Raw genomic sequence first — 57671 nt, forward strand, 5'->3', positions numbered from 1 at the left:
TGAGTAAAATGGTGCTACTGGGCTGATTGCCTGCATATTGTTTATAGGCAGGTAAATCATTGAGTTCAGTCTGATCTAATGCCTGATTACCAAAAGCCAGTAAACGCGACTGTGCCAGACAGTTTGACAAGGCCAAATGATGCTGCTCAATCAAGGCATCGGCATTGTCTACATAAGTAAATTGCTGGGCATTATAGCGTTTGACTGGTGCAATAAAATCACAGCTGACGGCTTGTGTACCTTGATGCAATAATTGATAAAAAGCATGCTGGGCATTGGGTCCGACCTCCCCCCACACAATCGGGCAAGTATTGGTTTCAACCTGCTCACCTGTACGTTGAATCGATTTACCATTCGATTCCATTTCCAGCTGCTGTAAATAGGCCGCAAAGTATTTTAAACGGCCATCATAAGGCAAAATAGCATGGGTCTGGATATCTAGAAAGTTGGTATTCCAAGCACCCAGCAAGCCCATCAATACCGGAATATTGTGTGCAAAAGGGGCATTTTGGAAATGCTGATCCATCACATAAGCCCCGGCCAGCAGCTGCTTAAAGCCAGCAACCCCGATACTGAGCGCAACGGGCAAACCAATACATGACCAGAGCGAATAACGCCCTCCGACCCAGTCCCAAAGCAACAACTGATTTTCAGGAGCTATGCCCCATTCGGTCATTTTCTCAGGTTTGGTCGAGACGCCGATAAAATGGTGTTTCAGAATATGCGGATGCTGACCTAAAGCTTTTTCCAGCCATAAACGCACGGTTTGCGCATTGGACAAGGTATCAATGGTGCCAAAAGACTTGGATGAGATAATAAATAAAGTAGTTTCAGGACGTAGCTGATGCAGCAATGCTGATAGCTGGCTGCCATCCATGGTCGAGACAAAATGTACACCTAAAGACTTGGCAGTCTGTTTTTTAAAATCAGATAGCGCATGGCTGACCATCAAGGGCCCAAGATCCGAACCTCCAACACCAATATTGACCACATCCTGGATCACCTCCCCGGTCGCACCACGACATTGACCGGCATGGATTTTTTCCACCAAGGTATACATGCGCTGAAGTTGCTGATGAACCTGCGCTGCAACTTCAGCATGCTGTTGATTATCTAGAGGCAAACGTAATGCCCAGTGCATCGCCGCACGCTGTTCGGTATAGTTAATGGCTTCACTGGAAAACAGCCGTTTAATCCAGGGTTTAAGCTCTTGTGCATTGGCCCATTCAACCAAACGGTCAATTACAGCCTGATTGACCCGATGCTTGCTAAAATCAAAAACCACATTGTCTAAATTTACAGAAAATTTTTGAAAACGCTCATCATCTTCTGCAAAAAAATCGGTTAAATGTTTATTTTTTAATTCATTTTTTAAGTTTAACAGCTTACCCAGAACTGAATGTGTCTCTTCTACCGGATAAGGTTGTGCTTGAGTCATCATTAACGCCCTACCCCCATATAGGCAAATCCCTGCGCTTTAATATAATCAGGATCATAAATATTTCGACCATCTAAAATCAGGGGATGCTGCATTACTTTTAATAAAGTTGGGTAATCCAGACTCCAATATTGTTTCCAGGCGGTTAACAGGCATAAGGCATGTGCACCATTTACAGCTTCATACTGGTCAACACAATAGATCAAGTCTTCACGATGTCCATAGACTTTTTCAATTTCAGCCAAAGCCTGCGGATCATGCAGTTTGACCATCACCCCTTGTGCCCATAAGGCTTTCAGCATGGTATGAATGGGGGATTGCTGGATACGTGCCGTATTTTCTTTAAAAGAGGCACCCCAAATTGCCACCGTTTTAGCTTTTAAATCGCCATGATAATAATTCCACAGTTTTCTAAACAGCAGCTCTTTTTGTTGTTCATTGATTTCCCAGACCTGCGCCAACAGCTGACTTTTAGCCCCTGTCCCGGACACGGTATTAGTCAAAGTAAGAATATCATGCGAGAAATTTTCACCACCAAAACCCGCACCTGGATACAGATACGATGACCCTATCCGGCTATCCGCTGCCATGCCCTGACGCACATGCTCGATATCAATGCCCAGTTTTTCGGCCACTACGGCAAGGTCATTGATATAGCTGATTCGTGTCGCCAACATGCCTGAAATGCTGAGTTTGGTAAATTCGGCATCTAGAATGGGCATAAATAAATATTGCTGATGGCGCGGAAATAATGGACGCAGTAATTCCTGGATTTTGAGTTGAACCTTGCTTTGCTCACAGCCCACAATTAACTGCTCGGCTTGAGTCATGCTGGCCAAGGCATTTCCCTCCTGAATGATGTCAGGTAAATACACCCAATCATCTTCAGGTAAATACTTTTGTAATTTGTCCGTACCATGTAAGCCTAGCGTGGATGCATTAATCATCAGTTTAGGATGAATAATTTGACGCTGACCGATTTCTTTTAATATTTCAATCCCCAGATTTTCTTCAGTCGGATTAAAACTAAAGAAATAGGCATCCATATCCAGGGCAATATCATTCAGGTGACAGTATTTTAAAAAACCACTTTGTTCTTGTTTATCCACTAACTGTTTGACCGCATCATCTTGGGCATAAGCTTGTTCTAAAGCACTTTTTTTTAGAAAATCACACCAATACACCTGATGACCACATTCGGCCAACAATGCTGACAGAACACCTGCATACAGGGTTTGTCCAAATACTGCAACCTTCATTATTCACCGCCTTATAATGCAAGTTCCCGGATGAGTGCTTTAAAGTCCTCACCCAATTTAGGATGATCTACACCATAATGTAACACGGCTTTGAGATAACCCAGTTTGCTGCCGCAGTCAAAGGTTTGACCTTTCATTCGATAGGCTTCCACCGTTTCCGTCTTTTGTAATTCTGCAATCGCATCGGTGAGCTGAATTTCGTTCCCTGCACCTTTGGAGGTATTTTCCAATAACTGCATAATCTTGGCCGGCAATACATAGCGACCCACCACGGAAAGATTGGAGGGTGCCGTCCCAACCACCGGTTTTTCTACAATCCCTTGCATTTTAATACTTTCACCTTCTGCAGGGGATGCAGCCACATCCACAATACCGTATTGATCAACTAGATGATCCGGCACAGCTTCCACCATAATTTGTGAAGATTGAGATGCGTTAAAACGTTGAATCATTAAACTTAAATCATTGACCGGATCAGAATCTTTCACCAATACATCAGGCAGTAAAACTGCAAAGTCGTCTTTCCCAATCACATCTTTGGCACAGAGCACGGCATGACCTAAACCGAGGGGTTGTGGCTGACGTACACTCACCACACTGACATGCGGCGGTAAAATCTCGGTAATTTCTTTAAGCAAATCAAATTTCTTTTTGTTTTCAAGCGTCGTTTCCAGCTCAAAATTATGGTCGAAATAATTTTCAATTGATGCTTTGGAAGAATGAGTCACCAAAACAATCTGTTCAATTCCTGCTGCGACAGCCTCACGTACCACATATTCAATCGCAGGACGGTCGACCACGGTCACCATTTCTTTAGGGATGGATTTACTGGCCGGTAAAAAACGTGTGCCTAAACCTGCGACTGGGAGGATAGCTTTTTTGATCATAATATTTACAAAATTGGAAATAGACAGAAACTTATTTTATCTATTTTTCGACAGAGTCGTGTTCGAAATATTTTTACTCGAAAAACGCGCTGCTCCTACTTCCTGATCTGGAGCATTAATACCTTCTTTTTTTAACATGACTTTAACAGTTTTAAACATAATTTTAAAATCAAGCCAAAGGGATTGTTGCTCAACATATCGCACATCTAATTCAAATTTTTCTTCCCAGGACAAATGATTCCGGCCGCTGACTTGTGCCAGTCCTGTCATACCCGGCTTCACCTCATGGCGACGCATTTGGTGAGGAGTATAGTGTTCAAGAAATTCCTTCATTTGAGGACGAGGGCCAACAATACTCATGTCGCCTTTTAGGACATTAATGAGTTGTGGCATTTCATCCAGGCTTGTAGAACGCAATTTATGGCCAAAAGGAGTAATACGTTGATCATCAGGTAAAGGATTTCCTTCTTTATCCGTCGCATTTAGCATAGACCTGAATTTAATCATTTTAAAGATCTTTGCATCCTGTCCTGGTCGTTCCTGCAGAAAAAATATAGGTGAACCTATATTTTTACGAACTTTATAAGCAACCCAAAGGAAAATTGGACTCAACAGAGCTAATGCTGTTAAAGCTATTAGAAAATCAATTAAACGTTTCATTTATATAACCTTAATTATCCTTATTTAGTCCTCAAGAAAGTTATTAAACTAAAATTATTCAATGCTTATTGATGCAGCAATTTTTATGAAGATGCTCATATTCCACAACTTTTCTCTTAAAAAGTATTATATCTTGAAATGGTTTATTTTTGATGTAAATTTACTTAAATCATAGATATAAGCTTTTCAACTGTAACATCACGTAAATACTCAGCTTTTATTTTTTCTCTATTTTGCAAGCACAATTGCTGATATTTACCGCTTTCCTGAATTTGCTGGATTTCATTCTTTAAGGCCTGAATATTGCAAGGGGCAATTAAAGACACATTCTGAAAATTTTCTAATGTTTTTCCTGCTACACCAACGCCACCATATAAAACATATTTTCCGGTAGATAAATATTCATATAATTTAGAAGGCATAGCAGTAGCAAATTCTGGAGTTAATTGTGCATATAAAATGTCAGATTGAGTATATATTTCTAAAAGCTCGTCAAACTGACGACGACCCAAGAAGTTCAAATTCTGCTGATTAGGATTAGCTAATGTATGTATTCTTTCAAAATCTGTGCCCGCACCCACAATATTAAATTGAACATGCGGTAACAGTTTGCTTGCTTCAATCAGTGTTGATAAATCTTGCGCCAAACCTACATTACCAATATAAGTTACAGTAAACTGATTAGAGTGATTCTGCTGAACGTGACTTAACTTTTCAAAAACTGAAAGTGAGACTCCATTTGGAACTTTAACGATTAATTCTTTATTAGAGATATATTTAGAAATATAATCAAACTCATGATCATTTGTGACACTAACAATATCGAATCTTTTTAAATTGAGTAGTGCACTTTGTGTAAAAATCTTTTTAGCAGTTCTATTTATTAAAGATTTCTCATCTAAATATTCCCAGCTTAAATCACGAATATCTAAAATTTTAGTTTTTCCTGTTTTTAATAAGAAGCTTAAGTGCAGTAAAAACATTGATGGAATGGTGATTAAATTTACCTCACAATTGAGTTCATTGGCTTTATTTAATACCAGTGAGGCTATTTTCATTTCCAAAAAAGCACGTTTTATAAAAGATGAAATTTTTGTATCAATAAATGGAATTTTAAAATGTGCGAAGCTTTCATGTTCCAATAAATTAAAGGCTTCATTATCCATAGAAATCAGTTTAACTTGGTGTCCAGCCGCTAGAAACGAATTTACAAAACTAAGTACACGATTTCTTGAAGCATTTTCATTTTCCAGACTATTGGCACTAATAATACATACACATTTATGATCAAGCATTTAACAACTCTTTTATTTAAATTTAATATATTTTGTACCAAAAAAACATACAAAACACACAATTATTGGAATCAAAGAATACATAAAACCATTATATATAGCACCCCTTGCAAATATTAAGGATACAGTACAAATTATAGAAAAAACACATATTCTAAATATTGAATCTTTATCAAAAAATTTGTTAAGCAATTCCAGTAAACCAATATAGAGTCCAAGAAAAGAAGAATATATGAAAGCCCCAAACCACCATGCATTACCATAAGCATCACCAAACACGGTAGGATGTATCGATAATCTATCCGATGGATTAGAACCATAATAAGCAGAATGCATTATATATGAAAATTCTTCTGGTTTAATCCCAGGAAATGCAAAAAAAATAATTCTTTTAATTGTATTATTGTTTTCAAACCCACTAAAATTATTATTATTTTGAACAAAATAATAAAACCCATTAATTAGAGTGTTTTCAGCTCCATCTGAAGCTGCTTCAAACCCTTCTAAAAAATCACTCTCTAAAAAATCATTTAGATCCGAACTATGACGAACCGCACGCGCCAAAATAAAAACAAAAAACATTAAAAATAAAAAAATTATAGGTTTAATTACCTCAACGCCTTTTTTTGTGTATAAAAAATAACAAAAAAGTGGAGTAATAAACATTAGAATATAACTTCTAGTTTTTAAAACAAAAATTGAAAAAATCAAAAATAGTAAAACTTGAATATAAATAGCTATTTTTATTTTCTTATTTTCATTATATAAATAGTTAGAAAGCAAAATAGAACTCGAAATATAGCATAAATAAGTAGCCAAAATAATTAAAAAACCACCATTAACCACATCCCACCAATTAACTGCCATCAGTGAACTGATTGAGTTAATATTCAATCCTTTTAAAAAAAGAATAAAAGCCAAGCTTAAAATAAAAAATAAAATAAATAATTCTCTAGTTATAATTTTTGTATCAATATTTATACTTATAATATTTTTCCAAATTTTTTCAACTTTAAATATTTTAACTGTAATAAATCTTACAAAGATTAATACCAATAAAAATAAACATGAAAATAATGTCGCCTCCAAATAAGTTTCATATTTAAAAAAAGACTCAGAAAAATTTAAGGCTATACTTAGTGTCGGCAATACTGACATCAAAATTAATGCAAAGAAAAAAATTACAAATGGGGACTTTCTATCATACTCAACTTTAATCCCATATAAAGTAATTATACATAATAATATTGAACTAAATAAAAGCATAGAATACAACACTAATAACAAATAAAGATATAAATCCAACCCCAAATATTCTACCTAAAATCAGAGAGAGCAACATATTTTCTGACTGTTCAGTGTCATCACTTAAATCAATACTTCTAGAAATTTTGGGTTCAATAATAAAGGTCAATAACACAGTAGCAAAAGCATTTGTCACACCTGAAAGCTGACTTATCATAGTTCTATAATCAGGAAAAAACAAAGCTATAAAAAAAACCATAAATACAGATAAACTATATATACAAAACACCATCCCCGAACTAATAAATATTGATTTATTTATAATTACAGATTTTTTTTTATACTTCCCTTCCCCATAAGAGGAAAAAAAATAAAATGGAAATAAAATAATTTCCTTAAATATATTTCTACCTCTTATTATATTATTAATAATTCTAGAAAAAGCTTTTATAACTTTATGTCGCATAATAAAAACAAGAAAACTAAAAATAGAAGCACCTAATAATGCACAAAAAACCATCATTAAATAGCTATTTTTATCAATTCCCTTATCTATAAGCAGGCCTAATACTGGCAATAGGGCCATCATAAAAAATCGTGTCAGCATAAAAATAGCATTCTGCAAACTGTATGCTAATGATTTTTTATTTTCTTTTACACCTGCTATACGTGCCATAAAAGACAAAACTTCTATAATATGTATACAGCTAAAGCATATAACCACTGCTAGAATTAATAAGCTATAATTCATTAAAAAAGCCTAACTCTTCTTTAATCAAAATATTTGGAGAAAATTTTTCATTTTTGTAAACTTGAGAAGCTTCGAATTCACATTTAAAATTTTTGAACTGATTCTCTTTTATAAACTTTACGTTCTCAAAATCTTTTAACATTTCTACACATACCTCAAAATCTGTAGTCACAACAGGTATGCCATATGTAACCATTTCACAAACCATCACACCTTGAGCATCATACCGTGTAGGCATCATTGCAAAGTTATATTTATTCAACAATTCTGGAATATCTTTTTGTTGAATAAACTGATTAATTACTTTGACATTACTTGGCTTTTCATTAAATAAAAAATAATTGCCCTTACCATAGATATGAAATTCTTTTTCTGGATTATTGCGTGCAGCATCAACAACCAAGTCTATTGCATATTTAGAATCATCTAAAGGTCGAATAGTAATACTATCTGCCAATTTATTCGATTCATCAAACTCATAATGATTACTTAGAAATACAGAATTACAGGCATTAGGTATAATTATTGAAGCACCTATATCTTTTGGTTTTAAATTTATATTCTTAAGAAACTGGCGCTCCATCCATTCACTAACAAAAATGCATCCTATACTATTGTTATTTGAACAAACTTTTAAGAATTTTTTTAGAATTCCCATTTTCAATTTGTCATAGCATTGAATAAATAACTTTTTCGATAGTTTCTCTTTTTTCCAACTATATGGCTTTGGATAATCCCCATATTGATATAAGACTTCATGTCCATGAAAAAAGAATACTACTTTCTTGTGCTTTATCCCTTTTAAAGCTCTAACGTGATTTTTTATATTAGGAGCATGAGAAACGATTACTTCAGCCCAGTCAATAAGTTCTTTTGAATACGGATAAACCTCTAGTGAATCGTATTCATAAGTTGTATTTGCAGCAAAGTTAATCACTTTCACATCATGCTCTAACTTTTTATATTCAACATTTCTACTATGCACATACGACATTGCATAAGGCTTATCTAGCGAAGGATAATCCTGTGATAAAACAAGGATCTTCATTAGAAGATCCCCTTCGTATCTATGATATATTTAGATTCAATAACCAAATCTTGTTTAAATTGTTTATGATCGACTAGAATTAAATGAATGTCAGCATTATCTCTTTCATCTAAACCAATTAATTTAACATTAGCTGGTAATTTTGCTGGCAAATCAGAAATATTCGGCTCAATCGCTAAAATATTTAAACCCTGTTCAGCCAGCTTTTTAGTAATTTCTAGTGCCGGACTTTCACGTAAGTCATCAATATCTGGCTTAAAAGCCAATCCATAACAAGCAACAGTTACATCTTGAATGGTTTTTTCTGGGTGTGCCTGTAAAAATTCTGCAATTTTAATTTTTACCTGATCAATCACCCATTCAGGTTTTGCATCATTCACTTCACGCGCAGTACGAATTAAACGCGCTTGCTCAGGTGTTTTTGCCACAATAAACCACGGATCAACTGCAATACAATGTCCACCCACACCTGGCCCCGGCTGTAAAATATTGACACGCGGGTGACGGTTTGCCAAAGCAATCAGTTCCCACACATTAATATCGAGCTTGTCACAAATCACCGATAATTCATTGGCAAAGGCAATGTTTACATCACGGAAAGAGTTTTCCGTTAATTTACACATTTCAGCTGTACGTGCATTAGTTTCAATGCAACCGCCTTGCACAAATGTTTTATACAAATTACTTGCTGCTGTTGAACTCAGCTGATTCATCCCGCCAATAATTCGGTCATTACTAATCAGCTCTTGTAAAACTTTACCTGGCAGCACACGTTCAGGACAATGTGCTACTAAAATATCTGCTTCACCTGCCTGCTCAGGGAATGTTAGATCAGGACGTGCTTCAGCTAACCATGCCGCCATTTGTTCGGTTGCGCCTACCGGTGAAGTTGACTCAAGAATAACTAAATTACCCGGTTTCAAATAAGGTGCTAACGCTTTAGAAGCTGCTTCAATATATTTAAGATCGGGCTGATAATTATCTTTAAACGGTGTCGGTACGGCAACAATATAAGCATCTGCTTCAACCGGTGTTGTCCGTGCAGATAACATGCCTTTTGCAACAACCACTTTCACCAAGGCATCCAAGTCTGGTTCAACAATATGTACTTTACCTTGGTTAATCATATCGACAGCATGTTGATTGACATCTACACCTGTAACTTTAATGCCATGCGCAGCAAAAGTCGCTGCTGTAGGCAGACCGATATACCCTAAGCCAATGACACAAATATTTTTAAATTGATTATTCATAATTATTACTTAAGTGCTCAGTTATTCTTTAAAAATTCAATAATTTGCTGACATGCAGTTCCGTCACCATAGGGGTTATGAGCTTCTGCCATTTGTTGATACAGTTCTGTATTTACTAATAAATCCGTTACAGATTTTTCAATTAGGGCTGTATCCGTTCCTACCAGTTTAACCGTCCCTGCCTCTACAGCTTCAGGGCGTTCCGTGGTATCACGCATAACCAATACCGGCTTGCCTAATGAAGGTGCTTCTTCCTGAATACCGCCAGAATCGGTCAAAATTAAATAACTGCGATTCATTAAATACACAAATGGCAGATAATCCTGCGGTGCAATTAAATGAATGTTTGAAATTCCGGATAGAAGCTCGTTTACTGGCTTTTGCACGTTTGGATTTAAATGCACCGGATATACAATCTGTACATCTGAATATTTTTGAGCAATATTTGCCAATGCCTGACAAATATTCAAGAAGCCTTGACCAAAATTTTCGCGACGGTGACCAGTAACTAAAATCAATTTTTTGCTTTCATCTAAAAAGCTGAATTGGGCTTTAAAATCAGCAATAATTTTGTGATCAGTTTCTACTTTTTCTTTCACCTTTAATAATGCATCAATTACAGTATTTCCTGTAATTGTTATATTTTCCGGATTAATATTTTCTTTTATTAAATTATTATAAGAGGACTGAGTCGGCGCAAAATGATAATTTGCCAATGCTCCCGTTAATTTACGGTTTGCTTCTTCCGGCCACGGCGAATAAATATCGCCTGTGCGTAATCCGGCTTCAACATGACCAATCTTCACCTTATGATAATAAGCAGCCAGCGATGCTGCAAATGTGGTGGCGGTATCGCCATGCACCAGTACTACATCTGGTAACCATTCTTCAAAAACAGCTTCCAGGCCCTTTAAAACACCAGAAGTCACATCAGAAAGTGTTTGGCCCGGTTTCATTAAATTTAAATCAAAATCGGGAGTTAAATTAAATAGTTCAAGCACTTGATCCAACATTTGACGATGTTGACCCGTTACACAAACCTTTGTTTCGAAGTTTTCATTATTTTCTTTTAACTGCAACACCAAAGGCGCCATTTTAATTGCTTCGGGCCGTGTACCAAAAACAAGTAGAACTTTTTTCACGTAAAATCCCTATCTAAATTATAGTAAAAATAAAATTTAATTAAGGTTAATATTCTAGCAATATTAATGGGTATTTTAAATAAAAGATTTTGTTTACTTTTTTATCACGACTTTATTTATGGGACTACTGGACTAAAAAATATAATGATGCCCCCACTAAAATAACCGCATTCATACTTAACGATTAAAACCAACTACATATTTATTTAATAATGTATATAATGTTTTTGTTTCAGCATTTTCTATACTGAGCATATTCAATTGATCAAAAACATTTAAAATCTCTTGCAATGAATAATATTTTTCATAAGACTTTAATATTCGAGAATGCTGTGTATTTTCAACATCTTCCTGATCAATCAACAATTCCTCATACAGTTTTTCCCCAGGACGCAGTCCGGTAAACTGAATCTCGATATCCCCTATGCCATTTTCATCAATCGGGCGGAAACCACTTAAACGAATCATTTGCTTGGCTAAATCGACAATTTTTACCGGCTCTCCCATATCCAGCAAAAATACGTCACCGCCCGTCCCCATGGCTCCTGCCTGAATTACCAACTGTGCAGCCTCAGGAATGGTCATAAAGTAGCGTGTCACTTCCGGATGAGTTACTGTGACTGGTCCACCTTGGGCAATCTGCTTTTTAAACAAGGGAACCACGGAACCTGAAGAACCCAATACATTACCAAAACGCACAATACTGATCTGGGTTTTGGGCTGGGTTGATGCCAACCCCTGACAGTACAGTTCTGCCATCCGTTTAGATGCCCCCATGACATTGGTCGGGCGCACGGCTTTATCGGTGGAGATTAAAACAAAAGTTTCCACACCCTGATTCACCGCCGCATCAACACTACGCGCAGTACCAATCGAGGTGTTATAGATGCCTTCAAACGGATTGGCTTCCACCAATGGCACATGTTTGTAGGCTGCGGCATGATAAACTGTTTGTACCTGATACTCTGCAATAATGCGTTCCAGTTTTTGTTGATTTGTAACAGAACCCAGAACAGGAACAACCAGGATACTGGAATTTTGCAGCTCACGGTCAATCGAATACAGCGCAAACTCAGACATTTCAAACAGCACAAGAAGCTTGGGCTGATGTTTGACAATTTGACGACACAGTTCCGAGCCAATCGAGCCCCCTGCCCCGGTGACCATCACCACTTTATTTTTAATGTTTTTTTCTAAAAGCTCAGGCTTTGGCGGTACAGGATCACGACCCAACAAGTCAATAATATCCACTTCACGGATATCGGAAACCTGTACTTGCCCCCCAACTAGTTGGGTCACGCCCGGCAATTCCATGATTTTGACATCAGCCAGCTCAAAAGATTCGATGATCTCTTTTTTACGCGCCCGGCTGACCGAAGGCATGGCCAACAAGATTTCTTCAATATGAAATTTACCTAACTTACCCAAGGCTTTTTTCGGCGCATAAATTTTTAAACCGCTAAGGGACTGACCGTGCAGCGATGCTTTATCATCAATAAAACAAATCGGCAGATAATCATCAGATCGGTGCAAAGCGGCAGCAATCTGTTGGCCTGCAAGCCCTGCGCCATAAATGGCCACCCGCTTACGGTTCTGTTTTTTAGCAAAAGTACGCAGTGTTGCATAACGAATGACTGCACGGCTCCACCACATATAAGAGAACAGCACAAAGCCGTACATGAGTGGAATACTCATGGGAATAAAAGCCAGATTGAGTTTTTTTATCGCATACAAACCTACAATCTGGATAAAGGTCGCAATGGATAAACGCAGTAAATAATCTTCGTTAAATGAACGAACAATCGCGCTATAAATACCCAATAGGGTAAAAATCACAACACCAAAAACGCCCACATAGACATACCAGAAATCCAGCCCCTGCATGACTGCAACATTGGGTGTTGCTAAACGAATGGCATACACCAGCCACATGATCACAGGAAAAACACAGATATCCATCGCCACTAACACGATTTGTTTTTGGCGACGCGGCAAAGATGCTAAATATCGGATGATGTCTTTCACAAAGGGCTCTAAATCGGTCAAAGTCAGAAAACTGAATGGCGCATATTATACGCCCATTCCGCTTTAAATATCTGCCATCACCGTCTGAATAGCAGTTATGGTTTTTTGCATGCTCTGTTCAGACAAAGTAGGGTGTACCAGGAACATCAGGCTGGTTTCACCCAATTGCTGGGCATTGTGCAAACGCTGTTCAGGACGCCACGGTGTGTCATCAAAGGCTTTTTCTAAATACACTTCTGAACATGAACCGCTAAAACACGGCACACCCAAGGCATTGATTTCCGCCATGATGCGGTCCCGCGACCAGCCTTCAGGTAAAGCAGCCGTATTGACTTGCACATAACATTTATAAGCCGCATGCACATAGTCACTTGAAGGTTGAGCAACGGTGAAATAAGGACTATCGGCAAAGGCATTTTGAATTTTATGCATATTTTCAAGACGTTTTGCTGTCCACTCCGGCATCTGTTTCAGCTGGAGTCGTCCAATCACCGCCTGCATTTCCATCATGCGCCAGTTGGTACCGAAGGAATCGTGCAGCCAGCGGAATCCCGGTGGATGCTGCTTGTTATAGACGCTGTCAAAGTTTTTGCCGTGGTCTTTATAGGACCACATTTTTTTCCAAAGTGCTTCATCGTTGGTGGTGACCATGCCGCCTTCACCGCCCGTGGTCATGATCTTGTCCTGACAGAATGACCATGCGCCAATATGCCCAATTGAACCAGCTGATTTACCTTTGTACATCGCGCCATGTGCCTGAGCACAGTCTTCAATCACATAGAGACCTTTTTCCTCGGCCAATTCCATGATCGGGTTCATATCACACATCCAGCCGGCCAGATGCACACAGATAATGGCTTTGGTTTTTGGTGTCAATACTGCTTCAATGGTACGACGTGAAATGTTTTGTGAATCGAGTTCGACATCTGCAAAAACCGGATTGGCCCCCGCGGTCACAATCGAACTTGCAGATGCCAAAAAGGTACGTGAGGTGACAATCACATCATCACCCTGACCAATGCCCAAGGCTTTTAAAGCCAGATCCAGTGCCACAGTGCCGTTCGCAACAGCGACTGCATAATCCGTCCCGGCAAATTGTGCAAATTCCTTTTCAAATTCACGACATTCCTGACCGGTCCAGTAATTCACTTTATTGGATAAAAGAACTTTTGAAACCGCATCTGCCTCTGCTTGCGTGAAACTTGGCCACGGCTCAAATGCACTGTTTAACATGGAATTTTCCTAGCTTTAAATTCTATCTGGATTCGACTATACGCGCCGGATTGCCCACCACGGTAACGCCAGCTGGTACACTTTTGGTCACTACGGCGCCCATACCGACAATCGCACCTCGACCTATAACCAAAGGTTGACCGGGGCTGCCCTGCTTGATCATGGCACCTGCACCAATATAGGCATGGTCTTGAATATGAATATTGCCGTTGCATTTTACCCCTGGCGCAAAGGTAACGAAATCCCCAATCACGCAATCATGCTCGACATAGCTGTATAAATTGGCGTGGAAACATTTTCCAATTTTAATATTCGAGGTAATAGTCACAAATGGACTCAGGGCTGCACCAGCTGCAATCTGGGCATCATCCATCAGCACTACATTATCTGCCATAACCGACCAGAGCTGAATATTATCCGCTTCCAGGCGATTGGCGATTTTTTCACGCACCTGGCTATTGGCAATTGCAATCAGCACCTGTTTTTGTGCAGCGGGTTCAGCCAGAAAGCTGGCATAGTTCATGGCACGATGAGCATTGACCGTGGTGATGGCAGTCTGTGCATCATCAATAAAGACAATTTCAGATGGGTCCTGTTCACGGGCCAGTTGCTGCCGCGCCACCGGCATCAGGCTACGCCCACAGCCTGAAGCCCCATATATGGCATAGAGTTTAGTCATTTTTCTGTTCCGGTGTGCCGGTAAATTTTGTCATGGTTGCCTCGCCTTCGGCACTGATGTCATCCTTGGCCAGCACTTTTTTTACGGTTTTTAGCATAATTTTAAAGTCCAGCCACAGCGACTGATTTTCCACATACCAGGTATCCAGCTTGAATTTTTCTTCCCAGCTGATGGCATTACGCCCATTCACCTGTGCATGTCCGGTCATGCCGGGACGTACGTTATGGCGTTTGGCCTGCTGGCTATTGTATAAAGGCAGATATTCCATCAATAGTGGCCGTGGTCCAACTATACTCATCTCGCCTTTAATCACATTCCACAGTTCCGGCATTTCGTCCAGACTGGTGGCACGCAGCATTTGACCAAATGGGGTGAGACGCTCACTGTCAGGTAATGGATTTCCATTTTCATCCACCGCATCTTTCATACTACGAAACTTGATCATTTCAAAGGGTTTGCCATGCAGTCCCGGACGCACCTGACGGAACAGCACCGGTGAGCCTAAATTTTTACGGACCTTATAGGCCACAAAAAAATAAACTGGAGACAGCAGCAGCAAGGCCGTCGAGGCAATCACGACATCCAGAACACGCTTTAACATTCATTTCACTCATTTTATATATTAAAGATCAGTCCAACGTCTATTCACTAATCCACCCGGATTGTTCATATGCAATACTTTTGCATAATTGCCCGCAGCGGTGGCACCTTCTGGAATATCTTTGGTGACGACACTGCCCGCCCCAATCGTTGCATTGGAGCCAATTTTAACCTGGTTCACAATACAGACCTGAGGGCCAATATAAACATTATCGCCGATTTCGGCAGCCTGATGCCCGCCATTCGCACCAATGGTGGTAAATTGCGATAAATTTACATTATTGCCAATGACGGTTGAAGGATTGACTACCAATGGCCCGCCATGACCGATATACAAACCATAGCCAATCTTTGTGGTGATGTGAATATCAATGCCGTATTGCTTTTTCTTATAATAATAAATCGGATAGGCAAATTTTGCCCACATGGATTTTGCGCTGGCGAGTCGCAGCCAGACTGAAAAGTTAAAACCACGATTAAACAAATAGTTTTTTAAAAAGAGTTTAAAGCTGATCTTTCCGGTATAGCGATACAAGTCACTTTTAATGTATTTCACGATCATAAGACCATCTCTGAATTATTTATCCTGTCCAGCCAATTCATCTCGATCATGGCTGAGAAATGATCTGCATTTCTGTCAGCATATGTCGGTTCACTTGATGCACATCATATTTATTAAGTGCCATTTCCCGTGAACGTTGTCCCATATAGCTAATCAGCTTAGGATCTTCAATAAAGTACTGCATCGCCTGCACCAGATCATCGACCGATTTCACCCCGACCAAATAGCCATTTACGCCATTACTCACCGTTTCACGGCAGCCCGGAGCATCGGTGGTAATAATGGCACGACCCATCGCCATGGCCTCCAATACGGTACGTGGTGTTCCTTCCCGGTAAGAAGGCAATACATAGACTGAACTTGCCGCAATGACCGGACGTACATCACTCAGTTTACCCCAATACTTCACGGTTTTTTCCTGTATCCAGGTATCTAGCTCAGCTTGCGAAATCGCAGAAGGATTGTCATCAATCCAGCCGACCAGATGAAATTCCGTTTCAGGATATTGGGCTTTGATGATACGTGCCGCTTCGGCATATTCGCGTATGCCTTTATCTCCCAGTAAACGGGCAATCAGCAGGAATGAGGCTTTCACTTGTCCATCTTCATTTAGCGGTAAAGGCATGAGCTCAAAATCCTGTACATTCACCCCTGAACCATTGACCACTACAGTTGGCTTGTTTGCAGACAATAGTTGCATGTCCTGAAAGAGTTTTAAATCATCCGGATTCTGGAAAAACACTTTATCGGCATGTTTCAGTGCCTGGGCATATAAGCCATGTACCAGTTTCTGGAACAGGCTGCGTTTGCCCGATTCTATATTTTGAAAGGCATAACCCAGCCCGGTAATCAAGGCAAAACGCTGTGGTACCCGCGCCAGCCATGCCGCCAGTGTCCCGTAAATCACCGGTTTAATGGTATAGCTCAGCACCATATCCGGCTGAATTTTGCGGATCATCCGATACAGGATTTGCAGCAGCTTAAGATCGGCCAGCGGATTGGTGCCTGCGCGCTGCATGGGAATTGCATGAATCTGATATCCCAACTGTTGCAACTGCTTTAATTCATCGGGAAAATCCGTCAGGTCCGGTGCGAACACATGAATTTCATAACCTTGCGCATGAATCGCCTCTAACAGTTTGCCCCTAAAGTTCAAGGCTGAAGGTAGATAGCTACAAATCATCAAAAACTTCATGCACCTTGTCTCCACATGTCCAGATACTGCTGACTCACGCTTTCAATACTAAAATGTTGTTCCACCCGGGCACGCGTGGCTTGTTTCAACTGTAATTTTTCCGCCTGGCTAGAATGGACATAATCCAAAATAGCATCAGCCAGCGCCTCAGGATCACGTGGTGGCACAATGGCACCCAGCTCATCGACAATATATTTGGCATCGCCGACATCCGTACTGATACAAGGCAGACCACATGCCATGGCTTCGACCAGAACATTGGGAAAGCCTTCGGTAATCGAGGTCATCAAGAAAGCATCCACCGACTGATAAAATGCCGGCATATCAGAAACCTGATCGAGCAGATGGACTTTATTTTTATCCAGTTGATATTGCTCAAATAAAGATTTTACTTCGGGATTCTCTAAGTTTGCCCCACTGCCGGCAATTTTAAAAATAATCGGCTGATCTTTCAGTTTTGCCAGAGTCGCAAACAAATACGGATAGCCTTTTGCAGTGTGATAACGCCCAGCAAAACCAATCACGCAGGGTTCATGCAATTCAGAGTTGGGCTGGAATTTATCTAAAAATACGCCATTGGCAATCACCTGAGCATTGTTATTTTTCAGGCCAAAGCGTTGATGCTGTTGTAAAGATGAATGCGCGCAATAAATCACGCCTTTGGGCTGGGTAGCCAGAACCTTACTCATCAGCAATGCGACTTTGGTACTCAGCGACTCTTCTTTGGGAGAGGCCAGCGAATGATGAATGCCCCAAAAGATCTCAGGTTTTGGGCTGAAACCGATGCAACTTAAACTGGTCAATACATTGGCATGGTACATCCAGCATTGCACCGTTTTTGGCGCGATGGACTTGAGCAGATGTCGCAGTTTAGCTATCGTCCCGAGCGTATTCAGCCCATTCCAGCCCAATGCATAATGGCTTTGGCAACGCGCTAAAGTTTCGGCATAAACCTCTGAAGTTTTTATCAGCGCGATAATCACATGATTATACTGATCCTGGGTCTGCTGAATCAGGCGTGCCAGCATCATCTCTGCGCCACCGACTCCGGCAAAGTTGGTAATCACATGCACCATAGTTGGTTTCTGCTGATTCATGTGGAAGACTCCATCAGCTGCAGATAACGCTGTTGGACGGTATATTTATGGAATTGCAGACAATGTGCAACCAGTTCAGTGTCATCATAAGTGACATATGCACCGAAAATCGCCTGTTGCATCGCCGCAGTCATACCCGCCTGATCATTACATTCCACCAGTAAGCCAAACTTGGCATTAGCCAAAATTTCCTTTGGACCGCTCGGGCAATTGGTGCTCACCACTTTAATTTTCGAGGCCAAAGCCTGAATCAGCACCCCAGGCAAACCTTCCCAGTTGGAACTTAACACAAACAATTCTGCATATTTAAAATAAGCATAGGGATTGGGATCAAAACCAGGCAGATCGACCACTTCACTTAGACCCAGTTCTTGAATAAGAGATTCAAACTCGGCTCGTAATTCACCTTCACCCAGAATAATCAACCGGGTTTCCGGGTGTTGTTGATATAAGGCATAAAATGAACGAATCAGAAAACCAAAATTTTTGGCTTCGGTTAAACGCCCCACTGCCAGAATGACTTTATGTGCAGGCTGAAAGAAACGATGCTCAACTGGCACTTGCAGTTTTTCAACATAGCTATCGTCAATCACCGGGTTATAAATAGTGACTAAATTATCTTTGCTATAAGCATAATATTCACGAAAATCTTCCATTACACCCTGGGATACGCACACCACCTGACTGGCAGAGGGATAGGTCATTTTAACCAGTGTTTTTAGCAACCACTTTGCTATGCCCTGTAATTTCAGATTTTTCGAAGGCGTGGAAACCTCGCGTAAAATCAACCGGACCTGACTTTTGGCTAAACGTCTAGCCAGAGCAGCAATAATATTGCTATGGGTTTGGGTCGCCACCAGCACATCATAATCCACCGCCTGCAACAGTTTTTTTAGTGGGAAAATGGCATTGGCAACACGGCCACAGCTTAAATCAATCAATTGAATCTGCGGATCAACTTCGGGCAGGAGTTTGCCTTTTACCCCGCTGATGTCACAGACCACTACATCCACTTTTCGCCCCTGTTGAACCAGGTTATTGGCCAACTGAATCACGGTACGTTCTGCCCCACCACCCCCTAAGGTCGGCAAAAAAAACATGATTTTATTGAGCATAACAGTACCTAAACTGGGAGAAATTAATGAGTATTTTTGGAGGCTTGCATATCCATCGCACGTTGTACACGTTGCTGATAATCACTGATGCCGGCAAGTTCAGAATCGCTGGCACAGCTGGCTTGAATCTTGGCAGCATAGTCCGCAAAACTTGAAACTACCTTAGCTGGCACACCAATCGCCACACTGTTATCCGGGATGTCTTTGGTTACCACCGAACCAGCACCAATGATGACATTGGAACCAATCTTCACCCCCGGCATAACAATCGTATTGACCCCGATAAATACATGCGAACCGACCTCAATCGGAGCAAAGCGTTGATAACGTTTGCCGTGCTGATCTTTGACTAGGCAGGTACTGCCATCATGGGTAATAAATTTTACCCCTGAAGTCACCGTAACATCATCGCCAAGGCTGACCAGAAATGGCTCTGAACCCCAACTGCGAATATAAATACGGCAATTTCCCCCGACCCTCACCCCTTTACGGCGTGCATAAGCCACGCTGCCCTTCGCAAAAAAATAAGCGAGATCAAACAGCTGTCGAAAAGCAGAAACCATAAATGCCATAAGCATGACCTGAGTAAAAGGATCTAAATCGGAAAGAAGAAAAATCAGTGCAATATTTTACGCTGAAAATGATGTAAACGATATGGATGAGTCATCACACCGATTTGATTTTTTTAACAGGAATCCCGACATAGACACCGGACTCAGGCAAAGGTTTGGAGACCAAACTACAGGCACCAATGACGCTATCATTTGGAATCACGACACCATCCAGAACCGTCACCCGGGCACCGAGCCAGATATTTTCACCTAGGCTGACCCCCTGCTTGGTAATAGCATCTTTCACTAAGAGATCAGGTTCACCAAATTTATGGTTACTGGCAATAATGATACTTTGCGTGCCAATACGGGTATTGTCGCCTATGCTGACCCCACCACAACCATTGATAAATGACTTGGAATTAATGCTGACATCCTGACCAATTTCAACCTTACCGCCAAAACATTTGATATAGCAACTTTCACCAATAAAGCTGTTGTCGGCAATAGTAAGCGTTGCGCCCTGTTCCACAATCAGGCTGACCTGATCGCCAATATAGACGTTTTTTCCAATACGCACCTGTCCGGCAATTTCGAGCGTGGTGCCTTTACCAAAATATTTAAACCGGGTACCAAAAGCCTGATTATAAAGAACCTTGCGGCATTGTGCAGCGAACCAATTCATGAGTTTTAAAACTTTAAAAAACATCACTTTTTGCTACTCCACACAGAAAATAAAATGGCAAAGTTATAAAAAATCAGGGCCACCGGTACAGCAAGCAGCATATAAATTTTATCTTCTACCAGTACATAGAGGCCGAAAAATAAAACGAATTTAATCAATAATTCAATGACCTGCAATCTAAACAGGATATGACTATTGCGCTGTGCAATCAGGAAGGCCGAACTGGGCGGATTACAGAAAATTGCCCAATAGCCCAAGGCCAAAATCTGAAAATAGGTGGAAATACCCACCCAGTCTTTGCCAAACACCCATAAATACAGGGATTCTGGCAGCACAAAGAATGCAGCAAATAAGGGCAAAGACAGCAGGCTGAGCAGCACACTGCTTTTCAGTGCTTCCTGGCTATTTTCCAGATGTTTAAATTTGCGGATAAAGAACTGACGAATGGTTTGCGACATTAAATTGATCGGCATGCGCAAGGTCCGCTCTACAATGGCATAAAAGCCCATCGCCTGAACACCGACAAAATGTGACACTACATAATAAGGCAAGTTATGCGAAAAGCTGTTCAGCAAGGCATGTGGAGTATTGGAATAAATAAAATCTTTATAGTGCTTAAACGCCTGCCAACTGACCTGATAGAGCTGATTTCTTACAATATAAATCAATATAAACAGTAGCATCAACACCGAACTGACACTGTAACTGTTGACTAGGCTGATGCTCATCAAGAAGGGCAAGCCCAGCTGCACCAGCACCACAATCAGGCTACGCAAAATATTCAGTCCGGCACAGAAATATTCGGCATGCGCGGCAAATTTATAGTTATAGATAGTTTGAATCAGTGTATTGGCCAGCACGCCGCTACAGATTGCTGCCACCATAGCAGCATCAAAAATAAAACTTAAGATGATGGCACTGACCGCGACAATACCGGCAGAGAACATCGTCCCTTCAAAAATCAGGCTTTTATTGTCCTGCTCTTCCGCGACCAGTAAGGCTTGGTCGAGACGCAAATTGGCAATGGTCGACAGAACGCTCACCACAGCCAGAGCAATACCATACTCACCAAAATCCTGAACCGAATACAGGCGCGTTAAAAAAGGAAGTGCGATAAATGTAATTATCGCACCTACTAATAAACTCGACGTGATTAAGCCAATCGATTGATATTTGGCGAAAATACGCGCAATCATGTCAGATTTTTAACGTACCAGCGCATGGCCAGCTGAATACCGGCATTAATTCGAAACTCAGGTGCATAACCCAAGGCTTGTTCAATTTTGGCAATGCTGGCTTGTGAATGACGTACATCTCCGGCACGGAAGTCACGGTACACCGCATCTTTGCTGTAATTTACGCCATTTTCCGCAAGTGCTGCCTGAATTGCACGATACAAATCATTTAACGTGGTACGGTCACCGACTGCGACATTATAAACCTGATTTTTGGCTGCATCATCTTGCGTGGTCGCCGCCAAGATATTGGCCTGTACAATGTTATCGATAAAGCAGAAATCACGACTGGTTTCACCATCGCCATTGATAAACACATCATCACCGGCAATCATGGCAGCCGTCCATTTCGGAATCACCGCCGCATAGGCCCCGTTCGGATCCTGGCGCTGGCCAAATACATTAAAGTAGCGTAAGCCAATCGCTTTAAAGCCATAAGTTTTGGCAAACACATCAGCATAGAGCTCATTGACATACTTGGTCACGGCATAAGGTGACAAAGGCTTGCCAATGTTTTCTTCAACTTTCGGCAATGCCGGATGGTCACCATAGGTTGAGCTGCTGGCTGCATAGGTAAAGCTGGAAACTTTGGCATCACGTGCAGCAGTCAGCATGTTCAGGAAACCGCTGATATTGGTTTCATTGGTGGTGATCGGGTCAGCAATTGAACGTGGTACTGAACCTAAAGCAGCTTCATGCAGCACATAATCCACACTGGTACAGGCTTTTTGACAATCTTCCAGCTTGCGAATATCGCCTTCATAAAAGGTAAATCTCGCCCACTGTTCTGTAGATACCGCCTGTTGCACCGCATCAAGATTATATTGATGACCTGTCGCAAAGTTATCCAGACCAACAACAGTCTGATCAAGTTTTAGGAGCGTTTCTAGTAGATTAGAGCCAATAAAACCGGCAACCCCCGTGACCAGCCACGTTTTCGGTGCCTGCTTTAACTGTTCACAAACCAGCTGATATTGACTCATGACGATACTTCCTAACACTTTTTAAATTACAAACGAAGATCAGATTCAGACTGTGCAAGTACATATTTCAAGTCATATAAAACATATTCTGCTTTGCCCAAGGCACGAATTTTCTCTACGCCCATCGCTTTAAACTGCTCATGTGCAACCGCCAAAATGATGGCGTCATAACTGTTGTCTGTTAAAGATTGAACAGGACGAATCCCATATTCATGATCTGCTTCTTCGGTATTCACCCATGGATCATAAACATCCACATTCACGTGATATTCTTTCAGTTCATTGACGATGTCGATAATTCGGGTGTTACGGATATCCGGACAGTTTTCTTTAAAACTTAAGCCTAAAATCAGCACTTTGGCATCTTCCACCTGAATGCGTTTTTTCAGCATACCTTTGACCAGCTGAGTCACCACATAGGCACCCATGCCATCATTCAAGCGGCGTCCGGCTAAAATAATTTCAGGATGATAACCAATCGCTTGTGCTTTATGGGTTAAATAGTATGGATCAACTCCGATACAATGACCACCGACCAGACCTGGGCGGAACGGCAGGAAATTCCACTTCGTTCCTGCAGCTTGTAGAACTGCTTCAGTATCAATACCCATCTTATTGAAGATCAAGGCAAGCTCATTAATCAGTGCAATATTGACATCACGTTGGGTATTTTCAATCACCTTTGCCGCTTCGGCAACTTTAATGCTGGACGCTTTATGGGTTCCCGCCTGAATAATCAGGTTATAGACCTGATCGACAAAATCAGCGACTTCTGGAGTAGACCCTGAAGTGATTTTGAGAATATTGGTCACGCGATGCAATTTATCACCCGGATTAATACGCTCTGGGCTATAACCGGCAAAGAAATCCTGATTGAATTTCAAGCCTGAAACTTTTTCCAGTTCAGGAATGCAGACTTCTTCAGTGGCTCCCGGATAAACTGTTGACTCATAAACCACAATATCGCCTTTTTTCAGCACCTTACCAATACTTTGCGAGGCTTTGACCAATGGCGTCAGATCCGGCTGTTTATATTGATCAATAGGCGTCGGCACCGTCACAATAAAGAAGTTGCAGTCTGTTAAATCTTCTAAGTTTGCACTATAGGCTAATTGATGGGCTTGTTTTAATTCTTCAGGCGAAACCTCTAAGGTATGGTCTTGACCATTTTTTAATTCATCAATACGCTTTTGATGAATATCAAAACCAACAACAGGGACCTGTTTTCCAAACTCTACAGCTAAGGGTAAACCGACATAACCTAGCCCAATAATTGCTATTTTCAGTTCAGAGAGTTGTAACATATAGAAGCCTATGCGATCGATGAATTCTTGATCATCGTGACGTTGTAAATAGCATTATAATATAACAGAAATTGCAGTAATTTTAATTGTAAAATCTTGTCTTTATGGGAGACATCATTCAAACAGGCAATTTATGTGAATCTTAAAATGAGAGCTTATAAACGCCAAAAACATCACACAATAAATAAATTTAATTTTCTTGCTATTTCTTATTTAAGGATAACCCAGTAGTATTTCCACGGCTATAGCCAAGATCTTACGATTCAACAACATCTTAAACTAGGTAACAAAACATTAATGGTATAAAATATTATTGTTCCAATTTTATTTATTGGACAAGCTATGCCTACCTATATATTAATTTCAAATTATTTTTATAAACAGGATTTAGAGTGAGTTACTACCGTTACAGCGTTATGTTTGCACTGAGTTTAGGAATGACTGGTTGTGCAATCACTTCTGGTTTACAAACTTATGATTTACCTAGTGAAGGGGTTTATCAAACGGATTTGGGCACTCAAGTCAATGTAATCAAACTTACCCAAGACTCTTTATTTGCCGTGCAGCCAGCTGAAATTAATATTCGTCAGGATTATGCCCATTTATTTCATACTTCCCATAAAAATTATAAATTGAGTCCCGGAGATATTCTTTCTATTTATCTTTGGGCCTATCCTGAAATTACTCCGCCTACCAATACAATTAATAACGAACAGGCAGTTCAGGCCAACGGCTATCAAATTGACCAAAATGGCTATATCCAGTTTCCCATGATTGGACGTTATAAAGCTGCAGGGAAATCGTTAACTCAAGTCAACCAAGAGTTGCGTAGCCAACTTTCTCGTTATTTAAAAACACCGGATGTGATTGCCCGGGTATTGTCCTATCAAGGCCAGCGCTTTTCTGTACAAGGCAATGTGATGAAAGGTGGACAATTTGCGCTCAGCGATCAACCAGTCAGTGTGTATACCGCTTTGGGCATGGCAGGTGGAGTGAATTCCCAGCAAGGCGATAACACCTCAATTACCCTAGTCAGACAGGGCCATAGCTATCAGCTCAATAGTATTGAACTGGAAAAAGCCGGACTGTCCTTACATAACTTGCTGATCCAACCCAATGATACTTTATATGTCAATTCACGTGAAAACCAAAAAATTTATGTGATGGGTGAATCGGGTAAAAACCAATCCCTGCCAATGCGTGATCAGGGTATGAGTTTAAGTGATGTTTTAGGTGAAAGTTTAGGTTTAAATCCGTTGTCTGCGAGTCGAAGTAAAATTTATGTCGTTCGTAGCAATGCTGTGGATACCTCTACAGAAGTTTATCAACTGGATTTAACCAGTATTGCCGATTTTGGTTTAGCCAATAAATTTAAAATGCGCAGCAATGATATTGTCTATGTCGATGCTTCCGGTCTAGCGCGTTGGCAACGTGTCGTGAACCAAATTATTCCATTCTCGAATGCACTTTATAATTTGGATCGCTTGGGGCAATAATGCAAATTCAGAATATCCTTGTGGTTTGTGTAGGCAATATCTGTCGTAGTCCGATGGCCGAATATTTCTTAAAACAGCAATATCCGCAACTGCATATTGATTCTGCAGGTATTTCCGGTTTAGTTGGACATGCGGCAGATCCTAAAGCTACCCTTTGTATGCAGCGTTTAGGTATTGATATGAGTCCTCATATTGCCAAAAAGCTAAATGCCAATCTGATTAAAAAGGCCGATCTGATTTTAGTCATGAGTCAAAACCAGCAAAAGCATTTAGAACAAACCTGGCCTTTTGCCAAAGGAAAAACTTTCCGCTTAGGGCATTGGCAAGGCAAAAACGTTCCTGACCCCTTCCAGCATGAGCAATTGGTCTTTGATGAAACCTGTCAGTTAATACAGGACTGTATTAACGACTGGACACAACATATTTAACTTTTTGATAGCCAAATTATGAGCCAAAATACTAATACTGAAGACACCATTGATTTAAAAGAACTGTTCTTTTCACTAATTGCCCAATGGAAACTTATCGCACTCTGCATCATTTTAAGTCTGGTTTCTGCACTGCTGTATTTAAAAACAACGCCGGATACCTATTCAGTGGATGCACTGGTACAAGTAGAGGAGAGTAAGGGAACCTCTGCTGCTTTATTGGGTGATTTATCCAATATGATTGAGCAGAAGCAACCGGCTCAAGCTGAAATAGAACTGCTCAAATCCCGTTTGGTACTGGGTTCTGTTATTAAAAACTTAAACCTCGATTTAAAAATTTCAGGCACAGAAAACAGTTTTTTTGATCGTTTATTACACCCCCATGATTATCAAACCCAATATCAAAACAAATCTGTTTTATTTAAGGATGATGCTCAGTCCTTTGAGGTTCGCAAGTTTGAAGTTCCAGCTGATTATTTAGACAAAAATTTGTCGCTTAATTTTAATGGCAATAAATTCACTCTGACAGATGCAGCAACCAAGCAAGTGGTTATTAGTGGCCCAATCAACCAGGAGAGCCAACACAGCTCAGCATCCGGAACCTGGAAAGTCGCCATTTACACTCAAGACCAGCTAAAAGACAGCTATAATATTCAAAAAATGTCTTTACCCGCAGCAATGGGTTCAATCACAAATAACTATTCTGTGGCCGAAAAAGGCAAACTGACCGGCATCTTGGGCCTAAATTATCAAGGTCAAGACAAAGAACATATTACCAAAGTCCTTAACTCAATTCTGGTTGCCTATAGCCACCAAAATATTGAACGCCGCTCCGCTGAAACTGCACAAACGCTTAAATTTCTTGAAGAGCAGTTACCAGAATTAAAACAGCAGCTTGATGTAGCTGAACGCGAATTCAACAAATTCCGCCAACAGTATAATACTGTTGATGTGACTAAAGAATCCGAACTGTATTTAACCCAGAGTATTCAGCTTGAAACCTCCAAAGCTGAACTGGAGCAGAAACTGGCGGAAGCTTCTGCAAAATACACCAATGAACATCCAGTGATGCAACAAATGAATGCTCAACTGGGTGCAATCAATAAGAAAATTGCCGAGCTGAATGGCACATTAAAACAGTTACCAGACTTGCAACGCCGCTATTTGCAGCTTTACCGTGAGGTTGAAGTCAAACAGCAGCTTTATACAGCCCTGCTTAACTCGTACCAGCAATTACGTATTGCCAAAGCCGGTGAAATTGGCAATGTCCGGGTTGTAGATACAGCTGTATTGCCAATTGAACCAATTAAACCAAAGAAACTGCAAATTTTAATTTTGGCCATATTCCTGGGTGGTTTCCTAGGAACCTTACTGGCTTTATTACGCAATATGATGCGCTCAGGGATTAAAGATGCAGATCAAATTGAAAATGAACTGGATTTACCGGTCTATGCCACTGTTCCGCGTTCACCGATTCAAGAAAGTCGGATTAAGCTTCTGAAAAAGAAAAAGCATATTCCTATTTTAGCCATTAAAAATAGCGATGATATTGCCATCGAAAGCTTACGCAGTATGCGTACCGCCATTCATTTTGCCTTAAGCAACGCCAAAAACAATATCATCATGATTTCCGGTCCTTCTCCTGAAGTGGGTAAATCGTTTATTTCTGCAAACTTAGCAACAATCTTGGCGCAAAGTAATAAGCGGGTATTAATTATTGATGGTGATATGCGTCGTGGTTATTTACATAAGTATTTCAACCATGACAACCAGTCCGGTTTGGCTGAATACTTAAATGGTCAACAAGCCCTCGAAAGTATTGTTAAATCCACTGACGTTCCCCATCTGGATGTAATTACCCGTGGGAAAAGTCCGGTGAATCCTTCAGAGCTTTTAAGTTCGGCAAAATTCTCGGAACTTCTAGAGCAAATTTCACCCCATTATGATCATGTTATTATCGATACCCCACCTGTACTGGCAGTAACAGATGGTATTATCATTTCACAATATTCAGGTGTGAATTTAGTCATCGCACGATATGCAAAATCACAGATGAAAGAACTGGAATTAACGGTCAATCGTTTTGAACAAGTCAATGTTAAGGTCAATGGCTTTATTCTGAATGATATTCAACGTGGCTCAGGCGCTTATGGCTATGGCTATGGCTATAACTATACTTATGGTTATAAAGCCTCAAAAGACAATGATTAATCTTTTTCATTGATATCATTTAAAGCGTTGTAGGCTAAAAGCCAGTGGAAAAATCACTGGCTTTTGCTTTTGAGGCTTATTTTTATGGAAATAAAAAACAGATATTTTATTGTATGAGAAATGTTTTATATATTCAGACTGTTATAGAATAGTTGGGTTGATAAGAATATATTGGATTTCTGTACACCACGATTCGCTCGAAACGTGCTGCATAGAAAAGTCTGCTAAAATTAATGCAACTTTTTTAATATAAAATGATTTTGGGAAAACCTATGAGTAAAGCCTTACCCATCGCTGTCGCTGTTGTTTTAGGCGGTGCTGCACTTGTACCTGTTTATTATGCAACTCAAAACCCGGCTATCGTGACGTCAAAAGCATCAAAAAATGCCTCTGCTGTTGAAAAAATCAGTTATGCACTCGGTTATGAGGTCGCACATCAAACCCCGCCTGAATTAGACATTAACAGTTTTGTTACAGGTGTACGTGAAGGGCATGCTCGTAATAAACCGGCTTATACAGAACAAGAACTTCAACAAGCCTATCAGCAGTTCCAGAAAGAAATGCAACAGAAACAGCTGGATCAAGCCAAAACAGCTCAATCAACCAGTGACACTTTCCTGGCTGAAAATGCGAAAAAACCAGGTGTGAAAACCACGGCTTCAGGCTTACAGTACAAAATCACCAAAGAAGGTACAGGTAAACAGCCAACTGCAACTTCTGTCGTTACCGTACATTACAAAGGCCAGCTGGTCGATGGCAAGGTATTTGACAGCTCGATTGAACGTGGTCAACCGATTGAATTCCCGCTCAATCAGGTCATTCCAGGCTGGACTGAAGGCCTGCAACTGATGAAAGAAGGCGGTAAAGCCACCCTTTATATTCCTTCACAATTGGGCTACGGCGAACAAGGTGTTCCGGGCACGATTCCTGCCAATAGCACCCTGATTTTTGATGTCGAACTGATTAAAGTAAAATAATAATTTTAAGGAGAGCTTTTGCTCTCCTTATTTATCTTGAGATAAGAAAATGAAAACATCTATAACACTACTTTGTTTATGCATGTGCACAACGGCAAGTTTTGCAAAAACGGTGACCAATAGCAGCAGTTTAAAGGAACAGGTTGGTTACAGCTTCGGTTACTTAATGGGCCGTAGCAATCCTGAATCGTTTAAGGATCTAGACCTAGAGGCTTTTATCCTGGGTTTAAAGACAGCCACGCAAGGCGCTAAATCTGCCCTGACGGATGAAGAAATGGCCCGAGTTCTGAGTCAGCATAAAAAGCTAAGTGAAGCAAAACAGCTGATTGAATTAAAACAAAAAGCAGAAGCCAATGCTAAAATTGGGGCGGATTTTTTAGCAGCCAATGCTAAAAAACAAGGTGTTCAAAGCACCAAATCAGGTTTGCAGTATCAGATTTTTAAACAGGGCAACGGAAAATCGCCAAAGCCCAATTCCGTAGTTAAAGTCAATTATGAAGGTCGGCTCATTGATGGAACTGTGTTTGACAGCTCGATTGCCCGAAACCAGCCAGCGGAATTTCAGGTCAGCCAAGTGATTCAAGGCTGGACGGAAGGCTTACAGTTGATGAAAGAAGGGGCCAAATATCGCTTTTTCATTCCGGCACAACTTGGCTACGGTCAAATTGGCTCCGGCGATGTGATTGAACCGAATAGTACCTTGATTTTTGATGTCGAACTGCTTGAGGTATTGCCTAAAGCCAGCAAATAATTGGTCGGTTCCTGTTTCATGTTAAAATAGCGAGTGGGTCAATCTGAAACTCCCCCAGCAGTTATGACTGCTCGCCATTTTTAGCATGGATGAGATACTCTAGCCCATGTTGCGCGTCACTCTGGAAGAGGTCATTATTCTGAAATCCTGCCGATCTATTTTCTCTTTTTTCAATACCTGGAAATAAGATTAATCCCATATTTATTCAAGACTTAGATACATATTCTGCTGAATTAAAAGCATGTTTCAATTTATGCATCTTAGTATGTCGTCAAAGTTGAACAATCTTGTACAATCATTAAAGAAAATTCATTTCTATATTTTTAATTCAGACATTTTTTATTTATTACAAGGATTGAATCCATGGCTCTCGGCATTAAAACTCGCGAAATTCAGTACACTGCACCAGATGGAACACATTTGATCGGATACTTTGCCGCACCTGAATCGGAAAAACCGCTCCCTGGCATTATTGTGGCACCAGAATGGTGGGGACGAAATGATTACACCGAACAACGTGCACGTGAGCTTGCCGAACATGGCTACGCCGCCCTTGCCATTGATATGTACGGGGATAAAAAAGTCACTACAGCAGTGCCTCAAGCCAGTGAATGGATGATGCAAACCTTTGAAGATCCTGAAACAATTGTGACTCGTGCGTCTGCAGGTTTAGCCACATTAGCTGCGCAAGAAGAAGTAAATGCAGATAAACTGGCAGCTATAGGCTTCTGCTATGGTGGCAAGGTGGTTCTGGATCTGGCGCGCTCTGGTGCTGATTTAGAGGCTGTTGTGACCTTCCATGGTAACTTGACGCCCAAAGTCCCTGCACAGCCTGGACAGGTGAAAGCTGAAATTCTGGTGCTCCACGGAGAACTGGACAGTATGGTCAGTCTGGACGATGTCGCACGCTTTAAAGAAGAGATGCATGCTGCTCAAGTCGAGCATGAAGTGATTATCTTTGAAGATGCTAAACATGGCTTTAGCAACCCGCTGGCAGACGAACGTGCCAAAGCCAATGGTATTGATCTGGGCTATAACGCAGCAGCCGAACAGCAAGGCTTATCTGCCATGTATGAATTATTTAAAAGCCGACTTGGTGAATAACAATGAAGGTAAAGATAATTTGGCTATTTTTACCCATCCAGTGATGGATCATTTAGAGAGGATATAACAATGACGATAAATAATTGTGCATATTGCAATTTTGATGAATATGACATCATTGATAAAAATGATTTCGGAGTCATTTTACCCGAACCAAATGCTTTATCCAAAGGTCACTCTGTCATTGTTCCCCTGCGCCATGTCAGTTCCTTTTTTGATATCACGGACAAAGAACGCAAAAGCCTGATGTCTCTGTTGGAGCTTGCCCGTAATGAATTGAAGCTACGTTACCATCCTACAGGTTTTCATATTGGCTTTAATGATGGTGCGGTGTTTGGCCAGGTTGATGAACATTTGCATATTCATATTATTCCACGCTATGAAGGCCAAACCTTGAAACTTGACGAGCGCTGGGGCATGACCAGCAAATAAAATGGATCAAACTTTATCTGAATCGAGCGTAAGCCCCCCACCGACAGTCAGGTGGGGGATATAAGCGAGTGGCGAAAGCCAATTTAAAATTAATTTCAGTTGGTTTTTTAACAATTTTGGGTATAATTCGACCATATTAATTCTTTTTAAACAATGGTTTAAATGAAGATTTTACAACAATATAAATTCAGGCTATTGCCGAATGAAGAACAGGAAATATTGCTTAATCAAGCAATAGGTTCTGCTCGTTTTGTGTGGAATAAAATTCTAGCTGAATCATTTGAGTTGTTTTCTAAAGAAGAATACATACGTTACGAAGTGTTAGAAAAACACTTACTACCATTAAAGAAAAACCCTGATTTTGCTTTTCTCGGTGATACTTTCTCAGCTTCACTTCAACAAAAAATCCGTGATCTTGCTAAGGCATGGGCTAAATTCTTTGATCCCAAAGAACATACTCAACTAAAACAAAAAAAGCGTAAACCTAAAAAACCTAAATTCTTTAAACTGGCTGATGGTTCTGAAATCCAATTACGCCCATTGATGCCACGATTTAAGAAAAAATCGAGTGGTGATCAATCATTCAGAATCCCCTTTCAGGGTTGTAAGATCGACAACAACAGAGTTTCACTACCTAAGAAAATCGGATGGATTAAGTTTAAAAAATCTCAAGAAATTCTAGGGACAATCACAAGCATTACCATCAAGAAGCTATGTGGTCACTGGTATATTTCATTCTGTACCAACCGCACGGTTGAAAAGCCAGTTCACCCATCCAAAACCGCAATCGGCGTGGATTTAGGTATCAAGAAGCTGATAACAACCTCTGAGGGTGAAGTGATTTCACCTAAAAACAGCTTTAAACAAAATCAGATTAAAATTGCCAAGCTACAAAGAAAACTGGCCAAGAAAGTGAAATTCAGTGAGAACTGGAAAAAGTTGAATCACAAGATTCAAAAGTTACATCACCATATTGCCAATATTCGGCATGACTACTTGCACAAAGTCACCACAACGTTCAGCAAAAACCACGCAATGATTGTAGTTGAGGACTTGGAAGTAGCCAATATGTCGAGGTCAGCAAGTGGCACACAAGAGCAGAAAGGCAAAAACGTGAAAGCCAAGTCAGGCTTGAACAAGGCCATTCTAGATCAAGGATGGTCGATGCTTGTTAATATGCTTGAGTATAAACAACAATGGAGCGGTGGATTGCTTGTTAAGGTAAACGCACAGTACACCAGTCAAACCTGTTCTCAGTGTGGTCATGTAGCGAAAGAAAACCGACAGACCCAAGAGAAATTTGAGTGTGTCGAATGCGGTTTTGTTGCGAATGCAGACTTTAATGCTGCATGTAACATTTTAGCGGTGGGACACACCGTTTTGTCTGTGGAGGGAGGATGTGGTAAAGGTCGCCCTGCGATACAGAAAACAAGCGAAATCCGTAAGGAAGTCGCCTAGGAGCTTATGCTTTTAGAATCCTCCACTTGAGCTATGCGAAAGTGGTGGGAGTATGTCAAACTATTCATCTATTCTCACGCTACGGTTCACATGTCACAGTTTTCTTTTGCCGATGCCCTGCTTTCATGGTTTGACGTTCATGGCCGCCATGATTTGCCTTGGCAAGTCGCGGACGATCCCTACAAGGTCTGGGTCTCAGAAATCATGTTGCAGCAAACCCAAGTTAAAACTGTGCTGCAATATTTTGAACGTTTCATCGAACGCTTTCCGACGGTAGCAGATTTGGGACAGGCCAGTTGGGATGATGTAGCCCCTTATTGGGCGGGTCTGGGTTATTATGCCCGCGCTCGAAATTTGCATAAAGCTGCGGGAATGGTAGCTCGTCAAGGTCATTTTCCAACTACATTAGAACAATGGATTGAGCTTCCCGGAATTGGCCCATCCACTGCCGGGGCACTGATGTCCCTCGGTTTGCGTCAGTACGGTGTGATTATGGATGGCAATGTCAAACGGGTATTGGCACGTTTCTTTGCCATTGAAGATGACCTGTCCAAACCTGTGCATGAACGTGCCATGTGGCAACTGGCAGAACAGTTGTGTCCTATTGAACGCAATCATGACTATACTCAGGCGATTATGGATCTCGGGGCAACCATCTGTACGCCGAAAAAACCCTTGTGTTTATATTGCCCGATGCAGCAGCATTGTAAAGCCCATCAACAGGGACTGGAAACTGAGCTGCCGTTTAAAAAAGCCAAAAAGCCTGTTCCGGTAAAATCAGCGCAAGTTTTGCTGATTCAGTCTCAACAGCAATGGTTATGGCAACAACGCCCGAATAGCGGGCTATGGGGCGGTTTATGGTGCTTGCCGATTCTCGAAGATGCTGCCGAATTTGAACGACTGTGCCAATCTTTAGGTTTAAAAAAAGTGATTCAACGTGGGCAAATCACGCATAGTTTTACTCATTTTACCTGGCAACTGGAAGCCTTGTGTTTTGACGTCGATACTGACCAGCAAGAACATCTGGCCATTGAACTGAATGGCACCTGGTTAACACCACAAAAGGCAACCGCCATGGGTCTGCCTACTGCAATGAAAAAATTGATCTCTGCAGTAAATTTATGAGATAGTCAGGTACTGTAGTTCAAATAATTTCATATACATTAGAATGAAAAAAGGATGAACAGTGCTACGTTTTATTTCAGCCTTATTCTTGGGTTTTAGCATTTTGTGGATTGCGGCATGTACCTCGACACCGCAAAAACCGTCCTCTACCCCGCTTCCCCCGGCTCAGGTGCAAAAGCTGAAAAGTATGCAGCTGAAATCATCATTGCCTATACCAGTCAAAAATATCCAAGCCAGACAATTAAAAGATACTTGGGGAGCTTCGCGTAGTCATGGTCGTACTCATGAAGGCATTGATATCATGGCTCCACGTGGAACAAAAGTGTTGAGTGCCACAGAAGGACTCATTGCCGACTTACGCAATAACAATTTGGGTGGTAAAGTGGTTTGGATTCTGGGTCCTGGTGGAAGCTGGCATTACTATGCCCATCTTGATGATCATAAACGCGGCTTAAATGTCGGTGATTATGTCAAAAAAGGTGATCTGATTGGTTATGTCGGCAATACCGGCAATGCCCGTCATACGGCACCGCATTTACACTACGGTATTTACCTCGAAGGTAAGGGTCGTGGCGTGGTGAATCCCTATCCTTATTTACGTTAATTTTTAGGAACTATTCATGTCAGAAGCGTTGATCAATCGTTTGGTCGAATTTGCTGAATCAGGCAATCAACAGAAAATTGTGTTGGCGGGACAAACCCACCAGGGCTGGGTGATGGAAATTACCGAAGAAGCGCTTTTGATCAGCACCGGTTTTGCAGAAAAAACGGGTAAAGATATGTGGATTCAATTCACCGATTTACCGCAAGCCGAACTGTATTACTGGGATAACCAGCAAGATCAATGGACTGAATTCAAGCTTTAAACCTGGTCAGGAGCATCAAAAATGTCGATTCAACGCTGTGCTTGGTGCTCGAATGATCCACTGTATATGACTTACCATGATCATGAGTGGGGCAAAGCCAGTCATGATGAGGCGCATTTATTTGAAATGCTGTGCCTGGAAGGACAGCAGGCCGGTCTGTCCTGGATTACCGTACTGAAAAAACGTGACTGCTATCGGCAATATTTCTTTCAATACCCAATTGCCAAGATCGCCCAGTTCAGTGATGCAGAACTGGAAAATAAACTCCAAGATGCCGGCTTGATCCGGCACATCGGCAAGCTCAAGGCCATCCGTGACAATGCCATGGCCTGGCAGCAGTTAACACAAGAATTAAAACCACAACAAATGAATGTCAGCGACTGGTTATGGAGCTTTGTTGAACATCAGATCCTACACAATGATGTGCCGGATTATCGTCAGGCACCGGCCCAAACCGACATCAGCCTTGCACTATCCAAAGCCTTAAAAAAGAAAGGCTTTAAATTTGTTGGACCCACTACCTGCTATGCTTTTATGCAGGCTGTGGGTATGGTCGAAGACCATGAAAACCATTGCACTTTTAAATCAACTTAACACGTGACTATAACCATAAAAGGATTCTGCCATGAGTGACAATATCATCCATGCCTATGCAGCGATGCAGGCAGGTGCAGCACTTGAACCCTATCAGTTTGATGCAGGAGAACTACAGCCCCATCAAGTTGAAGTTAAAGTTGAATACTGCGGTTTATGCCATTCCGATATTTCAGTGATTAATAATGACTGGAAATCTTCGGTTTATCCTGTGGTGGCCGGGCATGAAATTATTGGCACTATTACCCAGCTGGGTTCAGAAGCCAAAGGTCTGAAAGTGGGACAACGCGTAGGCATCGGCTGGACTGCTGAAAGCTGCCAGCATTGTGATCCTTGTGTATCAGGTCAGCAAGTCCTATGTAGCGGTGAGAAAAAAGCGACCATTGTGGGTCATGCTGGTGGATTTGCCGATAAAGTCCGTGCCGGCTGGCAATGGGTGATTCCCCTGCCCGAAGATCTGGATCCGGAAAGTGCCGGTCCGTTACTTTGTGGTGGGATTACCGTGTTTGATCCGATTTTAAAACACCAGATTCAGGCCATTCATCATGTGGGTGTGATTGGTATTGGTGGCCTGGGTCATATGGCAATCAAACTGCTGAAAGCCTGGGGCTGTGAAATTACCGCATTCACGTCTAACTTAGATAAGACCGAAGAACTGAAAGCCATGGGTGCAGACCATGTGGTGAATAGCCGTGATACAGTCGCATTAAAAGCTCAACGCGGCAAGTTTGATTTATTGCTAAGCACCGTCAATGTCACTCTGGACTGGGCTGCCTATTTAACCACTCTGGCTCCAAACGGTACGGTACATATGCTGGGTCTGGTACTTGAACCGATGCAGATCTCTGCCGGCATGCTGATTGGCGGTGCAAAATCGATTACCGGTTCACCTACCGGCTCGCCTGCTGCACTGCGTCAGTTACTGAAATTTGCTGCGCGGAAAAATATTGCCCCGCAAATTGAAGTTTTTCCAATGTCACAACTGAATGAAGCGATTGAACGTCTACATTCGGGTCAGGCCCGTTACCGGATTGTGTTAAAAGCTGATTTCTAATTTTTATTTGATTCGGCTGAATTCAAATTTCATCAGATACGATGAGGAAAAAATTCCGCATAATGCGGAATTTTTTTCGTTTTGTTCATTAGCGTAATGCTTCAGGTAACAGCGGAATACTTGATGGTTTAGCAAGTTCTGCCCTCATCTTTTGCAGCATCTGATAAGGCTGCTGCTGTACAAACATATTCACAAAGGTTAAAGGAATGGAACCTTCAGGATTGGCATAACCATAGGTGGAAACCTTGACTTTATTATTGGCTAATTTCTGAAAGGTCCAATCGCCTTCATAATGGGTTAAACGGATATAATCCGGATTTTTGGCATAGGCTTTATCAACCGCTTTATTCTTGATCGTGATGATGCCTTGAGCATCTTTTATCATTTTGCCTTGTACCACCAAATCACGGTCTTTCAGCGGAAAAGGAAAATCCAGCACCATATACAATAAAAATTCGCCTTTTTTATCATCGCGCGATAGCACTTTCACGCTGCCCATATACGGTACCCATTTCACCGCATGATCGACATCCAAAATCAGACCAACGGCCTTTTCAAAAGGCGTATCGTAGGTGGTTTCGGCTTTGTATAAAAATACCGGGTTTTGACTATTTTGATAGGTCCAGACTTTAATATTATTCTTGTGAATACTGAGCTTGGCATTATCGACAGGTTTAGCCTGTGCAGCAGCCAAACAGGCTACGGCACAAGCCATCAAGATCACTTTTTTCATTCCGTTGAGCTTCTTATTTTAATTTTGTTGTATTGTTATAAATGATTTTGACGATTTTTTATACCTGAATATCGTTAAAACCCAGTACGTCTTTCATATCATATTTGCGTGCTTCGCGGCCCACGACCCATGCTGCGGCACGAACCGCACCTGCGGCAAAGTTCATACGGTTGGTAGCTTTATGGGTAATTTCCACACGTTCGCCTTCACCAATAAACATCACGGTGTGCTCACCGACGATGTCACCACCACGAATGGTTTCAAAACCAATGGTTTGACGATCACGCGGGCCAGTATGACCTTCACGGCCATACACCGCGACTTCTTTTAAGTTACGGCCTAAAGTGTCGGCAATGGCTTCGCCCATCATCAGTGCTGTACCTGACGGTGCATCGACCTTATGACGGTGATGTGCTTCGATCACTTCAATATCCACAGTATCACCAAACACTTTAGACGCTAGCTCTAACAGTTTGATTGAAACGTTCACGCCAACCGAATAGTTGGCCGCATAGACCACCGGCGTTTCAGTTGCAGTATCTTCAAGATAGGCTTTTTGTTCGTCGTTCATGCCTGTGGTACCAATCACAATCGCCACGCCGGCTTCACGGCACAATTTTAAATGCTGGGCAGTTGCAACCGGTGCAGTAAAATCAATCACCACGTCACAGTCTTTTAATACGTCTTGCAGATTGCCCACAACCTTAACACCAACAGCACCAATACCGGCAAGCTCGCCTGCATCTGCACCAATCAGGCTGCTTTCAGGACGTTCAACTGCTGCTGCAAGTTGATAACCCGCTTCTTTAACTGCCTGAATAAGGATGCGTCCCATACGGCCGCCTGCACCCAATACACCAATGCGTGGAGCTGCTGACATAACATATTCCCAATGTTGATTTTAAATTGGTCTTACTATATCAAAACTCTGTACCGAGACTAAGTTTCAGCCTGAAATTTTTTATTTAAAAAAGAGAAACCGGTCATGACGAATGCTTATGCCAAAGCATGATGCAATGGCTCAACCCTGATTGGTTGCTGTATTGAAAGTTCAGCATTAAAAATAAATGATTTTGCTGCTGATTTTCATCTCCCTGTAAACATCACTGCGCAGACTACGCGACACGAGTGATAAAAAGATGAATTATAAGGAGATCAACATGCATTCGAAAAAAATCACGTTAACTGTTTTTATGGCAACCATCGTCAGCACAGCGTGGGCAGAACCGGCAATCCAAGCGGGAGATACTTTGGAAAGCTTATCGCAAGTCAAAATAAATATTCGTACCCATAGCGCTACACCGGCTCAAGCTGAAACTAATCCGGCAGCGACCAAGCAAGAACCGGCTGGCGAAGCAGCAACGCAATGGGTAGATGTCGAAGCTATTGACAAACCAATCATCGAATAAGCGCTTATAAAAAAGGGGGGAATATTGAATATTCCCCCCTTTTTTTCAAACTATGTCTGAAATTAATCAAACAGACCGAAGAACGATTTCTTCTTAGGCGATGATTTATTGTCATCACCATCCATCGTTTCTTGCAATTCTTTCAACAACTCACGTTGACGAGCAGTCAAATTCACCGGAGTTTCTACCACTACACGGCAAAGCAAGTCACCCTGCATGCTGGTACGTACCGGTTTAACCCCTTTACCACGCAAGCGGAACAGTTTGCCAGTTTGAGTGCCCTCAGGAATTTTCAGGCTGACACGGCCATCTAGGGTTGGAATCTGGATTTCTTTACCCAATGCAGCATCGGCAATAGATACCGGCACATCCATATACAGATCGGCACCATCACGCTGGAAGATGTCATGCTCGCGCACCACCACTTCTACGTATAGATCACCGGATTGACCATCACGGATTGCTTCGCCCTTACCGCTTAAACGTACGCGGTCGCCATTGTCCACACCAGCAGGAATGGTCACTTCAAGGGTTTGCTGACGGTCTTTTACACCAGAACCATGACAGGTGTTACATGGGTTCTTGATGATTTTACCCTGACCGCGACAGGTGCTACAGGTTTGCTGAACAGAGAAGAAACCTTGCTGCATACGCACTTGACCTGCACCATGACAGGTTTTACAGGTTTCAACATCGTTCGGATTTTTAGAGCCTTTACCATCACAGGTTTCACACGGTGCCGGCGCAGTAAATGTAATGGTTTTTTTCACGCCTTTGACCGCTTCTTCAAGGGTCAATTCCATCACGTAGCGCAGGTCTGATCCGCGACGTGCACGTTGCTGGCCACGGCCACCACCGCCACCAAATGCGCCACCAAAGATGTCGCCAAACTGACTAAAGATGTCTTCAGCGCTGAAACCACCACCGAAGCCACCACCGCCCATGCCGCCTTCAAAGGCATTGTGCCCCATACGGTCATACATGCTGCGTTTTTCACTGTCGGATAAAATTTCATAAGCTTCGGCAGCTTCTTTAAATTTTTCTTCAGCTTCAGGGTTGTCCGGGTTACGGTCTGGATGATATTTCATCGCCAACTTACGGTAGGCTTTTTTAATTTCATCATCACTAGCGGTTTTAGCGACGCCCAAAACCTCATAATAATCACGTTTAGCCATGTCTGGCGATGCTCCTCACGGAATTTTATTTAATACTTAACTGTGGTGTGAAATTGGGGACGGAAACAAATTTTACAAGGGAAAGAGGGGAAAAAAGTTTACTCGGATTAGAAAACGGCTTTATTTTTGAAAAACCGGGAGATTCCTTTCAGCCAGGCATTCAACAAGAATAAGAAGGCAATCATGGCGAAAACCACGCCTGCAACGGTACAACCTTTTACCCAAACTGCACTATCCCAATAAAAGAAAATCAGCGGAATAAACCAGAGTGCTGCAAAACATACCAAAATCATATAAATCACAATATTACGCATGATCCAGAGGGCTTGGGCTTCAAGCCAGACCTCCACTTCATCCACTTGTGTAACTTTACGCGCAAACCAATAAGCAAATATGCCACTAATCACAGTAAATAACGCGAAAAACATCAAGACATAGGAAATCGCAACGGAACGGCGAAGTCGGCTTAAGTTGTCTTGCTTCATGTGCGTTTCAACCCCATTTACCGCATGTTTAGAGTTTTAATATGCAGTAAATTGCTTGATAAAAATGTATACAAATATTAGGTGCTACTATATTGAAGTTTTCAACATTTCGCACCTGATTATTGTCAAAAAATTACTCCGTTTGGCTATTTTTTTTCACTTTAAACCATTGTGCATACAATGCCGGTAAAAAGAACAGCGTCAACAGGGTCGCCACAATCAAGCCCCCCATAATCGCCACCGCCATCGGACCAAAGAAAATACTGCGGGAGAGTGGAATCATCGCCAATACTGCGGCCAGAGCAGTCAGCACAATCGGGCGGCAACGACGTACGGTTGCATCGATAATGGCATTCCAGGGATCATGTCCAGCCTGAATGTCCTGTTCAATCTGGTCAATCAGGATTAAAGAATTGCGCATGATCATGCCAGAGAGTGCAATGGTTCCCAGCATTGCCACAAAACCAAAGGGTTTATTCAGCAATAATAGAAACAGTACCACCCCAATCAGGCCTAAAGGTGCCGTCAAAAAGACGATAAATGCACGAGACATACTCTTGAGCTGAATCATCAGCAAGGTCATCACCACCGCCAGAAAAAACGGCATACCGGCATTGACCGAGTTTTGTCCACGAGCCGACTCTTCGACCGTACCACCCACTTCAACCAGATAACCGCTTGGCAATTCGGCCCGCAGCTGATCCATTTTATCGGCAAGTTGCCCGACCACGGTGGCAGGCTGCAACTTGGTCCGAATATCGGCACGTACGGTAATGGTCGGCAAACGGTTACGATGCCAGATCAGGCCATCTTCAAATTTATATTCAATTTTGGCAATTTGCGCGAGAGGTACAGAACCACCATTGGCAGTTGGTACAGCCAGACTGGACAAAGATTCCACATTGATGCGTTCGTTCTGGTCTCCACGCAAACGGATTTCAATCAGTTCACGTTTTTCACGATACTGGTTAATCACAGCACCACTGATGGAACTGTTCAGGAATTGTGACAAATCTAAAGTTGATACTCCCATTTGACGGGCGCGATCCTGATCAATATTCAGCTGAATGACCTTACTCGGTTCGCCCCAGTCCAGATGAACATTGGTAGTGTTCGGATTCTCTGCAATGACGGCGGAAACCTTATGTGCCCATTGACGCACCAGATTCAGGTCTTCACCGGAAACGCGATACTGCAATGGATAACCCACAGGCGGACCATTTTCCAACAGCGAGACCCGGGTACGCACATCCGGCAGCAATTTACGGATTTCATGATCTAAAGATTTGCGGATTTCATCGCGGTCATCTAAGGACGAAGCCAAAACCACAAACTGTGCAAAACTGGCTTGTGGCAATTGCTGGTCCAGTGGCAAGTAGAAGCGGGTGGAACCCGTGCCGACATAGGCCACATAATTGTCGATGCCTTGTTTGGTCGACAGGAATTTTTCTACCTTTTTCACGGCATTTTCTGTGGCCGTGAGCGATGCCCCTTCTTCCAGCTTTAAATCGACCAGAATTTCGGCACGGTTGGACGGCGGGAAAAACTGCTGGGGTACCAGTTTAAACATCAGCACCGACAGCACAAAAATACCCACCGTGGTTGCAATCACGGTTTTACGGTAGGTTATACACTGACCCACCCAGCTTCTAAATTTTTGATAAAACCTTGTTTGATAAGGATCATGATGCTCACCGGCATGGTACACGACCGGCTGAGGTTCAGGTTGCCTGCGTAAGCGCGCCCATAAGCGCTGATACCATGGCGCTTTTTGCAGCAGGTCTTGATTAAAATCGGGCAGCAGTTTATCGCCCAGATAGGGGACAAAAAGGACTGCTGCAAACCAAGACACCACCAAGGCAATCGTCACCACCTGGAAAATGGAACGGGTATATTCACCGGTACTGGACGCAGCAGTAGCAATCGGTAAAAATCCGGCTGCGGTAATCAGAGTGCCTGTCAGCATGGGAAAAGCCGTGGTTTTCCAAGCAAAACCTGCCGCCTCCAGCCGGCTATAGCCCTGCTCCATTTTTACGGCCATCATTTCAATGGCAATAATGGCGTCATCCACCAATAAACCGAGCGCCAGAATTAAAGCGCCCAGTGAAATTTTATGCAGTCCGACATCGAATAGATTCATGCCGGCAAAGGTCATGGCCAGCACAAGTGGAATGGAAAATGCCACCACCAGACCGGTACGAAAACCTAGGGAAAAGAAGCTGACCAGCAGGACAATAATCACCGCTTCTGCCAGCACTTTCATGAATTCATTCACGCTGCGTTTCACCGCAACCGGTTGGTCGGAAACTTTTTTTAGCTGCATGCCCAAGGGCAAAGATTTTTGCAAATGGGCAAATTCAGCCTCTAAATTTTTACCCAAAGCCAGAATGTCGCCACCTTTGCGCATGGATACGGCAATGCCAATCCCGTTTTCGCCCATAAAACGCATGCGTGGCTGGGCCGGCTCGCTAAAGCCACGATAAATGTCCGCAACATCGCCCAGCTGAATGGTTTTTCCTGCCACCAACAGGGGCATTTGTTTAAGTTCATCAATACTTTTTAATTGACCGCTGACCCGCATCTGAATGCGGTCGGTGCCAGTTTCAAAAAAGCCGGCACTGGCCACGGTATTTTGTTGTTGCAGGGCTTGCTGAATAGTTGTGACCGGAATGCCGAGCTGTACCGCTTTGGTATTGGACAGTTCAATCCAGATTTTCTGGTCTTGCAGGCCTACCAGATTGACCTTGCCGACATCCTTGACCCGTTGCAATTGCAGTTGCAGACGGTCGGCATATTCCTTCAATATGGCATAGTCATAATCTTTGCCGGTCAGGACATAGATATTTCCAAAGGTATCGCCAAATTCATCATTAAAAAACGGCCCCTGCACCCCACTCGGCAATTGATGCTGGATATCGCCCACTTTTTTGCGCACCTGATACCAGACATCGGGAATCTGGTTTGAGCGCAGCGAATCTTTGGCGACAAACGTCACCAGTGATTCACCGGGACGCGAATAGGCCATGATGCGTTCGTAATTACCGGTACTCATCAACTCCTTTTCGATGCGGTCAGTGACTTGCAACGACACTTCCTGTGCGGTTGCGCCCGGCCAGTAGGTCTGAATCACCATCACCTTAAAGGTAAACGGCGGATCTTCACTTTGGGCCAGTTTGGAATAGGAAACAATGCCGACAATGCCGAGTAGCAGCATGAAATAAAAAATCAAACCTTTATTTTTCAGGGCCCATTCCGACAGGTTAAAGTTCGAGCCTAAATTCATGATGCAGCTCCTGCCCGAATTTTCACGGCACGATTTTCCCGGTCGATCGGCTGGATTTTCTGTTTTTCACGCAATAAATGCACACCGCCAATCACCACATAATCTTGCGGATTCAGACCGGACAATACCGGCACACTGTCACGACCATAGGCTCCTAGGTTCACGGCCACCTTATGAATGGTCTGGTCCGGTTTCACCACCCAGACATAGGCCTGCTGACCATTGGCCGAGACACTGGACAACGGCACACTGAGTACATTGTTTTGGCTATTGTTAAAAAATACCCGCGCACTCTGGCCCAGCTGAATGGCAGCATTGCCTTCACGCAAAGCGACTTTGACACTAAAAGTTCGGGACTGATCGGCTGCCGGAGAAATTTCACGCACATAGCCGGCAAATTTATCTTCAGGTTTGGACCATAAAGTGACCCATGCCGTCTGACCGACTTTAATCTCTGCAATGGCCTGTTCCGGCACCCCGATCACCACTTCACGATCACCGGCAATCGCCATCTGATAAGCAGCCTGTCCCGCAGCGACCACCTGCCCCACTTCAATGTTACGCGCGGTAATCACGCCATTTTTATTGGCAATCAGCTGGTTATAACCGGTTTGGTTACTCGTAACCTGATAATTGGACTGCACCTGTTTCAGCGCGGACATCGCTGACTTATACTGATTATCCACCGCATCATATTGCGAACGGCTGACCGCATTCATCGGCAGCAATTGCTTAAAGCGCTGCCGTTCATCTGCGGCAATTTTTGCTGCCGACTGAGCACTTTCCAGTTGAGCTTTTGCTGCATTGAGCTGCAGCTGGGCATCTTTCACATCGAGTTTTGCCAGCACCTGCCCCACCTTGACCTGATCGCCCACATCGACATAACGTTCGATAATCTGTCCGCCCACCCGAAAGGCCAAAGCTGTTTGCTGGCGTGCCTGCACATCTCCGGCATAGCTTTTCTGTTCATTATGAGTACTGTTCGGCTGAGTCACCATCACAAACGGGACCTGTTCTGTTTCGGTTGCCTCCGTGCTGCAGCCCAATAAAGTCACACTGCAAATAATCATCATGCTGACCAGGGCGGTTTTTACTGCAATCTTTACTGTGCTCATGAAGTTGGCTCTTATCTCAAAATGTTTTTTAAGGCAAAATAAGTATTATCTTAAACTGATCGTTTTTTAATTAATATACCTACCGGTACATTAATTGGAAATCGAGGGTCAAATCAATGACCTTTTTCATTTTTTTGGAAAAAATTGTGCAAATAAATGTGGGTCGCCCCAAAGACTTAGAAAAACGTCAGCGCATTTTAACTGCAGCAAAAAGCTTATTTTTAAGGTGTGGCTACCATGGTTCCAGCATGAACCAGATTGCCCAGGAAGCAGGTGTCACCAAACTGACGGTCTACAATCACTTTCAGGATAAAGCCAATTTATTTGTTTGTGCCATTGTTGCCACATGCGAAGAATTACTCAGTGCTCGCCCCTTAAACCTGCAAGCCGACAGTAATTTTTATCAAGAATTTGTGCATGCCTGTGAGCTGGCCCTCAATATCACCAATTTGCCTGAAGCCATCAAACTGGAACGCTTATTGGTAGAACTGGCGGCGGAACAAAATCCACTGGCACAGACATTTTATAATGCCTGCCATCTGCGTATGAATGCACTGTGGGAAAACTTTTTTCAGCAGGCTATCGAATTGGGCTTTATTCAGCCAGAAGCTTTAAAAAACCTGACCTTACTGATCCTTTCTTTACTGTTGGGCCTGCGCCATCATGAAGTGCTGCTTGGGGTGCGGGAAGTTCCAACTGCTGAAGAGAAACAGCAGATTATCTTGAACAGTATTGAGATCTTTATGCTGAAATATCAGAAAAAACCGTAAAATCTGTAATTCCATTTTCCTGACTGCACCAACGGCAACTCAATTGCTAGTTTTAGCAGCAAAAAATTACCGACTTTTGTCTGCCCCCTACTTGGAATGTCATTGAATCGGGGTATATTCAAAGGAGTAGCCTAGGAGAATGAAAAAAAATGATTCAACAAATTGATGCTCCACTGCGTGAGGATGTACGCTTACTTGGGAACTTACTGGGAGAAACCCTCAAGGAACATGCGGGACAAGATTTGTTTAATCAGGTGGAGCAGATTCGTGCCCTGTCCAAAGGTGCACGTGATGGGCAGGTAGAAGCCGAAAAACAGCTTGAACAACTATTCCTGAGTCTGGAAGATGATGAGATTCTTCCACTTACCCGTGCATTCACCCACTTTCTGAATTTTGCCAATATTGCCGAACAGTACAATGTAGTTCGAAGTCGTCGTCAAAGCGAATTCGATGAACATGCACCCTCTCCCAATCCGCTCGATCATCTGTTCCAGAAATTTAAAGATCACGAAATTTCAGCCGACACCCTATTCAAGCAAATCTGTGAACTGAAAATTGAACTGGTGTTGACTGCACATCCGACTGAAGTCAGCCGTCGTACCTTAATTCAAAAATATGATGATATTAATGACTGCCTGTTTAAGTCTGATCAACAAAAACTGACCCCACGTGAACGCAAAGCCGTACTGCAAGAACTCAAACAACTGATTTGTTCCGCTTGGCAGACCGATGAAATCCGCCAGCACCGGCCAACCCCAGTCGATGAAGCGAAATGGGGCTTTACCACTATTGAACAAACCCTATGGAATGCCATTCCCAAATTCATCCGCGAACTGGATGAAATGGTTGAAGATCACTGTAGCCAGCGTTTACCTTTAACCGTTGCACCGGTGCGTTTTGCCTCCTGGATGGGCGGTGACCGTGACGGCAACCCGAACGTCACGCATAACATTACCCAGGAAGTACTCTGGCTGTCGCGCTGGAAAGCGGCTGATTTATATCTGCGTGATATGGAAGACCTGCGCTGGGAACTGTCGATTCAAAACTGCAGCGATGAACTGATGCAGGCACTGGGCCATAGCCACCCCGAACCCTACCGTGAATATCTGCGGGATACCCGCGAACGCCTTAAAGCCACCCGTCACTGGCTGGCGCAAAAACTGCAAGGTCAAGATGCCGATGATAGCCATGTCATTAAAAGCAAAGATGAATTATTACAGCCTTTATTGCTGTGCTACCGTTCACTGATTACCTGCAACCTGCCGGAAATTGCCAATGGCAAACTGCTGGACTTTATCCATCGCGTCAACTGCTTTGGCATTGAACTGCTGAAACTGGATATCCGTCAGGAATCTGGTCGCCATCGCCAGGCCATTTCTGCCATTACTGAATATCTGGGTCTAGGCAATTTTGAAACCTGGACCGAACAGGCACGCCAAAACTTCCTGTTGCAGGAATTGCAAAGCAAACGTCCGTTGTTGCCTAAACATCTGAATGAACCGAAACAAAGCCTGATTGAACATCCGGATGTCCAGGAAGTGTTTGCCACCATGCGCACGCTGGCCGAACAACCGGAAGAAAGTCTGGGTGCGTATATTATTTCCATGGCGGAATATCCGAGTGATGTCTTGGCCGTGTTATTGCTGCAAAAAGAAGCCGGTATCAAGCATCCACTTCGTGTAGTTCCGCTGTTTGAAACCCTGAAAGATCTGGACGGTGCAGCCAGTACCATGAATACCCTGTTCAATATGCATTGGTACAAACAGCATATTCAGGGCAAGCACGAGGTGATGATTGGCTATTCCGACTCAGCCAAAGATGCCGGATTTATGTCTGCCAATTGGGCTCAGTACCGTGCACAGGAAGAACTGACTGCGATTGCAAAAAAACATGCCGTACAACTCACCCTGTTCCATGGCCGCGGTGGTTCCATCAGCCGCGGGGGTGCTCCGACCCAGCAAGCACTGTTTTCACAACCGCCAGGCTCGATTTCCGGTGCCATTCGCGTGACCGAACAAGGGGAAATGATCCGCTTCAAGTTTGGTCTGGAAGGCATTGCCTTACAAAATCTGGAGATTTATACCGCAGCCACTTTAGAGGCAACCTTATTGCCACCACCGGTGCCTAAGGATGAATGGCGTGAACTGATGCATAGCATGACCGATTTGTCGGTACAGGTGTATCGTCAAACCGTGCGTGAAAATCCACATTTTGTAAAATACCTGCGTACGGTTACACCGGAACTGGAATTGCAAATGTTACCACTCGGTTCACGCCCGGCAAAACGCAAGGTCAGCGGCGGGATTGAATCCTTACGTGCCATTCCCTGGGTCTTTGCCTGGACCCAAATCCGTCTGATGCTTCCAGCTTGGCTAGGCACTGGAGCAGCCATTAACCAGGTGATTCATCAAGGGCAAAAACCACTGTTGGATGAGATGCTGCAACAATGGCCATATTTCCAGACCCTGATTGACATGCTGGAAATGGTATTGTCCAAAGCAGATAGTAATGTCGCCTTATATTACGAATCACATTTGACCGAGGATGAAGACTTAAAAGTCCTGGGCAATGAACTGCGTCAGCGCTTAAAAGATGCGGTACAAACCTTGCTGGCGCTGAAAGGTGAATCCAAACTGCTCAGCAGCAATGAAGTACTGGACCAGTCTATGCGGGTACGCAAACCGTATTTACTGCCGCTGCATTTACTCCAGGCGGAACTGATGAAACGCCGTCGTCGCTATCTGGCAGAACGTCAGGCAGAACATACTCCAGTCGATCATGCCTTAATGGTGAGTATTGCCGGGATTGCAGCCGGATTGCGTAATACCGGTTAAATTCTGATTTCTCATAGAAAAAGCACATTCCTGCAATGTGCTTTTTTCAACCTTATGGTCAAAAGTTTCCCATTATTTTTATAAATAAAACAAAAAATATTTATGAATGTATCACCCCATCTTCATACCTATTAACTATTGATTTAGCGTTATTTTTAATTATTAAAATTTTTATCACATGGTAAAAATATTTGAAAAGTCATGGTATTAGTATAAATAAAATTTTGTTTCAATGATTAAATCTTCCAAAAAAGAAGCGTATGATGTGCACAATTTATTTTTAGAGTGCTCAAAAAATGTCCAATTGGTTTCCCAAATGGCGCCCGTACGAAGGCAGTATCGATGCACGTCCTGTCGGTACCAATGAATACCTTCCACCTGCACAAAGTGTAGTTTTGGGTGTACAACATGCTTTTGCCATGTTTGGGGCGACTGTACTTGCACCCTTCCTGATGGGGTTTGATCCTAATCTGGCTATTTTAATGTCAGGCATCTGTACCATCCTGTTTTTCCTGATGACCGGGGGACGTGTGCCGAGTTATCTGGGTTCCAGCTTTGCTTTTATTGGGGTGGTCATTGCAGCAACGGGTTATGCCGCTTCGGGTACGGGTGCACCCAATACCAATCTGGCCCTGGCCGCTGGCGGTATTATGGCCTGCGGTATTCTGTATGCCATTTTTGGTTTTATTGTGATGGCAACCGGAACCAAATGGATTGAAAAACTCATGCCACCTGTAGTGACCGGTGCTGTGGTCATGATCATCGGCCTGAATTTGGCACCGGTGACTGTTAAAGGCGTAGCAGGGAATAACTTCAATATGTGGATGTCACTGGTCACCGTGATGTGCATGGGTTCTATTGCAGTATTTACCAAAGGCCTGCTGCAACGTCTGCTGTTATTGATCGGTTTATTACTGGCTTACTTAATTTATTATATTGTTTCCAATGTGATGGGACATGGCACACCAATTAATTTTGCTCCAATTCAACAGGCAGACTGGTTTGGTATTCCTACCTTCCACTCACCGGTATTCGATGCCAATGCCATGCTAATTATTGCGCCGATTGCCTTGATTTTAGTGGCTGAAAACCTGGGGCATATTAAAGCAGTAGGTGCCATGACCGGTGAAAACCTTGATCCGCATATTGGTAAAGCCTTTGTTGCCGATGGTCTTGCAACCACTTTATCAGGTGGTGTCGGTGCTCCGGGGATGACTACGTATGGTGAAAATATTGGCGTGATGGCGGTGACTCGTGTCTATTCAACCATCATCTTTGTTTTTGCCGGTGTATTTGCGGTTTTCTTGGGACTTTCACCAAAATTTGGTGCCATTATCCATACCATTCCGACTGCTATCTTAACTGGTGCATCGATTGTGGTCTTCGGTTTAATTACCATTGCCGGTGCAAAAATCTGGATTGAAAACAAGGTTGATTTCTCTAAAAACAAAAACCTGATGGTGGCTGCGGTGACTATTATTTTAGGCACCGGTGACTTTGCCCTGCAATTCGGCAACTTTAATCTGGGGGGTATTGGTACCGCTACGTTTGCAGCCCTCATCCTGAACTGGTTCTTTAGCCTGGGCGATAAATCATAAAGATAAATACACATTTTCAGGCAGCCGCAAGGCTGCTTTTTTTATGTTTGAGATTGAGGAAATTTGAATATGAGGAGTTAAAAAGTCACCCTGTTCCAGACTAAATCTCAAGAAAAAGCTAAGGCTTTTGCGACTGCAAAGAATAAAAATATCCACTATAAATATGACAAAATATTAATTTTTGATTAATAATTAAGCAAGTAATTGCATGTTTACATAATAAATCCATCAATTATTAATATATTATTAAGTTGATCTTAACTACATGATTTACTAACTAACTTGTCCTTATTTTCTGTCCTGATTGCGGCAAATTTAGCGCTTTTCTCGTCCTAAATTGGTTATTTATCATACTAAAACAGGTGGATTTTCAAATAAAAGCTCTTTAAAGTACGCGCTTCGCATGAATGGGCTATGTAATAACATTGCATTTGTACCATTGAAAGAAAGAATATTCGGGTTTTAGTTCTGAAAAATGCTGTCTATTTTTTCTAAAAGTAATTGAAAATCAGGTAGAGATTGAAGAATGATTTATGATGGACATCATAGCAATATGATTAATGCTGCGGATCAGAATACGGCGGTAATCTCGCAAAATTTCCAGAAAAACCAGGCAGGTTCAGGCGCTAAAAATTCCAAAAATAAAGGCATTCCCTTTCTGGATGTACGTAAATTCACACAAAAGTTACATAGCATGTCGTCGGCGACCAGTACCAAAAAATGTGCACGAAGCATCCGCATTGCACTACAGTCAGCAGGTGCCCGAATTTTGAATCATCCAGTGGCAGCTGCAGATTGGGGACATACCCTCCAGGCAATTGGCTATAAAAAAATCAACCCTTCTTTTGATCATCCGCAAGAAGGTGATATCTATATTATCAACAGAACCCAGAAGCATGTTTACGGCCATATTGCTGCCTATACCGGCCGCCAATGGGTATCTGATTTCCGCCAAAACAGTCATGCGGTTTATAAGAATGATCAGGTCCGCTATACCTATTACCGTCTGGTGTAACAGATGAAATAGCGCGGTTCAGACACTTTTTCAGGTGTCTTTTTTATTGGACAGGTTGAGCTTTTATATTGAGCTTATACCACGCGCAATCAAATTATGGTCGGATTTCTCTCAATTCGCGCTGAATAAAACGCTGGATCATTTCACGATATAAATATTCCACCAGATCAGGATCGGTTCCCAGGTCTAGCGCTTGTGCACGTACTTTCTGAATGACCTGCTCGACCCGTTCCGGAGATTGTACGTCCTGTACAGTACGCTTAAAACGCGTAGCCTGATCGACATAAAACTGACGGGTGGCAATCATCTCAATCAGCGCAGTATCAATGGCATCAATCTGTGCACGGGCCTGTTCTAAAGACTCACATTTCTCTTTCTTCATCTTTGCTATCATCATTTTCACTTTTATATTGGTCTTCTAAAACATTACTAAAAATACTTTCGATCATCCAGACCCGGTACAAACTATTAAACACATAACTTTGACCATCAATGCGCAGTTCGAGCACAGGAAAATCGGGCTGAGACTTCATTTCACAGAGTATGTCATTTTCTTTTAATTTGGCAGCAATATCTTCAGTACTCAGTTCATTGATCTCTAAATCACGCTTGATCTGGTCAAAATGCGGCCTGAATGACAGGTCTTTGCCTTTGGTCCAGACTGACTGCAAAATGCTGTACATGGCTTCCACACGCTGCTCTTCAGGCACGCTATAAAACAGTTTCGCCATCTCATAAGTTGCTTGCTGGGTAGGACGGCAAAACGGGGTAAATTTCACTTCGGTACGTTTGGACAAGCGTGTCGCCAGCCCCCAGTCAAACAGGTCCCGTCCGTGATAAGACAGCGGGTAAACATTGAGATGAATATTATAAAAATTGGCCAGCTCTTCTTTAATATAGGCCAACAAGAGCCAGGAAATCGGGTCTTCCAGAGCAATATATAAATCCAGTTCCGGATCCAGTGCCTGAATTTCATTCAGTTCTTCGGCATCACTGATCAGATGTTCACGCCATTCAATATGGTTGATCAGGAAAATCGGATTACCAGTGAGTAATTTTTGTTGTTTTAAACGGCGGGTTAAACGCAGCAGATCATCCACCGCATGATACTTGCGCTCCCCAAATTCAAAATAGCTGACCAAAACTTCGTTATCGTTAAAAATTCGTTCCGGAAAATTCTGCGCTGGATGATGGCGGCTGGCCATGGCATGTAAAGTACGCAATTTGCCATACTGTTTTTGCCATAGCATGTGGAACACGTCTTCGAGTAAATACAGGAAATCCTGGCCGCGTAAGGGAGTATTGCGAAGGATTGTTTCTGCTTGAGCAATGGCCTCAAGCGGCGGCTGTTCGGGGGTTTCATGGAAACTAAAACGATGCTGTTTGGACAGAATTTTGGCATCGTTCAGGCAGTAATTTTGCCACTCCATTTCTGACATGTTATTGGGAGGTTCTGCCGTTCGACTGGAAATGATCACCTTTAAGGGTTTGATCTCATCACTCAAGATTTCTTCAAGTTCAGGTAACTGCTGTGCAGCCAGATAGCTATAGACATCATCCAGACGCAAGTGGATGGTTAAACCCTGCTCCGTAGATAATTCCACCTGACGGGTCGGCTTTTGATAAAACCAACTCGATCGAAGTGGATCAAACCAACGGCGTAACAGTGACATGAGATCAGCCTCGAAAAAAAACCCTTGTGTGCTACAAGGGTTTATAACAATTTGTTAGGTAATGATCAATTATACATCTAAATTTAGATCGGTCACTGCCCCTTTTTCAGCACCTGTAGTCAATTTGGCAAACTTCGCCAAAGCACCATAGCGATAATTCGGTTCAGGCTTGACCCAGGCTGCTTTACGCGCTGCCAGTTCTGCATCGGAAATATGCAGTGTCATTTCACGGGTTTCGGCATTAATGGAAATTTTATCGCCATTTTTCACCAGACCAATCGGCCCGCCTTCATAGGCTTCAGGCGTGACATGACCTATCACAAAGCCATGGCTGCCACCTGAGAAACGGCCATCGGTGAGTAGCGCTACAGATTTTCCTAAGCCCTTACCAATAATGGCCGAGGTCGGTTTAAGCATTTCCGGCATACCGGGTCCGCCTTTAGGCCCTTCACCACGAATCACCACCACTTCGCCTTCCTGCACTTCACCATCTAAAATACCACGCATGGCACCAATTTCGCCTTCGAACACGCGTGCCGGACCTTCAAAATACAGGCCTTCTTTACCTGTAATTTTTGCTACCGCACCCGTTGGTGACAGGTTGCCTTTTAGCACCACCAGATGCGAGTCTTTTTTGATGGGTGCATCAAAGGGCAAAATAATTTGCTGACCTTCTGGATAATCTTCTACATCTGCCAGATTTTCAGCCAAGGTTTTACCGGTTACGGTTAAGCAGGAACCATCCAGCATGCCGGCATTCAGCATGCGTTTCATCAGCGGCTGAATCCCGCCAATCGCAATCAGTTCCGACATCAGATATTTGCCCGATGGACGCACATCCGCCACCACAGGAATGTCTTTCCCAATGCGTACAAAATCGTCCAGAGTCAGTTCCACACCTGCAGTATGGGCCATCGCCAACAGATGCAGCACCCCATTGGTAGAACCACCCAGCGCAATCAGCACTTTAATCGCATTTTCAAAGGCTGCCTTGGTCATGATGTCACGCGGTTTAATGTCCAGACGTAACAAGTTCATCACCGCTTCACCGGCACGCAGACAGTCAATTTTTTTCTCTTCAGACACCGCTTCCTGCGCCGATGAACCCGGTAAGCTCATGCCTAAGGCTTCAATTGCAGAAGCCATCGAGTTGGCAGTATACATGCCGCCACAGGAACCTGGTCCCGGCAATGCGACTTCTTCAATCTGCTTGACCTGAATCTCGTTGATTTCGCCTTTGGCATGCTGACCCACGGCTTCAAACACAGAAATCATGTCGGTATGGCCAGCACCCGGTTTAATGGTTCCACCATAAATAAACAGACCTGGGCGATTTAAACGCGCCAAGCCCATGATACAGCCCGGCATATTCTTGTCACAGCCACCAATCGCAATCACGCCATCATAAGCCTGACAGCCGACAACTGCTTCAATCGAATCGGCAATAATTTCACGGGACAGCAATGAGTATTTCATTCCTTCGGTACCATTTGAGATCCCGTCAGAAATGGTAATGGTATTGAAGATAATCCCCTTGCCATTTGCGGCATTCACGCCTCTTTCCACTTCACGCGCCAAGCCATCGATATGCATATTACAAGGCGTGACATTGGCCCAAGTCGAAGCAATACCAATAAAAGGCCGGCTAAAGTCGGCATCTTTAAAACCAGTCGCGCGCATCATGGAACGTGCCGGCGCATTTTCAATGCCTTCGTAAACCGGGGCAGAGTGCTCACGGATATTATCTTTACTCATTGGTTTCTTCCTTGGCGATGACTGATTTTCAGCTTCAGTCTTTGGCAAATTATTCTAAGATCATTGTATAGAAGGCATACGATATGTAAAAGCAGAACTCTGTTGTAGAGAAGCTCTTATTAAATGTTTTTTAATCAAACCAGATCACATAATGAAAGGTAAAAAATTCTTTAATTGAGATATTTTAATCAGTCAATTAGTACAAATTTCTTAGTGTCTAGGAACTTACGACGGAGTCTTACCGGATAAAATTAAATATTTGGAGCTCGTATGTTACTTTTGTTTCGGCAAAAGTAACCAAAACCATTTGTCATCCGCAAAACTCGACCATTGCTCCCAACTAAAAAATTTATCGCAGAAACATTCATTTTAAGATTACGGTCTGCCTCGGACAGTTGCGGATGACCTCGGCTCGTATCAAATATCTCTACAAAATTTGACTGCGCGATTTTCAACAATCCATAAAAAAGCACCCCATCGGGAGTGCTTTCTAAAATTTGTAAAAACTACAAATTAAATTTCACGTACCGCACCTTTTGCCGCACTTGTCGTATGCATTGCATAGGCTTTCAAGGCTTTGGAAATTTTACGTGGACGCTCTTCCACTGGGTGCCAGCCTTTGGCTTCTTGCGCTTCACGGCGAGCAGCCATAGTTGCTTCATCCACAGCCAGGTGGATGGTACGGTTTGGAATATCGATTTCGATTAAATCACCATCTTCAACCAGACCAATGGCACCGCCTTCCGCTGCTTCAGGAGAAACATGACCAATCGACAAACCTGATGAACCGCCAGAGAAACGGCCGTCAGTCAGCAAGGCACATTCCTTACCCAAACCTTTCGATTTCAGGTAACTGGTTGGGTACAGCATTTCCTGCATGCCCGGACCACCACGTGGACCTTCATAACGAATCACAACCACATCACCGGCTTTAATTTCATTGCCCAAGATCGCTTCTACCGCAGAATCCTGGCTTTCAAATACGCGAGCAGTACCGTTGAATTTCAAAATTGAATCATCAACACCGGCAGTTTTAACGATACAGCCATCCAGCGCGATGTTGCCGTAAAGCACAGCCAGACCACCATCTTTCGAGAAAGCATGTGCTGCATTACGGATCACGCCATTTTCACGGTCACCATCTAAACGCGAATAGTAACGGTCTTGTGAGAAAGCAGTTTGTGTTGGTACGCCGCCCGGTGCCGATTTAAAGAATTGGTAAACCTCTTCATTTTCAGTCCGGATGATGTCCCATTTGTCCAAAGCATCTTTCAGGGTTGCTTCGTGGACAGTACCCACTGAAGTATCCAGTAAGCCAGCACGATCCAGTTCACCTAGGATCGACATAATACCGCCGGCACGATGTACATCTTCCATATGCACATCATTTTTCGCAGGCGCAACTTTACACAGTACTGGCACTTTACGAGATAAGCGGTCGATGTCATCCATGGTGAAATCAACACCCGCTTCATTTGCAGCAGCCAATAAGTGCAGTACGGTATTGGTTGAACCGCCCATCGCAATGTCCAGCGTCATGGCATTTTCATACGATGCTTTGGTTACCATTGAACGTGGTAAAACGCTGTAATCGTCCTGTTCATAGTGGCGTTTAGCCAATTCAACAATTAACGAGCCTGCACGTTCAAACAGTTTTTTACGGTTGGCATGGGTTGCTAAAGTTGAACCATTACCCGGTAAAGACAGACCCAATGCTTCAGTTAAGCAGTTCATTGAGTTGGCAGTGAACATGCCTGAACATGAACCACAGGTTGGGCAGGCAGAACGTTCGTATTCTGCGACTTCTTCATCGGTATAGTTGTCATCTGCCGCCACGATCATCGCGTCGATCAGGTCGATGGCTTTGTCGTTGCCGCGGATTTTCACTTTACCCGCTTCCATTGGACCGCCAGACACGAATACCACTGGAATATTCAGGCGCATCGCTGCCATCAGCATCCCCGGGGTGATTTTGTCACAGTTGGAAATACACACCATGGCATCGGCACAGTGCGCACTGACCATGTATTCCACCGAGTCGGCAATCAGGTCACGTGACGGCAATGAATACAGCATGCCGTCATGCCCCATGGCAATCCCGTCATCCACCGCAATGGTGTTGAATTCTTTGGCCACACCACCTGATGCTTCAATTTGACGAGCCACGAGTTGACCAAGATCTTTTAAATGAACGTGACCTGGAACAAATTGTGTGAATGAGTTGACGACAGCAATAATTGGCTTGCCAAAGTCTTCATCTTTCATCCCAGTTGCGCGCCATAAGCCACGCGCACCCGCCATGTTTCTTCCGTGTGTCGATGTTTTTGAACGATAGTCAGGCATTGTGTTATTCCAACAAAGTTTGTGCTTGAGTTGAATGAGCTCATTCACTCTGGCGAAATCTTACAGATCGAGAGCATGAAATCAGTCGAATTTCCAACCTATCATACACCAAGCCATTGTTTTTCAAGATGGCATTTTCATCTTAGATATGGGTAGATGGGTCTATAATTTGAACTTCGTGATTTGACGACAAAAATCTTTAACTGAAATCTACTATACCGCCATCCCCGGCCAGACAATGCAAAACTTTCATGAATAATTTTTAAATTTTGCATAAGTTTTTTTTATAAAAATAGGCTCCTTCGGTCTGTATTCAGACTCAATTTAGGTGAATAAATGCTTTTGCCTTATAATAGACATCACGTTTATTTGGAAGCTTTTGTGTGAAAATCATCTTTGCGGGTACACCAGAATTTGCCGCTACTGCATTGGCTGCACTGCTTAAAACCGAACATGACATTGTTGCGGTCTATACTCAACCGGACCGCAAAGCTGGACGAGGACAAAAACTCACGGCTTCTGCTGTAAAGCAGCTGGCTTTAGCCAATAATATTCCGGTCTACCAGCCGCTTCATTTTAAATCTTCGACTGAAGAAGGCTTGGCCGCACAGGCAGAATTAGCCGCTTTAAATGCCGACGTAATGGTGGTGGCCGCTTATGGCTTGATTCTGCCGCAAGTGGTACTCGATACACCTAAATATGGCTGCCTCAATATTCATGGTTCACTGTTGCCACGCTGGCGTGG

At 42.8% G+C, this 57671-nt stretch carries 52 protein-coding genes (2 of these 52 only partly in view); 19 read left to right on the forward strand and 33 right to left on the reverse strand.

Translation table 11 applies throughout. From position 1 onward, the window contains the following. The 23 genes from pgi to tviB form a co-directional block, all read right to left on the reverse strand. Positions 1-1441, reverse strand: the 5' portion of a protein-coding gene (pgi, locus tag ABJ384_RS14195) for a glucose-6-phosphate isomerase (protein WP_349928070.1). Its footprint begins 233 nt before the window's first position; the window shows 1441 of its 1674 coding nt (coding positions 1-1441); the start codon lies at positions 1439-1441; the stop codon falls past the left edge of the window. Further along, positions 1441-2697, reverse strand: a complete 1257-nt coding sequence (locus ABJ384_RS14200) for a nucleotide sugar dehydrogenase (RefSeq protein WP_349928072.1) — start codon at positions 2695-2697, stop codon at positions 1441-1443. Before ABJ384_RS14200 ends, pgi begins: the two co-directional genes overlap by 1 nt. A gap of 11 nt (positions 2698-2708) precedes the next feature. Continuing rightward, entirely contained in the window at positions 2709-3584 is an 876-nt protein-coding gene (gene galU / locus ABJ384_RS14205; RefSeq protein WP_349928074.1) for a UTP--glucose-1-phosphate uridylyltransferase GalU, read from the reverse strand. A gap of 36 nt (positions 3585-3620) precedes the next feature. Continuing rightward, entirely contained in the window at positions 3621-4244 is a 624-nt protein-coding gene (locus tag ABJ384_RS14210) for a sugar transferase (RefSeq protein ID WP_349928076.1), read from the reverse strand. A gap of 164 nt (positions 4245-4408) precedes the next feature. Then, entirely contained in the window at positions 4409-5539 is a 1131-nt protein-coding gene (locus ABJ384_RS14215; protein WP_349928077.1) for a glycosyltransferase, read from the reverse strand. Positions 5540-5551: 12 nt separating this feature from the next. Next, a complete protein-coding gene (locus tag ABJ384_RS14220; protein ID WP_349929755.1) occupies positions 5552-6805 on the reverse strand; it encodes an O-antigen polymerase in 1254 nt (417 codons plus the stop codon). Next, positions 6792-7535 (reverse strand): DUF2837 family protein, encoded by a 744-nt coding sequence (locus ABJ384_RS14225; protein ID WP_349928079.1) that lies wholly within the window; start codon positions 7533-7535, stop codon positions 6792-6794. The genes ABJ384_RS14220 and ABJ384_RS14225 overlap by 14 nt, the downstream gene beginning before the upstream one ends. Continuing rightward, entirely contained in the window at positions 7525-8583 is a 1059-nt protein-coding gene (locus tag ABJ384_RS14230) for a glycosyltransferase (protein WP_349928081.1), read from the reverse strand. Before ABJ384_RS14230 ends, ABJ384_RS14225 begins: the two co-directional genes overlap by 11 nt. Beyond that, the gene (wecC, locus tag ABJ384_RS14235; protein ID WP_349928082.1) at positions 8583-9836 is read right to left on the reverse strand and encodes a UDP-N-acetyl-D-mannosamine dehydrogenase; all 1254 of its coding nucleotides are present in this window, start codon (positions 9834-9836) and stop codon (positions 8583-8585) included. Before wecC ends, ABJ384_RS14230 begins: the two co-directional genes overlap by 1 nt. 17 nt (positions 9837-9853) lie before the next feature. Further along, positions 9854-10978 (reverse strand): UDP-N-acetylglucosamine 2-epimerase (non-hydrolyzing), encoded by a 1125-nt coding sequence (gene wecB / locus ABJ384_RS14240; RefSeq protein WP_349928084.1) that lies wholly within the window; start codon positions 10976-10978, stop codon positions 9854-9856. Positions 10979-11155: 177 nt separating this feature from the next. Beyond that, positions 11156-13003 carry a nucleoside-diphosphate sugar epimerase/dehydratase gene (locus ABJ384_RS14245; RefSeq protein ID WP_349928085.1) on the reverse strand — a complete coding sequence of 616 codons (1848 nt, stop codon included), beginning with the start codon at positions 13001-13003 and terminating at the stop codon, positions 11156-11158. Between the two features lie 63 nt (positions 13004-13066). Next, the gene (locus ABJ384_RS14250) at positions 13067-14236 is read right to left on the reverse strand and encodes a DegT/DnrJ/EryC1/StrS aminotransferase family protein (RefSeq protein ID WP_349928087.1); all 1170 of its coding nucleotides are present in this window, start codon (positions 14234-14236) and stop codon (positions 13067-13069) included. 22 nt (positions 14237-14258) lie between these two features. After that, a complete protein-coding gene (locus ABJ384_RS14255) occupies positions 14259-14915 on the reverse strand; it encodes a NeuD/PglB/VioB family sugar acetyltransferase (protein ID WP_349928089.1) in 657 nt (218 codons plus the stop codon). Beyond that, positions 14908-15516, reverse strand: a complete 609-nt coding sequence (locus ABJ384_RS14260; protein WP_349928090.1) for a sugar transferase — start codon at positions 15514-15516, stop codon at positions 14908-14910. Before ABJ384_RS14260 ends, ABJ384_RS14255 begins: the two co-directional genes overlap by 8 nt. A gap of 21 nt (positions 15517-15537) precedes the next feature. Next, positions 15538-16077, reverse strand: coding sequence for a serine acetyltransferase (locus ABJ384_RS14265; RefSeq protein WP_166169738.1), 540 nt, complete (start codon positions 16075-16077; stop codon positions 15538-15540). Positions 16078-16123: 46 nt separating this feature from the next. Then, positions 16124-17272, reverse strand: a complete 1149-nt coding sequence (locus tag ABJ384_RS14270) for a glycosyltransferase family 4 protein (protein ID WP_300044203.1) — start codon at positions 17270-17272, stop codon at positions 16124-16126. Further along, positions 17269-18369 (reverse strand): glycosyltransferase, encoded by a 1101-nt coding sequence (locus tag ABJ384_RS14275; protein WP_349928093.1) that lies wholly within the window; start codon positions 18367-18369, stop codon positions 17269-17271. Before ABJ384_RS14275 ends, ABJ384_RS14270 begins: the two co-directional genes overlap by 4 nt. Next, positions 18366-19484 carry a glycosyltransferase gene (locus tag ABJ384_RS14280; RefSeq protein WP_349928095.1) on the reverse strand — a complete coding sequence of 373 codons (1119 nt, stop codon included), beginning with the start codon at positions 19482-19484 and terminating at the stop codon, positions 18366-18368. Before ABJ384_RS14280 ends, ABJ384_RS14275 begins: the two co-directional genes overlap by 4 nt. A gap of 23 nt (positions 19485-19507) precedes the next feature. Beyond that, positions 19508-20056, reverse strand: coding sequence for an acyltransferase (locus tag ABJ384_RS14285; protein ID WP_300044198.1), 549 nt, complete (start codon positions 20054-20056; stop codon positions 19508-19510). A gap of 94 nt (positions 20057-20150) precedes the next feature. Further along, the gene (locus ABJ384_RS14290; RefSeq protein ID WP_300044196.1) at positions 20151-20720 is read right to left on the reverse strand and encodes an acyltransferase; all 570 of its coding nucleotides are present in this window, start codon (positions 20718-20720) and stop codon (positions 20151-20153) included. Between the two features lie 23 nt (positions 20721-20743). Further along, positions 20744-21916, reverse strand: coding sequence for an oligosaccharide flippase family protein (locus ABJ384_RS14295; RefSeq protein ID WP_349928097.1), 1173 nt, complete (start codon positions 21914-21916; stop codon positions 20744-20746). Then, the gene (locus ABJ384_RS14300) at positions 21913-22938 is read right to left on the reverse strand and encodes an NAD-dependent epimerase/dehydratase family protein (RefSeq protein ID WP_300044192.1); all 1026 of its coding nucleotides are present in this window, start codon (positions 22936-22938) and stop codon (positions 21913-21915) included. Before ABJ384_RS14300 ends, ABJ384_RS14295 begins: the two co-directional genes overlap by 4 nt. A 26-nt stretch (positions 22939-22964) precedes the next feature. Beyond that, positions 22965-24242, reverse strand: a complete 1278-nt coding sequence (gene tviB / locus ABJ384_RS14305; RefSeq protein WP_349928099.1) for a Vi polysaccharide biosynthesis UDP-N-acetylglucosamine C-6 dehydrogenase TviB — start codon at positions 24240-24242, stop codon at positions 22965-22967. 416 nt (positions 24243-24658) lie between these two features. On the opposite strand from tviB, the gene ABJ384_RS14310 reads away from it, so the two are divergent. The 13 genes from ABJ384_RS14310 to ABJ384_RS14370 all read left to right on the forward strand — a co-directional run bounded on the left by ABJ384_RS14310 (position 24659) and on the right by ABJ384_RS14370 (position 36738). Next, the gene (locus ABJ384_RS14310; RefSeq protein ID WP_349929756.1) at positions 24659-25738 is read left to right on the forward strand and encodes a polysaccharide biosynthesis/export family protein; all 1080 of its coding nucleotides are present in this window, start codon (positions 24659-24661) and stop codon (positions 25736-25738) included. After that, entirely contained in the window at positions 25738-26166 is a 429-nt protein-coding gene (locus ABJ384_RS14315; protein WP_300044189.1) for a low molecular weight protein-tyrosine-phosphatase, read from the forward strand. The genes ABJ384_RS14310 and ABJ384_RS14315 overlap by 1 nt, the downstream gene beginning before the upstream one ends. Before the next feature lie 18 nt (positions 26167-26184). Next, on the forward strand, positions 26185-28377 hold the full coding sequence (locus ABJ384_RS14320) for a polysaccharide biosynthesis tyrosine autokinase (protein WP_349928102.1): 2193 nt from the start codon (positions 26185-26187) through the stop codon (positions 28375-28377). A 272-nt stretch (positions 28378-28649) separates the two neighbouring features. Then, a complete protein-coding gene (locus ABJ384_RS14325) occupies positions 28650-29354 on the forward strand; it encodes an FKBP-type peptidyl-prolyl cis-trans isomerase (protein WP_349928104.1) in 705 nt (234 codons plus the stop codon). Positions 29355-29403: 49 nt separating this feature from the next. Next, entirely contained in the window at positions 29404-30105 is a 702-nt protein-coding gene (locus ABJ384_RS14330) for an FKBP-type peptidyl-prolyl cis-trans isomerase (RefSeq protein ID WP_349928106.1), read from the forward strand. A 363-nt stretch (positions 30106-30468) separates the two neighbouring features. Beyond that, positions 30469-31209 (forward strand): dienelactone hydrolase family protein, encoded by a 741-nt coding sequence (locus ABJ384_RS14335; protein ID WP_349928107.1) that lies wholly within the window; start codon positions 30469-30471, stop codon positions 31207-31209. Positions 31210-31278: 69 nt separating this feature from the next. Next, positions 31279-31641: an HIT family protein gene (locus ABJ384_RS14340; protein WP_349928109.1), complete on the forward strand. Its 363-nt coding sequence runs from the start codon at positions 31279-31281 to the stop codon at positions 31639-31641. A 162-nt stretch (positions 31642-31803) separates the two neighbouring features. Continuing rightward, complete coding sequence (locus ABJ384_RS14345; RefSeq protein ID WP_086196758.1) at positions 31804-33099, forward strand: RNA-guided endonuclease TnpB family protein; 1296 nt, start codon at positions 31804-31806, stop codon at positions 33097-33099. 90 nt (positions 33100-33189) lie between these two features. Beyond that, positions 33190-34224, forward strand: a complete 1035-nt coding sequence (mutY, locus tag ABJ384_RS14350) for an A/G-specific adenine glycosylase (protein WP_349928111.1) — start codon at positions 33190-33192, stop codon at positions 34222-34224. Between the two features lie 61 nt (positions 34225-34285). After that, positions 34286-34828 (forward strand): M23 family metallopeptidase, encoded by a 543-nt coding sequence (locus ABJ384_RS14355; RefSeq protein ID WP_349928113.1) that lies wholly within the window; start codon positions 34286-34288, stop codon positions 34826-34828. Positions 34829-34844: 16 nt separating this feature from the next. After that, entirely contained in the window at positions 34845-35090 is a 246-nt protein-coding gene (locus ABJ384_RS14360) for a hypothetical protein (RefSeq protein ID WP_086196761.1), read from the forward strand. Between the two features lie 21 nt (positions 35091-35111). Next, positions 35112-35684 carry a DNA-3-methyladenine glycosylase I gene (locus ABJ384_RS14365; protein WP_349928115.1) on the forward strand — a complete coding sequence of 191 codons (573 nt, stop codon included), beginning with the start codon at positions 35112-35114 and terminating at the stop codon, positions 35682-35684. Positions 35685-35715: 31 nt separating this feature from the next. Beyond that, entirely contained in the window at positions 35716-36738 is a 1023-nt protein-coding gene (locus ABJ384_RS14370) for an NAD(P)-dependent alcohol dehydrogenase (RefSeq protein WP_180042689.1), read from the forward strand. A gap of 88 nt (positions 36739-36826) precedes the next feature. On the opposite strand, the gene ABJ384_RS14375 is transcribed toward ABJ384_RS14370, so the two are convergent. Further along, positions 36827-37471 carry an START domain-containing protein gene (locus ABJ384_RS14375; protein WP_180042690.1) on the reverse strand — a complete coding sequence of 215 codons (645 nt, stop codon included), beginning with the start codon at positions 37469-37471 and terminating at the stop codon, positions 36827-36829. A 58-nt stretch (positions 37472-37529) separates the two neighbouring features. Then, positions 37530-38351, reverse strand: coding sequence for a 4-hydroxy-tetrahydrodipicolinate reductase (gene dapB / locus ABJ384_RS14380; RefSeq protein WP_180042691.1), 822 nt, complete (start codon positions 38349-38351; stop codon positions 37530-37532). A 280-nt stretch (positions 38352-38631) separates the two neighbouring features. On the opposite strand from dapB, the gene ABJ384_RS14385 reads away from it, so the two are divergent. Then, on the forward strand, positions 38632-38880 hold the full coding sequence (locus ABJ384_RS14385; protein ID WP_349928117.1) for a hypothetical protein: 249 nt from the start codon (positions 38632-38634) through the stop codon (positions 38878-38880). 62 nt (positions 38881-38942) lie between these two features. On the opposite strand, the gene dnaJ is transcribed toward ABJ384_RS14385, so the two are convergent. The 4 genes from dnaJ to ABJ384_RS14405 form a co-directional block, all read right to left on the reverse strand. Next, positions 38943-40055, reverse strand: coding sequence for a molecular chaperone DnaJ (gene dnaJ, locus ABJ384_RS14390; protein WP_349928119.1), 1113 nt, complete (start codon positions 40053-40055; stop codon positions 38943-38945). 107 nt (positions 40056-40162) lie between these two features. Beyond that, entirely contained in the window at positions 40163-40540 is a 378-nt protein-coding gene (locus ABJ384_RS14395; RefSeq protein WP_086176574.1) for a hypothetical protein, read from the reverse strand. 133 nt (positions 40541-40673) lie between these two features. Beyond that, positions 40674-43823, reverse strand: coding sequence for an efflux RND transporter permease subunit (locus ABJ384_RS14400; RefSeq protein WP_349928121.1), 3150 nt, complete (start codon positions 43821-43823; stop codon positions 40674-40676). Then, positions 43820-44938 (reverse strand): efflux RND transporter periplasmic adaptor subunit, encoded by a 1119-nt coding sequence (locus tag ABJ384_RS14405; protein WP_349928122.1) that lies wholly within the window; start codon positions 44936-44938, stop codon positions 43820-43822. Before ABJ384_RS14405 ends, ABJ384_RS14400 begins: the two co-directional genes overlap by 4 nt. 146 nt (positions 44939-45084) lie before the next feature. Between ABJ384_RS14405 and ABJ384_RS14410 the strand changes: the two genes are divergently transcribed. The 4 genes from ABJ384_RS14410 to ABJ384_RS14425 all read left to right on the forward strand — a co-directional run bounded on the left by ABJ384_RS14410 (position 45085) and on the right by ABJ384_RS14425 (position 51155). Beyond that, positions 45085-45708: a TetR/AcrR family transcriptional regulator gene (locus ABJ384_RS14410; protein ID WP_086196778.1), complete on the forward strand. Its 624-nt coding sequence runs from the start codon at positions 45085-45087 to the stop codon at positions 45706-45708. 149 nt (positions 45709-45857) lie between these two features. Continuing rightward, positions 45858-48542 (forward strand): phosphoenolpyruvate carboxylase, encoded by a 2685-nt coding sequence (ppc, locus tag ABJ384_RS14415; RefSeq protein WP_349928124.1) that lies wholly within the window; start codon positions 45858-45860, stop codon positions 48540-48542. A gap of 296 nt (positions 48543-48838) precedes the next feature. Next, the gene (locus tag ABJ384_RS14420) at positions 48839-50140 is read left to right on the forward strand and encodes a solute carrier family 23 protein (protein WP_180043860.1); all 1302 of its coding nucleotides are present in this window, start codon (positions 48839-48841) and stop codon (positions 50138-50140) included. A 526-nt stretch (positions 50141-50666) separates the two neighbouring features. Further along, the gene (locus tag ABJ384_RS14425; RefSeq protein ID WP_166169684.1) at positions 50667-51155 is read left to right on the forward strand and encodes a hypothetical protein; all 489 of its coding nucleotides are present in this window, start codon (positions 50667-50669) and stop codon (positions 51153-51155) included. A gap of 94 nt (positions 51156-51249) precedes the next feature. Here ABJ384_RS14425 and ABJ384_RS14430 read toward each other — a convergent pair whose 3' ends face one another. The 4 genes from ABJ384_RS14430 to ilvD (ABJ384_RS14445) form a co-directional block, all read right to left on the reverse strand. After that, the gene (locus ABJ384_RS14430) at positions 51250-51537 is read right to left on the reverse strand and encodes a chorismate mutase (RefSeq protein ID WP_349928126.1); all 288 of its coding nucleotides are present in this window, start codon (positions 51535-51537) and stop codon (positions 51250-51252) included. After that, positions 51518-52828 (reverse strand): hypothetical protein, encoded by a 1311-nt coding sequence (locus ABJ384_RS14435; RefSeq protein WP_180043856.1) that lies wholly within the window; start codon positions 52826-52828, stop codon positions 51518-51520. Before ABJ384_RS14435 ends, ABJ384_RS14430 begins: the two co-directional genes overlap by 20 nt. 69 nt (positions 52829-52897) lie before the next feature. After that, positions 52898-54583: a dihydroxy-acid dehydratase gene (gene ilvD / locus ABJ384_RS14440; RefSeq protein WP_180043854.1), complete on the reverse strand. Its 1686-nt coding sequence runs from the start codon at positions 54581-54583 to the stop codon at positions 52898-52900. 513 nt (positions 54584-55096) lie between these two features. Further along, on the reverse strand, positions 55097-56926 hold the full coding sequence (ilvD, locus tag ABJ384_RS14445; RefSeq protein ID WP_180043852.1) for a dihydroxy-acid dehydratase: 1830 nt from the start codon (positions 56924-56926) through the stop codon (positions 55097-55099). Positions 56927-57309: 383 nt separating this feature from the next. On the opposite strand from ilvD (ABJ384_RS14445), the gene fmt reads away from it, so the two are divergent. Further along, positions 57310-57671 carry the 5' portion of a methionyl-tRNA formyltransferase gene (gene fmt, locus ABJ384_RS14450; RefSeq protein ID WP_349928128.1) on the forward strand. The gene runs 598 nt beyond the window's last position, so the window shows 362 of its 960 coding nt (coding positions 1-362); its start codon is at positions 57310-57312; its stop codon lies beyond the right edge, outside the window.

This window comes from Acinetobacter sp. A1-4-2 (assembly GCF_040233925.1).
Classification (GTDB): Bacteria; Pseudomonadota; Gammaproteobacteria; order Pseudomonadales; family Moraxellaceae; genus Acinetobacter.

What these genes read in the sequence shown, in the direction of transcription:
- ABJ384_RS14200 (WP_349928072.1), bottom strand. Translation starts at nt 2,697, where the DNA reads ATGAAGGTTGCAGTATTTGGACAAACCCTGTATGCAGGTGTTCTGTCA.
- galU (WP_349928074.1), bottom strand. Translation starts at nt 3,584, where the DNA reads ATGATCAAAAAAGCTATCCTCCCAGTCGCAGGTTTAGGCACACGTTTT.
- ABJ384_RS14210 (WP_349928076.1), bottom strand. Translation starts at nt 4,244, where the DNA reads ATGAAACGTTTAATTGATTTTCTAATAGCTTTAACAGCATTAGCTCTG.
- ABJ384_RS14215 (WP_349928077.1), bottom strand. Translation starts at nt 5,539, where the DNA reads ATGCTTGATCATAAATGTGTATGTATTATTAGTGCCAATAGTCTGGAA.
- ABJ384_RS14220 (WP_349929755.1), bottom strand. Translation starts at nt 6,805, where the DNA reads ATGCTTTTATTTAGTTCAATATTATTATGTATAATTACTTTATATGGG.
- ABJ384_RS14225 (WP_349928079.1), bottom strand. Translation starts at nt 7,535, where the DNA reads ATGAATTATAGCTTATTAATTCTAGCAGTGGTTATATGCTTTAGCTGT.
- ABJ384_RS14230 (WP_349928081.1), bottom strand. Translation starts at nt 8,583, where the DNA reads ATGAAGATCCTTGTTTTATCACAGGATTATCCTTCGCTAGATAAGCCT.
- wecC (WP_349928082.1), bottom strand. Translation starts at nt 9,836, where the DNA reads ATGAATAATCAATTTAAAAATATTTGTGTCATTGGCTTAGGGTATATC.
- ABJ384_RS14250 (WP_349928087.1), bottom strand. Translation starts at nt 14,236, where the DNA reads ATGTTAAACAGTGCATTTGAGCCGTGGCCAAGTTTCACGCAAGCAGAG.
- ABJ384_RS14255 (WP_349928089.1), bottom strand. Translation starts at nt 14,915, where the DNA reads ATGACTAAACTCTATGCCATATATGGGGCTTCAGGCTGTGGGCGTAGC.
- ABJ384_RS14260 (WP_349928090.1), bottom strand. Translation starts at nt 15,516, where the DNA reads ATGTTAAAGCGTGTTCTGGATGTCGTGATTGCCTCGACGGCCTTGCTG.
- ABJ384_RS14265 (WP_166169738.1), bottom strand. Translation starts at nt 16,077, where the DNA reads ATGATCGTGAAATACATTAAAAGTGACTTGTATCGCTATACCGGAAAG.
- ABJ384_RS14270 (WP_300044203.1), bottom strand. Translation starts at nt 17,272, where the DNA reads ATGAAGTTTTTGATGATTTGTAGCTATCTACCTTCAGCCTTGAACTTT.
- ABJ384_RS14275 (WP_349928093.1), bottom strand. Translation starts at nt 18,369, where the DNA reads ATGAATCAGCAGAAACCAACTATGGTGCATGTGATTACCAACTTTGCC.
- ABJ384_RS14280 (WP_349928095.1), bottom strand. Translation starts at nt 19,484, where the DNA reads ATGCTCAATAAAATCATGTTTTTTTTGCCGACCTTAGGGGGTGGTGGG.
- ABJ384_RS14285 (WP_300044198.1), bottom strand. Translation starts at nt 20,056, where the DNA reads ATGGCATTTATGGTTTCTGCTTTTCGACAGCTGTTTGATCTCGCTTAT.
- ABJ384_RS14290 (WP_300044196.1), bottom strand. Translation starts at nt 20,720, where the DNA reads ATGAATTGGTTCGCTGCACAATGCCGCAAGGTTCTTTATAATCAGGCT.
- ABJ384_RS14295 (WP_349928097.1), bottom strand. Translation starts at nt 21,916, where the DNA reads ATGATTGCGCGTATTTTCGCCAAATATCAATCGATTGGCTTAATCACG.
- ABJ384_RS14300 (WP_300044192.1), bottom strand. Translation starts at nt 22,938, where the DNA reads ATGAGTCAATATCAGCTGGTTTGTGAACAGTTAAAGCAGGCACCGAAA.
- tviB (WP_349928099.1), bottom strand. Translation starts at nt 24,242, where the DNA reads ATGTTACAACTCTCTGAACTGAAAATAGCAATTATTGGGCTAGGTTAT.
- ABJ384_RS14310 (WP_349929756.1), top strand. Translation starts at nt 24,659, where the DNA reads ATGTTTGCACTGAGTTTAGGAATGACTGGTTGTGCAATCACTTCTGGT.
- ABJ384_RS14315 (WP_300044189.1), top strand. Translation starts at nt 25,738, where the DNA reads ATGCAAATTCAGAATATCCTTGTGGTTTGTGTAGGCAATATCTGTCGT.
- ABJ384_RS14320 (WP_349928102.1), top strand. Translation starts at nt 26,185, where the DNA reads ATGAGCCAAAATACTAATACTGAAGACACCATTGATTTAAAAGAACTG.
- ABJ384_RS14325 (WP_349928104.1), top strand. Translation starts at nt 28,650, where the DNA reads ATGAGTAAAGCCTTACCCATCGCTGTCGCTGTTGTTTTAGGCGGTGCT.
- ABJ384_RS14330 (WP_349928106.1), top strand. Translation starts at nt 29,404, where the DNA reads ATGAAAACATCTATAACACTACTTTGTTTATGCATGTGCACAACGGCA.
- ABJ384_RS14335 (WP_349928107.1), top strand. Translation starts at nt 30,469, where the DNA reads ATGGCTCTCGGCATTAAAACTCGCGAAATTCAGTACACTGCACCAGAT.
- ABJ384_RS14340 (WP_349928109.1), top strand. Translation starts at nt 31,279, where the DNA reads ATGACGATAAATAATTGTGCATATTGCAATTTTGATGAATATGACATC.
- ABJ384_RS14345 (WP_086196758.1), top strand. Translation starts at nt 31,804, where the DNA reads ATGAAGATTTTACAACAATATAAATTCAGGCTATTGCCGAATGAAGAA.
- mutY (WP_349928111.1), top strand. Translation starts at nt 33,190, where the DNA reads ATGTCACAGTTTTCTTTTGCCGATGCCCTGCTTTCATGGTTTGACGTT.
- ABJ384_RS14360 (WP_086196761.1), top strand. Translation starts at nt 34,845, where the DNA reads ATGTCAGAAGCGTTGATCAATCGTTTGGTCGAATTTGCTGAATCAGGC.
- ABJ384_RS14365 (WP_349928115.1), top strand. Translation starts at nt 35,112, where the DNA reads ATGTCGATTCAACGCTGTGCTTGGTGCTCGAATGATCCACTGTATATG.
- ABJ384_RS14370 (WP_180042689.1), top strand. Translation starts at nt 35,716, where the DNA reads ATGAGTGACAATATCATCCATGCCTATGCAGCGATGCAGGCAGGTGCA.
- ABJ384_RS14375 (WP_180042690.1), bottom strand. Translation starts at nt 37,471, where the DNA reads ATGAAAAAAGTGATCTTGATGGCTTGTGCCGTAGCCTGTTTGGCTGCT.
- dapB (WP_180042691.1), bottom strand. Translation starts at nt 38,351, where the DNA reads ATGTCAGCAGCTCCACGCATTGGTGTATTGGGTGCAGGCGGCCGTATG.
- ABJ384_RS14385 (WP_349928117.1), top strand. Translation starts at nt 38,632, where the DNA reads ATGCATTCGAAAAAAATCACGTTAACTGTTTTTATGGCAACCATCGTC.
- dnaJ (WP_349928119.1), bottom strand. Translation starts at nt 40,055, where the DNA reads ATGGCTAAACGTGATTATTATGAGGTTTTGGGCGTCGCTAAAACCGCT.
- ABJ384_RS14395 (WP_086176574.1), bottom strand. Translation starts at nt 40,540, where the DNA reads ATGAAGCAAGACAACTTAAGCCGACTTCGCCGTTCCGTTGCGATTTCC.
- ABJ384_RS14400 (WP_349928121.1), bottom strand. Translation starts at nt 43,823, where the DNA reads ATGAATTTAGGCTCGAACTTTAACCTGTCGGAATGGGCCCTGAAAAAT.
- ABJ384_RS14405 (WP_349928122.1), bottom strand. Translation starts at nt 44,938, where the DNA reads ATGAGCACAGTAAAGATTGCAGTAAAAACCGCCCTGGTCAGCATGATG.
- ppc (WP_349928124.1), top strand. Translation starts at nt 45,858, where the DNA reads ATGATTCAACAAATTGATGCTCCACTGCGTGAGGATGTACGCTTACTT.
- ABJ384_RS14420 (WP_180043860.1), top strand. Translation starts at nt 48,839, where the DNA reads ATGTCCAATTGGTTTCCCAAATGGCGCCCGTACGAAGGCAGTATCGAT.
- ABJ384_RS14425 (WP_166169684.1), top strand. Translation starts at nt 50,667, where the DNA reads ATGATTTATGATGGACATCATAGCAATATGATTAATGCTGCGGATCAG.
- ABJ384_RS14430 (WP_349928126.1), bottom strand. Translation starts at nt 51,537, where the DNA reads ATGAAGAAAGAGAAATGTGAGTCTTTAGAACAGGCCCGTGCACAGATT.
- ABJ384_RS14435 (WP_180043856.1), bottom strand. Translation starts at nt 52,828, where the DNA reads ATGTCACTGTTACGCCGTTGGTTTGATCCACTTCGATCGAGTTGGTTT.
- ilvD (WP_180043854.1), bottom strand. Translation starts at nt 54,583, where the DNA reads ATGAGTAAAGATAATATCCGTGAGCACTCTGCCCCGGTTTACGAAGGC.
- ilvD (WP_180043852.1), bottom strand. Translation starts at nt 56,926, where the DNA reads ATGCCTGACTATCGTTCAAAAACATCGACACACGGAAGAAACATGGCG.